54 protein-coding genes and 1 tRNA gene (1 of these 55 running past the window's edge) are annotated in these 56,666 nt (G+C 63.2%); 29 read left to right on the forward strand and 26 right to left on the reverse strand.

The genetic code is table 11. The annotated features are described in order from the left end of the window. Positions 1 to 90: 90 nt before the first annotated feature. Positions 91 to 780: a TetR/AcrR family transcriptional regulator gene (locus tag ACODTW_RS22255; RefSeq protein WP_488948287.1), complete on the reverse strand. Its 690-nt coding sequence runs from the start codon at positions 778 to 780 to the stop codon at positions 91 to 93. A gap of 104 nt (positions 781 to 884) precedes the next feature. On the opposite strand from ACODTW_RS22255, the gene ACODTW_RS22260 reads away from it, so the two are divergent. From ACODTW_RS22260 to ACODTW_RS22275, 4 genes are all read left to right on the forward strand, one after another. Then, the gene (locus ACODTW_RS22260; protein WP_488948288.1) at positions 885 to 2,081 is read left to right on the forward strand and encodes an acyl-CoA dehydrogenase family protein; all 1,197 of its coding nucleotides are present in this window, start codon (positions 885 to 887) and stop codon (positions 2,079 to 2,081) included. Beyond that, positions 2,078 to 3,103, forward strand: a complete 1,026-nt coding sequence (locus tag ACODTW_RS22265; RefSeq protein WP_488948289.1) for a phosphotransferase family protein — start codon at positions 2,078 to 2,080, stop codon at positions 3,101 to 3,103. Before ACODTW_RS22260 ends, ACODTW_RS22265 begins: the two co-directional genes overlap by 4 nt. Further along, positions 3,100 to 3,441 (forward strand): DUF6285 domain-containing protein, encoded by a 342-nt coding sequence (locus ACODTW_RS22270; protein WP_488948290.1) that lies wholly within the window; start codon positions 3,100 to 3,102, stop codon positions 3,439 to 3,441. The genes ACODTW_RS22265 and ACODTW_RS22270 overlap by 4 nt, the downstream gene beginning before the upstream one ends. Positions 3,442 to 3,557: 116 nt before the next feature. Continuing rightward, a complete protein-coding gene (locus ACODTW_RS22275) occupies positions 3,558 to 4,883 on the forward strand; it encodes an aromatic ring-hydroxylating oxygenase subunit alpha (RefSeq protein WP_488948291.1) in 1,326 nt (441 codons plus the stop codon). Between the two features lie 3 nt (positions 4,884 to 4,886). Here the strand turns inward: ACODTW_RS22275 and ACODTW_RS22280 are convergent, their stop codons facing one another. After that, positions 4,887 to 5,609 carry a TetR/AcrR family transcriptional regulator gene (locus ACODTW_RS22280; protein ID WP_488948292.1) on the reverse strand — a complete coding sequence of 241 codons (723 nt, stop codon included), beginning with the start codon at positions 5,607 to 5,609 and terminating at the stop codon, positions 4,887 to 4,889. A gap of 120 nt (positions 5,610 to 5,729) precedes the next feature. Next, positions 5,730 to 6,044: a 2Fe-2S iron-sulfur cluster-binding protein gene (locus tag ACODTW_RS22285; protein WP_488948293.1), complete on the reverse strand. Its 315-nt coding sequence runs from the start codon at positions 6,042 to 6,044 to the stop codon at positions 5,730 to 5,732. 106 nt (positions 6,045 to 6,150) lie between these two features. Between ACODTW_RS22285 and ACODTW_RS22290 the strand changes: the two genes are divergently transcribed. The 3 genes from ACODTW_RS22290 (at position 6,151) to ACODTW_RS22300 (ending at position 8,275) form a co-directional block, all read left to right on the forward strand. Next, the gene (locus ACODTW_RS22290) at positions 6,151 to 6,954 is read left to right on the forward strand and encodes an enoyl-CoA hydratase/isomerase family protein (RefSeq protein ID WP_488948294.1); all 804 of its coding nucleotides are present in this window, start codon (positions 6,151 to 6,153) and stop codon (positions 6,952 to 6,954) included. A 107-nt stretch (positions 6,955 to 7,061) separates the two neighbouring features. Further along, complete coding sequence (locus ACODTW_RS22295) at positions 7,062 to 7,475, forward strand: nuclear transport factor 2 family protein (protein WP_488948295.1); 414 nt, start codon at positions 7,062 to 7,064, stop codon at positions 7,473 to 7,475. An 11-nt stretch (positions 7,476 to 7,486) separates the two neighbouring features. After that, positions 7,487 to 8,275: an SDR family oxidoreductase gene (locus ACODTW_RS22300; RefSeq protein WP_488948296.1), complete on the forward strand. Its 789-nt coding sequence runs from the start codon at positions 7,487 to 7,489 to the stop codon at positions 8,273 to 8,275. Positions 8,276 to 8,373: 98 nt separating this feature from the next. On the opposite strand, the gene ACODTW_RS22305 is transcribed toward ACODTW_RS22300, so the two are convergent. Beyond that, positions 8,374 to 9,186 carry a TetR/AcrR family transcriptional regulator gene (locus tag ACODTW_RS22305; protein WP_488948297.1) on the reverse strand — a complete coding sequence of 271 codons (813 nt, stop codon included), beginning with the start codon at positions 9,184 to 9,186 and terminating at the stop codon, positions 8,374 to 8,376. Between the two features lie 276 nt (positions 9,187 to 9,462). Here ACODTW_RS22305 and ACODTW_RS22310 point away from each other — a divergent pair, with 276 nt between their 5' ends. The 4 genes from ACODTW_RS22310 to ACODTW_RS22325 are packed head-to-tail and all read left to right on the forward strand — an operon-like array spanning position 9,463 to position 13,577. Further along, positions 9,463 to 10,431 carry a thiamine pyrophosphate-dependent dehydrogenase E1 component subunit alpha gene (locus tag ACODTW_RS22310; RefSeq protein WP_488948298.1) on the forward strand — a complete coding sequence of 323 codons (969 nt, stop codon included), beginning with the start codon at positions 9,463 to 9,465 and terminating at the stop codon, positions 10,429 to 10,431. 15 nt (positions 10,432 to 10,446) lie between these two features. Then, positions 10,447 to 11,460: an alpha-ketoacid dehydrogenase subunit beta gene (locus ACODTW_RS22315; RefSeq protein ID WP_488948299.1), complete on the forward strand. Its 1,014-nt coding sequence runs from the start codon at positions 10,447 to 10,449 to the stop codon at positions 11,458 to 11,460. A gap of 18 nt (positions 11,461 to 11,478) precedes the next feature. Further along, a complete protein-coding gene (locus tag ACODTW_RS22320; protein ID WP_488948300.1) occupies positions 11,479 to 13,059 on the forward strand; it encodes a dihydrolipoamide acetyltransferase family protein in 1,581 nt (526 codons plus the stop codon). A 14-nt stretch (positions 13,060 to 13,073) separates the two neighbouring features. Next, positions 13,074 to 13,577 carry a nuclear transport factor 2 family protein gene (locus tag ACODTW_RS22325; protein ID WP_488948301.1) on the forward strand — a complete coding sequence of 168 codons (504 nt, stop codon included), beginning with the start codon at positions 13,074 to 13,076 and terminating at the stop codon, positions 13,575 to 13,577. A gap of 91 nt (positions 13,578 to 13,668) precedes the next feature. Here the strand turns inward: ACODTW_RS22325 and ACODTW_RS22330 are convergent, their stop codons facing one another. After that, positions 13,669 to 14,814 (reverse strand): thiolase family protein, encoded by a 1,146-nt coding sequence (locus ACODTW_RS22330; protein ID WP_488948302.1) that lies wholly within the window; start codon positions 14,812 to 14,814, stop codon positions 13,669 to 13,671. A 26-nt stretch (positions 14,815 to 14,840) separates the two neighbouring features. Continuing rightward, positions 14,841 to 15,251, reverse strand: coding sequence for a Zn-ribbon domain-containing OB-fold protein (locus ACODTW_RS22335; protein ID WP_488948303.1), 411 nt, complete (start codon positions 15,249 to 15,251; stop codon positions 14,841 to 14,843). A gap of 179 nt (positions 15,252 to 15,430) precedes the next feature. Between ACODTW_RS22335 and ACODTW_RS22340 the strand changes: the two genes are divergently transcribed. Both ACODTW_RS22340 and ACODTW_RS22345 read left to right on the forward strand, forming a co-directional pair. Then, on the forward strand, positions 15,431 to 16,192 hold the full coding sequence (locus tag ACODTW_RS22340) for an SDR family NAD(P)-dependent oxidoreductase (RefSeq protein ID WP_488948304.1): 762 nt from the start codon (positions 15,431 to 15,433) through the stop codon (positions 16,190 to 16,192). A 20-nt stretch (positions 16,193 to 16,212) separates the two neighbouring features. Then, positions 16,213 to 16,974, forward strand: coding sequence for a ThuA domain-containing protein (locus ACODTW_RS22345; protein ID WP_488948305.1), 762 nt, complete (start codon positions 16,213 to 16,215; stop codon positions 16,972 to 16,974). Positions 16,975 to 16,980: 6 nt separating this feature from the next. Here ACODTW_RS22345 and ACODTW_RS22350 read toward each other — a convergent pair whose 3' ends face one another. Beyond that, the gene (locus tag ACODTW_RS22350) at positions 16,981 to 17,397 is read right to left on the reverse strand and encodes a Rieske (2Fe-2S) protein (protein ID WP_488948306.1); all 417 of its coding nucleotides are present in this window, start codon (positions 17,395 to 17,397) and stop codon (positions 16,981 to 16,983) included. 103 nt (positions 17,398 to 17,500) lie between these two features. Here ACODTW_RS22350 and ACODTW_RS22355 point away from each other — a divergent pair, with 103 nt between their 5' ends. From ACODTW_RS22355 to ACODTW_RS22380, 6 genes are all read left to right on the forward strand, one after another. Beyond that, on the forward strand, positions 17,501 to 18,706 hold the full coding sequence (locus tag ACODTW_RS22355) for an acyl-CoA dehydrogenase family protein (protein ID WP_488948307.1): 1,206 nt from the start codon (positions 17,501 to 17,503) through the stop codon (positions 18,704 to 18,706). An 8-nt stretch (positions 18,707 to 18,714) separates the two neighbouring features. Next, positions 18,715 to 19,836: an acyl-CoA dehydrogenase family protein gene (locus ACODTW_RS22360; RefSeq protein ID WP_488948308.1), complete on the forward strand. Its 1,122-nt coding sequence runs from the start codon at positions 18,715 to 18,717 to the stop codon at positions 19,834 to 19,836. After that, positions 19,836 to 21,455, forward strand: a complete 1,620-nt coding sequence (locus ACODTW_RS22365; RefSeq protein WP_488948309.1) for an AMP-binding protein — start codon at positions 19,836 to 19,838, stop codon at positions 21,453 to 21,455. Before ACODTW_RS22360 ends, ACODTW_RS22365 begins: the two co-directional genes overlap by 1 nt. Continuing rightward, positions 21,442 to 22,221: an SDR family oxidoreductase gene (locus tag ACODTW_RS22370; RefSeq protein ID WP_488948310.1), complete on the forward strand. Its 780-nt coding sequence runs from the start codon at positions 21,442 to 21,444 to the stop codon at positions 22,219 to 22,221. Before ACODTW_RS22365 ends, ACODTW_RS22370 begins: the two co-directional genes overlap by 14 nt. Before the next feature lie 44 nt (positions 22,222 to 22,265). After that, on the forward strand, positions 22,266 to 23,651 hold the full coding sequence (locus tag ACODTW_RS22375) for an aromatic ring-hydroxylating oxygenase subunit alpha (protein ID WP_488948311.1): 1,386 nt from the start codon (positions 22,266 to 22,268) through the stop codon (positions 23,649 to 23,651). 131 nt (positions 23,652 to 23,782) lie between these two features. Continuing rightward, positions 23,783 to 24,994: a cytochrome P450 gene (locus ACODTW_RS22380; protein ID WP_488948312.1), complete on the forward strand. Its 1,212-nt coding sequence runs from the start codon at positions 23,783 to 23,785 to the stop codon at positions 24,992 to 24,994. A gap of 63 nt (positions 24,995 to 25,057) precedes the next feature. Here the strand turns inward: ACODTW_RS22380 and ACODTW_RS22385 are convergent, their stop codons facing one another. Beyond that, complete coding sequence (locus ACODTW_RS22385; protein WP_488948313.1) at positions 25,058 to 25,468, reverse strand: nuclear transport factor 2 family protein; 411 nt, start codon at positions 25,466 to 25,468, stop codon at positions 25,058 to 25,060. Positions 25,469 to 25,824: 356 nt separating this feature from the next. Between ACODTW_RS22385 and ACODTW_RS22390 the strand changes: the two genes are divergently transcribed. Both ACODTW_RS22390 and ACODTW_RS22395 read left to right on the forward strand, forming a co-directional pair. Further along, the gene (locus ACODTW_RS22390) at positions 25,825 to 28,062 is read left to right on the forward strand and encodes a TonB-dependent receptor (RefSeq protein WP_488948314.1); all 2,238 of its coding nucleotides are present in this window, start codon (positions 25,825 to 25,827) and stop codon (positions 28,060 to 28,062) included. Between the two features lie 61 nt (positions 28,063 to 28,123). Further along, entirely contained in the window at positions 28,124 to 29,149 is a 1,026-nt protein-coding gene (locus tag ACODTW_RS22395; RefSeq protein WP_488948315.1) for an NADP-dependent oxidoreductase, read from the forward strand. A 21-nt stretch (positions 29,150 to 29,170) separates the two neighbouring features. Here ACODTW_RS22395 and ACODTW_RS22400 read toward each other — a convergent pair whose 3' ends face one another. From ACODTW_RS22400 to ACODTW_RS22410, 3 genes are read right to left on the reverse strand one after another with little or no spacing between them, the layout of a single operon-like run. After that, positions 29,171 to 29,953 (reverse strand): SDR family oxidoreductase, encoded by a 783-nt coding sequence (locus ACODTW_RS22400; protein WP_488948316.1) that lies wholly within the window; start codon positions 29,951 to 29,953, stop codon positions 29,171 to 29,173. 10 nt (positions 29,954 to 29,963) lie between these two features. Beyond that, on the reverse strand, positions 29,964 to 30,773 hold the full coding sequence (locus ACODTW_RS22405) for an SDR family NAD(P)-dependent oxidoreductase (protein WP_488948317.1): 810 nt from the start codon (positions 30,771 to 30,773) through the stop codon (positions 29,964 to 29,966). Between the two features lie 16 nt (positions 30,774 to 30,789). Further along, the gene (locus tag ACODTW_RS22410; protein ID WP_488948318.1) at positions 30,790 to 31,551 is read right to left on the reverse strand and encodes an SDR family NAD(P)-dependent oxidoreductase; all 762 of its coding nucleotides are present in this window, start codon (positions 31,549 to 31,551) and stop codon (positions 30,790 to 30,792) included. 321 nt (positions 31,552 to 31,872) lie between these two features. On the opposite strand from ACODTW_RS22410, the gene ACODTW_RS22415 reads away from it, so the two are divergent. From ACODTW_RS22415 to ACODTW_RS22435, 5 genes are all read left to right on the forward strand, one after another. After that, on the forward strand, positions 31,873 to 33,051 hold the full coding sequence (locus ACODTW_RS22415) for an aromatic ring-hydroxylating oxygenase subunit alpha (protein ID WP_488948319.1): 1,179 nt from the start codon (positions 31,873 to 31,875) through the stop codon (positions 33,049 to 33,051). Between the two features lie 25 nt (positions 33,052 to 33,076). After that, entirely contained in the window at positions 33,077 to 33,421 is a 345-nt protein-coding gene (locus ACODTW_RS22420; protein ID WP_488948320.1) for a putative quinol monooxygenase, read from the forward strand. A gap of 97 nt (positions 33,422 to 33,518) precedes the next feature. Further along, positions 33,519 to 34,136 carry a TetR/AcrR family transcriptional regulator gene (locus tag ACODTW_RS22425; protein ID WP_488948321.1) on the forward strand — a complete coding sequence of 206 codons (618 nt, stop codon included), beginning with the start codon at positions 33,519 to 33,521 and terminating at the stop codon, positions 34,134 to 34,136. 1 nt (position 34,137) lies between these two features. Further along, positions 34,138 to 35,214, forward strand: coding sequence for an efflux RND transporter periplasmic adaptor subunit (locus tag ACODTW_RS22430; RefSeq protein WP_488948322.1), 1,077 nt, complete (start codon positions 34,138 to 34,140; stop codon positions 35,212 to 35,214). Next, entirely contained in the window at positions 35,211 to 38,294 is a 3,084-nt protein-coding gene (locus tag ACODTW_RS22435; RefSeq protein ID WP_488948323.1) for an efflux RND transporter permease subunit, read from the forward strand. The genes ACODTW_RS22430 and ACODTW_RS22435 overlap by 4 nt, the downstream gene beginning before the upstream one ends. 49 nt (positions 38,295 to 38,343) lie before the next feature. Here ACODTW_RS22435 and ACODTW_RS22440 read toward each other — a convergent pair whose 3' ends face one another. The 8 genes from ACODTW_RS22440 to ACODTW_RS22475 form a co-directional block, all read right to left on the reverse strand. After that, on the reverse strand, positions 38,344 to 39,777 hold the full coding sequence (locus ACODTW_RS22440; protein WP_488948324.1) for an alkaline phosphatase PhoX: 1,434 nt from the start codon (positions 39,775 to 39,777) through the stop codon (positions 38,344 to 38,346). Positions 39,778 to 39,849: 72 nt separating this feature from the next. Further along, a complete protein-coding gene (locus ACODTW_RS22445) occupies positions 39,850 to 42,771 on the reverse strand; it encodes a TonB-dependent receptor (protein WP_488948325.1) in 2,922 nt (973 codons plus the stop codon). A 125-nt stretch (positions 42,772 to 42,896) separates the two neighbouring features. Continuing rightward, positions 42,897 to 43,868: a FecR family protein gene (locus ACODTW_RS22450; protein ID WP_488948326.1), complete on the reverse strand. Its 972-nt coding sequence runs from the start codon at positions 43,866 to 43,868 to the stop codon at positions 42,897 to 42,899. Then, complete coding sequence (locus ACODTW_RS22455) at positions 43,865 to 44,350, reverse strand: RNA polymerase sigma factor (protein ID WP_488948328.1); 486 nt, start codon at positions 44,348 to 44,350, stop codon at positions 43,865 to 43,867. Before ACODTW_RS22455 ends, ACODTW_RS22450 begins: the two co-directional genes overlap by 4 nt. A gap of 174 nt (positions 44,351 to 44,524) precedes the next feature. Then, positions 44,525 to 45,007 (reverse strand): cupin domain-containing protein, encoded by a 483-nt coding sequence (locus tag ACODTW_RS22460; protein WP_488948329.1) that lies wholly within the window; start codon positions 45,005 to 45,007, stop codon positions 44,525 to 44,527. After that, positions 45,004 to 46,173, reverse strand: a complete 1,170-nt coding sequence (locus tag ACODTW_RS22465; RefSeq protein ID WP_488948331.1) for an MFS transporter — start codon at positions 46,171 to 46,173, stop codon at positions 45,004 to 45,006. Before ACODTW_RS22465 ends, ACODTW_RS22460 begins: the two co-directional genes overlap by 4 nt. A gap of 12 nt (positions 46,174 to 46,185) precedes the next feature. After that, the gene (locus ACODTW_RS22470) at positions 46,186 to 48,429 is read right to left on the reverse strand and encodes a TonB-dependent receptor (RefSeq protein ID WP_488948333.1); all 2,244 of its coding nucleotides are present in this window, start codon (positions 48,427 to 48,429) and stop codon (positions 46,186 to 46,188) included. Between the two features lie 306 nt (positions 48,430 to 48,735). Continuing rightward, positions 48,736 to 49,650: a LysR family transcriptional regulator gene (locus tag ACODTW_RS22475; protein WP_488948334.1), complete on the reverse strand. Its 915-nt coding sequence runs from the start codon at positions 49,648 to 49,650 to the stop codon at positions 48,736 to 48,738. 110 nt (positions 49,651 to 49,760) lie between these two features. On the opposite strand from ACODTW_RS22475, the gene ACODTW_RS22480 reads away from it, so the two are divergent. Continuing rightward, entirely contained in the window at positions 49,761 to 50,678 is a 918-nt protein-coding gene (locus tag ACODTW_RS22480; RefSeq protein ID WP_488948335.1) for an NAD-dependent epimerase/dehydratase family protein, read from the forward strand. On the opposite strand, the gene ACODTW_RS22485 is transcribed toward ACODTW_RS22480, so the two are convergent. The 6 genes from ACODTW_RS22485 to ACODTW_RS22510 all read right to left on the reverse strand — a co-directional run bounded on the left by ACODTW_RS22485 (position 50,669) and on the right by ACODTW_RS22510 (position 55,383). Continuing rightward, on the reverse strand, positions 50,669 to 51,442 hold the full coding sequence (locus ACODTW_RS22485) for a cyclase family protein (protein ID WP_488948337.1): 774 nt from the start codon (positions 51,440 to 51,442) through the stop codon (positions 50,669 to 50,671). The two genes, ACODTW_RS22480 and ACODTW_RS22485, sit on opposite strands and share 10 nt — an antisense overlap. Before the next feature lie 5 nt (positions 51,443 to 51,447). Next, positions 51,448 to 51,744 carry a 2Fe-2S iron-sulfur cluster-binding protein gene (locus ACODTW_RS22490; RefSeq protein WP_488948338.1) on the reverse strand — a complete coding sequence of 99 codons (297 nt, stop codon included), beginning with the start codon at positions 51,742 to 51,744 and terminating at the stop codon, positions 51,448 to 51,450. Then, on the reverse strand, positions 51,741 to 52,904 hold the full coding sequence (locus ACODTW_RS22495; protein WP_488948339.1) for an alpha/beta hydrolase family protein: 1,164 nt from the start codon (positions 52,902 to 52,904) through the stop codon (positions 51,741 to 51,743). Before ACODTW_RS22495 ends, ACODTW_RS22490 begins: the two co-directional genes overlap by 4 nt. A 4-nt stretch (positions 52,905 to 52,908) precedes the next feature. After that, positions 52,909 to 53,811 (reverse strand): VOC family protein, encoded by a 903-nt coding sequence (locus ACODTW_RS22500; protein WP_488948341.1) that lies wholly within the window; start codon positions 53,809 to 53,811, stop codon positions 52,909 to 52,911. Between the two features lie 20 nt (positions 53,812 to 53,831). Continuing rightward, positions 53,832 to 54,947: an FAD-dependent oxidoreductase gene (locus ACODTW_RS22505; RefSeq protein WP_488948342.1), complete on the reverse strand. Its 1,116-nt coding sequence runs from the start codon at positions 54,945 to 54,947 to the stop codon at positions 53,832 to 53,834. Between the two features lie 199 nt (positions 54,948 to 55,146). Then, on the reverse strand, positions 55,147 to 55,383 hold the full coding sequence (locus ACODTW_RS22510) for a hypothetical protein (protein WP_488948343.1): 237 nt from the start codon (positions 55,381 to 55,383) through the stop codon (positions 55,147 to 55,149). Between the two features lie 34 nt (positions 55,384 to 55,417). Between ACODTW_RS22510 and ACODTW_RS22515 the strand changes: the two genes are divergently transcribed. Then, positions 55,418 to 55,642 carry an AbrB/MazE/SpoVT family DNA-binding domain-containing protein gene (locus tag ACODTW_RS22515; RefSeq protein WP_488948344.1) on the forward strand — a complete coding sequence of 75 codons (225 nt, stop codon included), beginning with the start codon at positions 55,418 to 55,420 and terminating at the stop codon, positions 55,640 to 55,642. A gap of 372 nt (positions 55,643 to 56,014) precedes the next feature. Here the strand turns inward: ACODTW_RS22515 and ACODTW_RS22520 are convergent. Then, positions 56,015 to 56,106, reverse strand: a tRNA-Ser gene (locus tag ACODTW_RS22520). Positions 56,107 to 56,331: 225 nt separating this feature from the next. Between ACODTW_RS22520 and ACODTW_RS22525 the strand changes: the two genes are divergently transcribed. Next, positions 56,332 to 56,666, forward strand: the beginning of a protein-coding gene (locus tag ACODTW_RS22525) for a DUF3313 family protein (protein WP_488948345.1). 400 nt of this gene lie beyond the right edge of the window; the window shows 335 of its 735 coding nt (coding positions 1-335); the start codon lies at positions 56,332 to 56,334; the stop codon falls past the right edge of the window.

Raw genomic sequence — 56,666 nt, forward strand, 5'->3', positions numbered from 1 at the left:
AGACCCACCACATCCCGCAACGCAACAACTATTTTCAATCAACCGCTCTTTCCCCCTACGCCAATCCCAACTGTCGCAACTCGGCCAGGCTCAGCGCCGCGCCGGGTTCGCCAGCATTGCCGACACCAGATCGACCAGATTCTGCACGAACCCGTCGGGCCCGACATCCCGTTTGCGGTACTTGGAGCGCTTCACATACCAATCCTGTAGCATAGGCTTGATCAGGCTGGCCGCCATGATCGGATCCAAGGCCCGAAACGAGCCATCAGCCACACCATCGGCAATGACATCATGCAGAAGCGATTCTGTTCGCAGTTCGCTCGCCACCGCCATGTCCCGACCCTGTTTGCCGAACGCCTTTGCCTCCATGAAGGCAAAGACAAACCAGGGGCCCATGGCTTCGGTCAGATAGACATGACGCGCCATGAGGTCACGCAATCGCGCAGCAGGCGTATCCGCCCTGCTGGCCACCAGCGCCATATCGACGGCATCAACGACCTGGCCCAGAATCATCAGCAGCAAGGTGTCCTTGCTGTCGAAATAGCTGTAAAGCGCACCCATCGACAGGCCCGACTGTTCCGACAGATCCCGCAACGACATGGAATGGAAGCCCTTGCGGTTGGCGACGGCCAGGGTCGTTTCCACGATCCTGATCAGGTTGGCCACTGCCGTTTCGGCCTTGCGTACCCGGATCGTGGATTGGTGACGGTCCAGAATGCGCCGACACAGTGCCTCCATCGACACATCATATTCCGCCAGGAATGCACGATAGCTTTCCATATCCGTTCCCCTTCCCTTCCGCCCGCATAGCATGAACGGCCCTTGTCCGCGAAGGGCAAACAGGTTATAGAGCGAGCGTTCGCTCTTTTTCTGGAGGATTTGGGATGGACTTCGTTCTGCCCTCGGCGTTGGAGGATTACCGCCACCGTATCCGAGACTTCGTGGACACCGAAATCCTGCCGGTCGAAGCCGACCGCGCCAATTGGGACGAGCATGAAAATGTCGCTGAGGGGCCCTTGGCGGACCTGCGTGCAAAGGCCAAGGCTGCTGGCCTTTGGACTTTGCAGTTGCCGCGCGAGGCTGGAGGTCAGGGTCTCCCCTTCATCGGGCTGGCCGCTTGCTATGAAGAGATGAACAGGTCCATTTTCGGCCCCGCCTGTTTCAATGCCGCGGCGCCGGACGATGGGAATATGCGACTACTGAGCCAGGTGGGCACGCCGGACCAGAAACGCCGCTGGCTGGAGCCGATCGTGGAAGGCCGGGTGCGGTCGGCCTTCGCCATGACGGAACCCCATCCAGGCGGTGGGTCCGACCCTTCCATGATCCGGACCAGAGCAGAACACAAGAACGGGCGCTGGGTCATCCATGGCCACAAATGGTTCATCACCGGCGCCGGCATCGCCCAGCATTTCATCCTTATCGCGCGTACCTCCGACGATCAGCGCAAGGGCCTGACGGCTTTCCTGTTCGACCGTGACCAGCCCGGCTGGCGCATCGAGCGCCGCATCCCCATCATGGGACCGGAAGAACATGGCGGTCATTGCGAGCTGATCTTCGACGGGTTGGAGATCGCCGATGAAAATGTGCTGATGAATGTCGGCGACGGTTTGAAGGCGACCCAGATCCGCCTGGGGCCGGCACGTCTGACCCATTGCATGCGCTGGACCGGCCTGGCCAAGCGCTGTCTGGAAATTGCCGGTGCCTATGTAAAGGAGCGCCACAGCTTCGGCATGCCACTGGCAGAGCACGAAGGCGTGCAGTGGATGCTGGGCGAAACGGCCATGCAGATCGAGATATCCCGGCTGTTGACCATGCGCGCGGCGGCCGCGCTGGACCGCGGACATTTCGCACGAAAGGAGGTGTCGATGGCGAAGGTTCAGGTGGCCGACACCCTGTCGCGCGCCGCCGATACCGCCATCCAGCTTTGCGGGGCACGCGGTTATTCCCGCGATACGGTGCTGGAATGGATTTACCGCTATGCCCGTCAGGCACGGCTGGTCGATGGCGCGTCGGAGGTCCACAAGATGGTGTTGAGCCGATCCTACCTGCAGGAAGGGGACGGGTTCTGGGGGTGGGCATGAACGCCCCCTTCTCTGCCGATCAGCTGGAAATCCTGTCACGCTGGATCGCGGCAGAAGCGGGGGCCCGGCAGGTCGGGCTGGCCAATATCCGGCGTCTGTCGGGTGGCGCCATCTCTGTCAATCTGGCGATCGACCTGCATATTGAGGGCGGCGCCTTCGATGGAGAGCATGAAGTCGTCTTCCGATCCGGTGCCGCCACCGGCGTGTCCGCCAGCCTGGGCAAGGCCGAGGAAGCGGCCGTGCTGCGTGCGGCCTTCACCGCCGGGGTGACGGTACCGGAACCGCTGTTCGTGGAAGGGTCCGGCCGATTGCTGGGCCCCCCCTTCTATATCATGCGTCGGGCACAGGGCACAGCGGCCGGCCACCGGTTGGTCAAGGGACCGGTTCCGCCTGACCTCGCCCGCACGCTGGGCCGGCAACTGGGGCGCGTGCACACCATCCGACCGGGCACGACCGATCTGGCCTTCCTGTCCCGCCCAGCGCCCGACATCATGGGGAGTTGCCTGAACACCTACCGCGACTGGCTGGGAGAGCAGGCAGCGAGCGATCCGGTCCTCGCCTACGGCCTGCGTTGGCTGGACCGGCACCGACCCGCCACGACCGCCCTGGTCCTGTCCCATCGCGATTATCGCACCGGCAATTACATGGTCGATGAGGGAAAGCTGACCGCCATCATCGATTGGGAATTCGCCGGCTGGTCGGATGCGATGGAGGATATCGGCTGGTTCTGTGCCGCCTGCTGGCGCTTCGGCAAACGGGAACGCGAGGCCGGCGGCATCGGGGATCGGGCTGATTTCTACGCAGGCTATGAGGAGATGTCGGGCCGCAGCATTGACCATGCCGCCGTGGGCTGGTGGGAGGTGATGGCGCACCTGCGCTGGGCCGCCGTGGCCGTACAGCAGGCTAAGCGCCATTTGTCAGGCACAGAGCCGTCGCTGGAACTGGCCCTGACCGGTCGGATGCTGACCGAAATCGAATATGACATGCTGCGCGAGATCGAGCAGAGGGAGGCGGCCCGATGAGCGGCGATTTGCCCGAAATCGACAATCTTCTGGAAACGGCACTGACCACACTGCGCAGCGAGTTGCTGCCCCAGCTTCCCGATCAGGCCCGATATACCGGCCTGATGGTCGCAAATGCCCTTTCCATCGCCCTGCGTGAGCTGCGGGGGGGAATGGAGCGGGCCGCGATGGCGGATGCAATCCGCGATCTGATTGGCAGCAACGATGTCACCGCCCTGTGCAACGCCATAGAGGCTGGCGCTTTCGATGAGACCAGCCGTGACATCGCTCTGCGCCAGGCGCTGATGATCATCACCCGCGCCCGGCTGTCCATCAACAATCCCAAGATGCTGGGGTGACGTTCCCCATCGTTGGTCGATTGACGTTGTCCGTCGCCGGCCATATCATGACCAATGACTCATAAATCATAAATAGCGGCAAAGGGCCGCCAGCAGAACAGCGGAGGATACTGCCCATGTCCGTGATCCAGAACCAGCCGCCCCATCCCGCCATCGAGCCCTCTCCCCCGCCGCCGCCATTGCGGGGAGATCCGATCACGGGTGACCGTTATACCAGCCGGGCCTTCATGGAGCTGGAATGGAACCGGATGTGGACACGGATATGGCATATCGGCGGTTGGGCCGCCGACCTGCCGGAAGCGGGCGATTACATCACCCACGAAATCGGGCGTGAAAGCATCTTGATGGTGCGGCAGGAGGATGGCTCGGTCGCCGCCTTCTACAATGTCTGTCCGCACCGGGGAAACCGGCTTGTCCACGGGGACCTTGGTCACGCCAAGCTGTTCACCTGCTCCTACCATTCCTGGCAGTTTGACCGGTCGGGAAGCACCTGTCGCGTTCAGGACCCCGACGATTTCCCGCAAGGAAACCCCTGTGGAAAGGTCGGGTTGTCGCCGGTTCGCTGCGAGGTCTGGGGCGGCTTCGTCTGGGTCAACATGGATCCCGATGCGCCGCCGCTGCGGCAATTCCTGGACCCGGTGGCCCCGCAGTTCGAGAAGTACAGCATGAGCAGCCAGGTGCGCGTGCTTTATCTGACGGCGGAGGTGAACTGCAACTGGAAGATCATCCATGATAATTTCAACGAAAGTTATCATTTGCCGACCCTGCATCCCGAACTGTCGAGCTTCATCGAGGACGCCTATCAGGACACGATGTTCGACCTCTATGCATCGGGGCATAACCGGATGCGGATGAAGGGGGGGATGCCGTCACTGCGGGCGCAGAGCGTGACGGATGTGGCCCAGCCGTTGGATGATATTCTGCGCGCCTGGGACCTGGACCCGGCCGATTTTCAGGGCCATGCCCGCGACGCCCGCCAAGCCCTGCAACAGCAGAAGCGGCGGCTGGGCAAGGAACGCGGCTTCGCGCATTATGATCTTCTGGATGATGATCAACTGACCGATTATCACCATTACACCCTGTTCCCCAATGTCTCCCTGACCATGAGCGCGGACGGGTTCCAGTTGCTGCGCCCGCAGCCGCACCCGACTGATCCGGAAAAGTGCCTGTTCGACCATTGGTTCATGGTGCCGCTGGTACCGGGGCAGACCCAGACCATGACCCCCGTGGGACCACGCCCCCTGGCCGAAGCCGAACATGAGGTCTTCCGGCACGGGGAGCAGAGCCTGGGCTTTGTCGCCGATCAGGACCTGTCCATCGCCGTGGGGCAGCAGTTGGGTCTGCGGTCGCGCGGCTTCAAGGATGCCTATCTGACAGGGCAGGAAGCGCGCGTTCGTCGCTTCCACGAAATGATCAACGATTATCTGGAGGGCCGGCGCTGACCCTCACGCCTCCACCGTCGCCGTTGATCGGGAGCGGCGACGGTGGGCGGGTTTGGCTTCCGGCTCCGGGCTAGCGGCCGGCGGCGCAGTCATGGGGCCAGCTTTGAGCCCGTTGGCGACAAAGCGCAGATAGGTGTCCAGGATTTCGGGCGACAGGGGCTGTATCTTGCCGTCCACGGCACAAAACCGCATCAGCAGATAGGATCTAGCACCCATCAGCATGCTGGCCACCTGTTCAAGCTCCGCATCGCTGTACAGCGGTGGCTCCTGATCTTTCAGGCTGCGCCGCAGGGAGCGGACATAGCGTTCGATCAGCATGTCAATATGGGCGCGGAAGGCGGTGGGCGCGAACAGCTCCGCCTCCATCATCAGGCGGTACATGTAGGGGTGGGCAACCAGATAGGCGAAGTTTGCCTCCAACCCCCGCCGTTCCACCTCCAGAAGCGAGGTGGCATTGCGCACCGCATCGCTGATCTTGTCCAGCATGCGGGCGCCAAGCGTAGGCAGCAGCAGATCGAACAGTTCCTGCTGCGATTTGAAGTGCAGGTAGAAGGTGCCGTGCGCCACTTTCGCCTTGGCGGTCACACGCGCAATGGAGCAGCCGGAATAGCCATAGCGGCCCACGATCTTAGCCGCCGCCTCGATCAGGGCCAGTCGCGTGGCTTCGTTCTTTTCCACCTTTTCGGCAGACGGCTTCCGTTTCCGGACCTGTGCGTTTGCCCCCACCCCTGAATACTCCTTGACCATGAGCGGCCCCCGGACCAGCACCGGCGCCACATGCTTTCCATTGCCGATGATAGCAACGGATGGGGCGCTGGTTCAACCGGGGGCCACTACGCCACGGCCTTAATCATCCGGGGCAATCACAACAGACAGCCCCTTCAAAGCTGCCTTGACCTTGATCTGACAGGAAAGCCGCGACCAGGGCAGATAATCGGGAAGATCAACCAGTAAAGCCATTTCGTCCGCGCCGGCGGGCGGCAACTGCCCCTCTACCGCGTTCAGAATATGGATGTGGCAGGTGCCACAAGCCATATTGCCCCCACATAGCCCTGCCACCGGCAACCCTGCATCACGCAGGGCCACCATCAGACTGTCTCCATCGGCCGCGTCCAGATCGCACTGCTGGCCGTCGCGGTCGGTAACCCGGATCATGGTCATGGCGATTCCACTTATTGACTTATGATTCATTGATCATAATCATGTTGGGCGCCCGGTCGTCAAGAGCCCTTAGGCGCGGCCTTGCGCAACCCGGAGGGGAATCGAGATGGAAGATGTCATCATCGTGGAAAGATCGGGCGGCGTGGCCCAGGTCCGTTTCAACCGGCCGGACGCGCTGAACGCGCTGAACATGGCGCTGGCCCGCACACTTGACCGGACACTGGCCGGATTGGAGACGGACAGCACCGTGCGCAGCATCATTCTGACCGGTGCCGGACGCGCCTTCATGGCAGGCGGCGACGTGCGGGAGTTTGTGGAAACCCTGGATCAGACGCCTGCCGATCGTCGGGCCTATTTCAACCGGCTGATCGATCATGCCCACGGGGCAGTGCAGCGCATATGGCGCATGCCAAAGCCGGTTATCGCCGCCATCAATGGCCCTGTGGCGGGTTTTGGCATCGGCTTGGCGGCAGCCTGCGATTTCTCCATAGCAACCGAAGGGGCGGCCTTTTCCCTGGCCTATTGCCATCTGGGAGCGACGCCGGATGGCGGGGCAACAATGATCCTGCCGCAGCTGTGCGGTCTGAAACGCGCCAGTGAGCTGGTAATGCTGGGAGATCGCTTCAGCGCCAACGAAGCCCATCAATTGGGCATCGTCAATCAGGTGGTGGCTACCGACATGCTGCCATCAACGACCGATGCCCTGTCGCAGCGCCTGGCCGCCGGTCCGCTTGGCGCCCATGCCGCCGCCAAGGCTCTGTTGCGCGGCCCGCTGACCGCCGCCTTCATGGCCCAGCTCCTGATGGAAAAGGATCAGTTCGCCACACGGGCCGACAGCGCGGAATTCGCCGAGGGGCTAAGCGCCTTCGCAGCAAAGCGACGCCCGGATTTCACCGCGACCCGGACTTGACAAGCCGCTGCGCGAGCAGCATTGTGACTGACGGATCAGCATTCATTATTCTGATCCCCAAGGTCGGGCGCGCCGACCCAAATGATCCACATAATCGGGAGGAAGAGATGCCGTTCACGGGACCGGTGGAGGACCGTCTGGCCATCCGCGAGTTAAACGAAACCTACGCGGACGCCGTCAATCAGCACAATGCCGAAGACTGGGCTTCGACCTGGGCCGAGGACAGTTTCTGGTGCCTGCCCCATGTGCCGGGCATGGAGAAGCTGTCAGGCAAACAGACAATTGTCGATGCCTGGGTCGCGGCAATGAAACACTATCCCGACATCGTCTTTCTGGTGCTTCCCGGCTTCATCAAGGTCGATGGCGATCAGGCGACGGCGCGCATGTATACGGCTGAATCCTACACCGACAGCGAAGGCGTCGCCCGCCGCACCCATGGCCAGTATGACGATATTCTGGTGAAGATCGACGGGCGCTGGGCTTTCAAATCCCGCACCTTTTCCGTCCGCTACTGGGTCTGACGGGGGACATCATGGGACGTCTTGAAGGCAAGGGCGCCATCGTCATTGGCGCCGCCAATCGTGACAATATGGGTCAGGTGATTGCCCGCCGCTTCGCCGCCGAAGGTGCAACCGTGGTGGTGGCGGGGCGCAAGCGGGATGAGTTGGAGCGGCTGGCCGATGAAATCGGGGGCCATGCCACGATCTGCGACATTACCGACCGGGCACAGGTTTTCGCTCTGGCCGATTTCGCCAGGGAAAAGCTGGGCCATGTCGATATCGCCCTGAACGCCACGGGCTGGGGCCTGCTGAAACCCTTCCTGGAGACGACCGAGGAAGAGTTCGACCAGATGAGCGCGCTTCAGTTCAAGGGGCCGTTCATGTTCTATCAGGCGGTGATCGGCGCCATGGATCGCGGCGGGTCGATCATTCAGATCAGTTCCGCCACCGCCACCATCATGTTGAACGATCACGCCACCTATATGGGCGCCAAGGCCGGGACCGATCATATCATCCGCGTCGTCGCGCATGAGTTCGGCGGCCAGGGCATTCGCGCCAACTCCATTTCCCCCGGCCTGACCGCAACGCCGATGACGGAAGGGCATATGGCAATCCCCGGCCTGACCGAGGCATTCCTGCCCGAATATCCGTTGGGCCGGATCGGCACATCCGACGACATCGCCGCCGCCGCCGTCTGGCTGGCCTCCGACGAATGCTTCATGACGGGGGCGAATTTGCAGGTGAATGGCGGCCTGACCCTGCGCCGGAACCCGACGCGGGAGGAAGTGGCGGCGTCAATAGCGCGGGCGGCAGGGGGTTAGAGTTTATCAGGCGCTTCCAGAAGCACCTGATAAACTCTAAGCTTTTGGTTTGTCGTGTGATTCACGCTTCAAATGATTCCATTTGAAGCGATCACACTCTAATCCCCCTGCCCCGCCACTTTCCGCCTGCGAGGCGGCGCCAGCGGCACCACCTCCGCTGCCGGAAACACCATGGCAGCGTCCGCTGGCGACGGCGGTTTCACGCCCAAGCCCTCTGCGACAAAGCGCAGATAAGTTTCCGTCAGTTCCGGCGTCAGCGGCTTCAGGCTGTTGCCCTGCACGCAGAACCGCGTCAGCAGATAATAGCGCGCACCCAGCAGCATGGAGATGACGGCATCCAACTGATCCTCGCTGAAGGCCGGCTGGCTTTGTGCCGCCATCGATCGCCGCAGCGATTTCTTGTAGGGCTTTGCCAGTTCCTCAAAATATTGCCGGTAGGCCACGGGGGCATAGAGTTCCGCCTCCGAGGTGACACGGTGCAAATAGGGGTGCTGCACCAGATAATCGAAATTCGCCGTCAGCCCGCGCTGCTCCAGTTCGATCAGGCTTTTGCTGTCACGCACCGCCTTGCCGATCACGTCCAGCATCTCCGCACCCAACGCCGGCAGCAACTGGTCGAACAGATCCTGCTGCGATTTGAAATGAAGATAGAATGTGCCATGCGCAACCTTCGCCCGCGCCGCGACGCGGGCGATGGAACAGCCAGCATACCCATATTTGCCGATGACACGCGCGGCGGCGTTCAGCAGACGGGTACGCGTCTCCTCATTCTTCTGCTGTTGGGCCTGCGACCGTCGGCGACGGCCGGACGGCTTTTCATTTTCCTCGGCTCCGTCGATGACGGGAGCGACTTTCTGCTTCCTGGGCGGCACGGCTTCACCCTGATTGCTGTCGGGAAGGCGGCGGATCAACGCCAATGCTGATTGATGACTCTATAATCATTTAGTCACAATCCAGGCCGCGTCGCAATCCGCCCTTTTCAAGCCACGCAACCTGCGACCCAAAATCCGGCCGACACGGGGAACTGTCGTTGACGGGCCGAAGATGCAACGCTACAATGACTAGTGAATCAAAAATCATTGTTGGGAGGTTTGGGGCCTTGACCCCTATGCCGCACACCGACCGGGCCGACCACGGCCCACCCGCGCGGCACGCCTTGCCCTGCCCGACATCACAGGGGGGATTTCATGCAGATCAGCCGAGACCAGATGCTGCGCGCCTACCGGCAGATGGTAACGATCCGGGAATTTGAGGAACGAATCCATGTCGATATCCAGCGCGGCGGCATCGCCGGCTTCACCCATCTTTATGCCGGCCAGGAAGCCGTCGCCGTCGGGGTGTGCGAACACCTGACGGAACGGGACAAGATCATCAGCACCCATCGCGGCCACGGTCATTGCATCGCCAAAGGCTGTGACGTCATCGGGATGATGAAGGAAATCTACGGCCGACAAGACGGGTTGTGCAAGGGCAAGGGTGGTTCCATGCACATCGCCGATCTGGACAAGGGCATGCTGGGTGCCAATGGCATTGTCGGCGGCGGACCGCCCATCGCGGTTGGCGCCGCCATCACGGCCAAGGTGCTGAAGACCGGCGGCGTGGCCGTTTCTTTCAGCGGCGATGGCGCCAGCAACCAGGGCACCGTGTTCGAGGCGATGAACATGGCCGTGGTGCTGAAGGTGCCGAAGATTTTCGTGCTGGAGAATAACGGTTACAGCGAACATACCGGTTTCAGCTATGCAGTGGGCAGCCGGGACATGGTGCGCCGCACCGAAGGCTTCGGCATGCCTGTGTTCAAGGCCGACGGCTATGATTTCTTCTCCGTCTATGAGGCGATGCGTCAGGCGACGGAACTGTCGCGCAACGGGGGCGGGCCATGCGCCGTCTATGCCGAATGCACCCGCTTCTTCGGGCATTTTGAAGGCGACCCGCAGCTTTACCGCGCCAAGGACGAGGTGGCGCGCCTTCGCGCGGAAAATGACAGCCTGAAAATCCTCCGCCAGCGGGTGACGGAAGCCGGATTGCTGCCCGGCAGTGACTTGGATCAGGTCGAAGGCGAGGTCCGCGACCTGATAGACCGCGCCGTCCGGGAGGCTGTGGCTGCCCCGGCCCCCACCGCCGCCGACGTTCTGACCGACGTCTATATCAGCTATTGAGCGGGAGCCTGACCCATGCCCAAGATTTCCATGCGCCAGGCGATCAATGACGCCCTGCATCTTGAAATGGAACGCGACCCCCGCGTCATCGTGCTGGGGGAAGATGTGTCCGGCGGGGCCGGCGGCACCTCTGGCGAGCGTGAAGCGGCTGGCGGCGTCTTTGGTCTGACCAAGGGGCTGCTGCCCCGGTTCGGCGAGGATCGCGTGATCGACACGCCGATTTCCGAAAGCTGCATCGTCGGCGCCGCCAATGGCGCGGCCCTGACCGGCCTGCGCCCGGTAGCCGAGATCATGTTTGCCGACTTTGTCGGCGTCTGCCTGGACCAGTTGCTGAACCAGGCGGCCAAGTTCCGCTACATGTTCGGCGGCAAGGCACGCACGCCCCTGGTCATTCGCATGACCTGCGGTGGGGGCATGAACGCGGCGGCTCAGCATTCACAGACCATCTACCCCATGCTGACCAGCATTCCGGGCTTGAAGGTGGTGATCCCGTCCAATGCCTATGACGCCAAGGGCCTGCTGCTCACCGCCATCCGCGATGACGATCCGGTGATCTTCTTCGAGCACAAGTCGCTTTACATGGACGAATGCGAGGTGCCAGACGGGGATTACACGATCCCGTTTGGCGAGGCGGCCATGGTGCGCGAGGGCGAGCATGTCACCGTCGTGGCCCTGGCACGCATGGTGCCACTGGCCATCGGTGTCGTCGACAAGCTGGCCGCGGAGGGGATCACCTGTGACCTGATCGACCCGCGCACCACCAGCCCGCTGGACGAGGAAACCATCCTGGAAAGCGTGCGGGCCACGGGCCGGCTGGTGGTGGTGGATGAAAGCCCGCCGCGCTGTTCCGTGGCCGCCGATATCGCGGCCCTGGCGGCGGAGAAGGCCTTCCACCACCTGAAGGCCCCCATCATCCAGGTCACCGCCCCCCATACACCCGTGCCCTTCGCACGGGAACTGGAAGCGGCCTATCTGCCATCGCCGGAGAAGATTGAAGCGGCGATCCGCAAAGTACTTTCCGGCCGTTGACACAGGGGTAAAGACGCGATGAACGCCATCACCCCGATCATCATGCCCAAATGGGGCCTGGAAATGTCGGAAGGGACGATTTCCAACTGGCACGTAGCGGAGGGGCAAGCCCTTTCCCGTGGCGTGGAAATCGTCGATATCGAAACCGCCAAGATCGTCAACACGCTGGAATCCGATCTGGAAGGCACGGTGCGGCGGCTGGTGGCACCCGTAGGGCAGACCCTGCCCGTGGGGGCCCTGATTGCCATTGTCGCCGATGCCAGCGTGACCGAAGCAGATATTGACCGCTTCATCCGGGGCGATGTCGCGCCAGCATCGGTGGAACCATCTCCACCCGCCGCGGCCCCGGAAACCGTAGTGGGCAAGGCTGCGCCGGCGGCGATTGCCGATGCCGAATTGGAGCGCCGGAACGAGGCGGCGTCCGCCACCCCCATCGCCCGCCGCATTGCCAACTGGCATGGCCTGGACCTGTCGCGAGTAACGGGTACGGGGCGCAACGGCCGCATCAACCAGGAAGATGTGGAAGCCTATATCGCCGCCCATCCGCCGGCAGAGGCACCCGTCCCAACCACGAAAGCGGCGCCGGCGGCCATCGACAATGGATCGGTCCATGCCACCTCCCATGCCATCCGGCTGGCCAATCGACTGGGCGTTGATCTTCGGCATATGGCCGGCACGGGCCGGCATGGCCGTGTGAATGTGGAGGATGTGGAGCGCCACGCCGACGCGCGGGGGCTGCTGCCGCCCGCAGCAGCCCCCGCGGTTACCCCCCCCGCCGGGCCGGCGGCGCGTAAACTGGCGGCGGATCTGGGTATCCCGCTATCCAGCGTGACACCGACAGGGTCAAAGGGGCATGCGACGAAGGAAGATGTGCGGGCCGCCGCCTCTACCCTGGCATCGCCTCCCGTCCCCCCTCTTGACGGGGATCTGGCGCCGCACAGCGCCATGCGGCGCACCATCGCCACCGCCCTGACCGCCGCCAAGCGCGACGTGCCGCATTTCTATCTGACGGCCGACATCCTGATGGATGATCTGCTGACCTTGCGGTCACAGTTGAACGGACTGCCGGGACAGAAAATATCGGTCAATGACTTCATCATCCGCGCCTCTGCCCTGGCCCTGGTCGATGTGCCCGACGTGAATGTGCAGTTCACATCGGAAGGGATGCGCCGGTTCGGTCAAGCCAATATCGCCGTCGCCGTGGCGATCGAAGGCGGGCTGGTGACCCCCGTGCTGCGCAACGCGGGATCAAAATCCCTGCGGACCATCGCGGCGGAGGCTGCCTCCCTGGCAAGCCGGGCCCGCGACCGTCGCCTGGTGTCGCAGGACCTTTGCGATGGCACCTTTGCCGTCTCCAACCTGGGCATGTTCGGCATCCGGCATTTCCAGGCCATCATCGCCCCGCCTCAGGCCGCCATCCTGGCTGTGGGCGCCACCCGGCGGGAGGCGCAGGAAGCCAGCGACGGCGCCGTCCGCTTCCGGTCGGTGATGTCGGTGACACTGTCCTGCGACCACCGGGCCATTGACGGCGCAGCAGGTGCCCGTTTCCTGGCCGCGCTGCGCCAGCATCTGGAACAGCCGCTGGGATTGCTGAGTTGACGGAGAGACCATCCATGGCCGATCTGGACATCCTGCTGGCCAAGCAGGCACTGCACGAACTGAACATGGCCTATAACCGGGCCGTGGATCGCGCAGACGAGGCGCTGTTGCGCAGCGTCTGGCACCCGGAAGCCACCGTCGATTTCGGCTATTTCGCCGGGTCGGCGGCGGAATTCTGCAGGCTGGCCGTGGGGGCGACGGGCGGGCTGGCCCGGTCGTTCCACATGGCGGGCAATGAGTGGTTCGATATCCGCGGCGATCGGGCCGTGGGAGAAATCTACAGCCTGACGCTGGCGGCCGCGGCGGACGCCGACACGGACAGTGTCCTGTATGGCCGCTATCTGGACCGATATCAGCGTCGGGACGGCGTATGGAAATTCAGCCATCGCCATTATCTGATGGACTGGAATGCCAGCCCGCCGCGCAGCGTGTCCTGGGACCAGGGCGTGTTCGCCTTGATGAAGCATCGGGGCGGGCACGCGCCATCCGACGCCGTCTATGCGCTGTGGAATTCTTAAATCAGGGTGATCTCCAAATGACCTGGGTGAGGTCGCCCTGAAGCCTATTCCGTCTTCCCCACCCGATGGCAGGGAAGACGGAAGACTTTCCCTACCGCGCCAGGATCGTCACCGCGGAAACGCCCGGCGCCCCGTAGACGTGGGTATAGCCGGTGCGCACCGGTCTGGATACCTGCCGTGCCCCGGCATCACCGCGCAGTTGCAATACCGTCTCATAGACCTGACGCAACCCCGATGCGCCGATGGGTTCACCATTGGCCAGGCAGCCGCCATCGGTATTGACGGGCAACCTGCCATCCAGCCGGGTCAACCCGTCGCGCAGCCATTTCTCCTGCTCGCCATCGCGGCAGAAGCCATTCTCCGCCATATGCATGATCTCCGCCCCGCTTTCAGTGTCCTGAAGCTGGGCGATATCGATATCCTCCGGCCCGATGCCGGCCATGGCGAAGGCCCCCCGGGCGGCGATGGGTGTCGCGCCCTCCCCCTCCTCCACGGACAGGCTGGGGCTGAACACTTCAAACGATCCGGCACCGCGCGTGCGCATGGCCGCTGCCTTCAGCCAGACCGGATGACCTGTCAACTGCGCCGCCTTTTTCGGGCTGGCCAGGACCAGGGCAACCGCCCCTTCGCCAGGTGAGCAGAACATGTACTGGCGCAACGGGTCGCTGATCATCGCCGACTGCGCGATCTCATTGTATGACAGTGCCCGGCGGCGCCAGGCATTGGGGTTCAAGGCGCCATTGGCAAAGGCCTTTTCCGCCACCCGGATCAGGGCGTCGTCGGTGATGCCGTAGAGCGCCATATAGCGCTGGATCTTCATGGCAAAGAACTGGGTGGTCAGAGCGAACCCCACCTCCCCATACCATTCGGGCAGGCCCCAGTCGGCCGGGCGCACCCGAAACGATCCCTGTTCATGCTTGTCGAAGCCGACGACCAGACCCAGGTCATACTGGCCCGATCGGATGGCCCCGTAAGCGGAGATCAGAGCGGAACCGCCGGTAGCGCAGCCATTGGCGACATTGATGAATTGCAGGCCCGTCAGACCCAATTCCTCCACCATTGTGTCGGCATTACCGCCATCCTGGCTGCCGCCATAGGCGAACTGCACGTCGCCCCAGCCGATGCCCGCATCGGCAAGCGCCTGGCGCACGGCAAAAGCCCCCTGTTCCAAACCCGTGCGGTCCGGCGTCCGTCCGAAAGGGTGGATTCCGATCCCGACAATCGCCACATCCGACATGACCCCTGCCTCCCCTTTTCTTGCTCTCACGCCACAGGGCGGAACGCGTACATCAGCAATTCTTGCCCCTGTTCATCCTGGAACAGGGGGCGGATGGTCAGGCGCATGGGCATGCCGATGCGCAAATCCTCCAGCGCACAATCGACCAGCCGCGTTTCCACCCGCACCTGCCCCGACAGTTCGACATAGCCCAGGGCGAAAGGTTGGAATTCCGCCTTCGTTTCCCGTCCCAGATAGGGGGGCTGTTTGGGCAGAAAACGCTGCACGGTCCAACTCCACAGCGCCCCTTCGCGCGCCAGTTCGACCGGTTTTTCCCCCGGTCTTCCCATGAAGGGAAAGCGGATGCGCCCGCGCGCATCCATCCCGCCGATCAGGGCGGGATTATCGCTGGGCCAGGTAAAGACATTGTCGGCAAGCGGTCTGCCTTCCATCACCATGATGGTCCCTCCGTTGTTTGGCCGCTTCTGGGATGGGTCAACGCAATCGTCGCGTGGATACGTTGACTTTTGATTCACCAGTCATGATAATGGCGGGAAGACTGGGTGCTTGTCAATTGCACAGGGGGCCACGGCCCTGACCCGCAACAATCATTTCCACAAAGGGGGGAGGACATCTAATGGACCTTCGGCTGACCGGGCGCAAGGCGCTGATCACCGGTTCCACGCGCGGCATCGGCCGCCGCATTGCAGAGGCGCTGGCGCGGGAGAGCTGCGACATCGCAATCGGCGCCCGCAAGGCGGCGGAAGTGGATGCCGCCATCGCCGACCTGTCGGGCCTGGGAGTTAAGGTGGTCGGGGCGGCCATGGATGCCGCCGACGCCGACTCCGTCAAGGACTGGGTCACCAGCATGGGGACGGCTCTGGGGGGGATTGATATCCTGGTGCCCAATGTCTCCGCCGGCGGCAGTATGAACGGGGAACAGAGCTGGCACGATGCCTATCAGATCGATGTGCTGGGCACGCTGCGCGCCATTGACGCGGCCTTGCCAGCGCTGGAAGCGTCGGGCCAGGGGGCCATCACCATCACCGGCACCACGGCGGCCGTGGAAACCTTCATGGCTCCCATGGCCTATAACGCCATGAAGGGCGCCTTGATCGTGCATGCCAAGCAACTGTCCCAGACATTGCTGCCGCGCGGCATCCGGGTCAATGTCGTCTCCCCCGGACCCATCGAGTTTCCCGGCGGCGCCTGGGAGGGGATCAAAGCCGGCGCACCCGAGCTTTACGCTGCGGCCGTTGCCGCCCAGCCGTCGGGCCGCCTGGGCACGCCGGAAGAGGTGGCTTCCTGCGTGGCCTTCCTGTCCAGTCCGGCGGCAAGCTGGGTCACCGGCGTCAACCTGGTGGTTGACGGCGGCTATACCAAGCGCGTTCAGTTGTGATGACCCGCGGAGGAACCGACATGTCCAGCAGGATCGACGTCTATCTGGTGGCCGGCGGCAAATATCACGACATCAATTTCGCCCGACTGGAGCTGCTGAAGCTGCTGGCCGAGCATGAGGATATCCGGGTCGAGGTGGGCCCTGATTACAGCCGCATTGCCGAGATCGAGGCGGCGGATGTGCTGATCACCTATACCTGCGATGTGGTGCCGACGGCTGAGCAGCAGGCGGGGCTGCGCCGGTTCCTGGCCAAGGGCGGCAAATGGTTCGCCCTGCACGGCACCAACTCGGTGATCAAGTTTCTCGACGATGGTCACATCGACTGCCCCGACCTGGATATCGACCTGTCGGACATGCTCGGCAGCCAGTTCCGGGCGCACCCGCCCATCTGCCGCTATGAAATCCAGGTGACGGACAGCACCCATCCCCTGACGCGCGGCCTGAAAAATTTCTGGGTGGAGGATGAACTGTATCTGGGCAGTGTCAGCCCCGGCAACCACACCCTGCTGCACACACGCTGGGGCGGGAACTGTGCCCCCTTCGTGCAGGAAGAATGGCCAGAGGCGGACCACCCCGTGATGTATCTGCGCGACCATGGACCAGGAAAGGTTCTGTATCTTGTGTTGGGCCATTGCCGGGGCAAGCACGATCTGCGCCCGTTGATGGAGGAATATCCCCATAATGAGCGCTGTTCCTGGCAAAGCCCCGTCTTCTATGAGTTGCTTCGCCGCGGTATCCGGTGGAGCATGGAACGGGGTGCCGTGGACGGGGCGGCGTTTTAGCCCCCCCTATCCCTTCAAGCCCACCAGGACGCGTCCGCCTTCAACCCTCACCGGGTAACAGGTCAAGGGGCGGTAACCAGTACCGCCAAGGGCGCGGCCGGTCGTCAAATCAAAGCGGGCGCCGTGCAGCGGGCAGGAAATGCTGTTCTGCCGCAGGCGCCCGCCATCCAGCGGGGATTCTGCATGCGGGCAGCGGTTGCGCACGGCAAAAAAGCCGCCTGGCGCATTGCAGAGCAGAACCTCCTGCCCGCCCAGCGCGAACAGGCGCATCTGACCAACGGGCAGATCGTCAGCAGACAGCAGCTCATGATAGGTCACATCGGCAGCGGAGATTTCAGCGGACATCACACCATCCTGCACGAAAGCGGCACGGAACAAGCGTTTATGAGTATGATGATGTTTGATTCTTGAATCATCAGTCAATATAAAAATTCTTCATCAGCGCTTGCACCCGTTGACGAACCCGCCAGCCCACTCTAGTCTGATTTCTGACTCACCAATCATAACAATAATCCGGAGGAAGACCATGTTGGGGATCGACCTCATGCGCGACCCGGCCATCCAGGTATTCCGGGAAGAGGTGCGCCGCTTCTGCGGCACCCATCTGCCCGACGATATCCGTGACAAGGTCCTGGCAGGCCAGCATCTTGATAAGTCCGACTATGTCCGCTGGCAGAAGATCCTGTTCGACAAGGGCTGGATTGTCGGTCATTGGCCCCGTCGATATGGCGGCCAGGACTGGACACCGTTGCAGCGCGCCATTTTCGACGATGAAACCAGCAAGGCCGGCGCCCCCTGGCTGACGCCATTCGGCGTCTGCTATGCCGGTCCAGTGATCTACACCTTCGGCAGCGAGAAGCAGAAGGACCGGTTCCTGCCCGGTATCCGCAGCACCGACACATGGTGGTGCCAGGGCTATTCCGAGCCGGGCGCCGGGTCGGACCTTGCCAACATCAAGACCCGTGCCGTGCGCGACGGCGACCATTATGTCGTCAGCGGCCAGAAGACCTGGACCACCATGGCGCAATGGGCCGACATGATGTTCGCCCTGGTCCGCACCGGCAATGACGGCAAGCCGCAGAACGGCATCTCCTTTCTGCTGATCGACATGAAGACGCCCGGCGTCACGGTCCGCCCCATCATCAGCATCGATAAATGCCACCATCTGAACGAGGTGTTCCTGGACGATGTCCGGGTACCGGTCGAGAATCTGGTGGGGGAGGAAGGACGTGGCTGGACTTACGCGAAATTCCTGCTGAACAACGAACGACTGCTGGGGGCGGAGTTGGGCAAATCCACCCGCCTGCTGCACCAGTTGCGCCGGACCCTGGCCGATCTCCGTGATGGCGGCCGGCCGCTGTCCGACGATCCGCACTGGCGGCGCCGGCTGGGCGACCTGCGCGCCCGCCTTCTGGCTCTGGAAGCTGTCTGCAACGAGTATCTGGCGGCGGCGGCGGCCGGATCCTCACCGGGGCTGGAGGTTTCCGCCCTGAAGATCATGGGATCAGAGCTGATCCAGGGGATCACCGGGGCCATGATCGATGCGCTGGCCGTCAAAGGGCTGGTCTATCAGACAGCGGGGCTGGAGCCAGGCTGGCAAGCGCCGCTGGTGGGTGTGCCGGGCGCGCCGGGCATGATCCGCGAACATCTGCATGACCGCGCCACCACGATCTATGGCGGGGCCAACGAAATCCAACGCAACATCCTGGCAAAGGCCGTTCTTGGCCTCTAGGGAGCATCATGTCGGCATTCACCCAAGAAGACCGAAGCCTGCTGGCCGACAGCATCAACCGGTTCGTTGATGATGCCTACGGTTCGGAAAGGCGCAGCGCCATCCTGAAATCCGAGGAGGGTTTCGGACAGAGCGAATGGGCAACCTACGCGGAGCTGGGTTGGCTGGGCATTGCCATTGCCGAGGAATGGGGCGGGTCCGGTGGCGGGCTGGCGGAATTGGCTGTGTTGATGCGGGCCGCCGGGCGCGGCCTGCTGATGGAACCGCTGTTGCCCAGCCTGGTTCTGGCAGCCGGCGCCCTGGCCGAAGGCGGCAGCGGCGAACAACGCCGCACCTGGCTGCCCGCCATCGCCGAAGGCCGTGCCATCCTGGCCTTTGCTCAGGACAATCCCGCACAGGACGAGTCGCCCGTAATCGCAGTGCCTGTCGGGGACGGCTATCATCTGTCCGGGCAGCGGGGCTTCGTCCTTTATGGCGCAGCCGCCGACCGCATCATCGTGAAGGCGGAACTGTCGGGGCAGACGGCGCTGTTCCTGCTCCACCCCACGGCGCCAGGCGTCACCCTGGCGAATGCGCGCAGCGTTGATGACCGGCCTGTCTCCGATCTGAGCCTGGAAAAAGTCTTTGTGCCGTCTGCGGACCGGTTGCCGGGGGGGGATGGTCCGCTGTTGGAGCGGTTGAACCAGATGGCGACCCTGGCCGTCTGCGCCGAGACGGTGGGGGCCATCGAGGCGGCGAACCGCCTGACCCTGGATTACCTGAAGACCCGCACCCAGTTCGGCACCACCATCGGCAGTTTCCAGGTGCCCCAGCACCGGATGGTGGATATGGCGCTGGCGGCGCAGGAAGCCGCCGCCATCACCTGGGCCGCCATTGGCGCCGCCAGCGTCGGCTGCCCCGATGCTCCGGTTCTGACCGCCGCCGCCAAGGCGCGCAGCGCCGCCGCCTCCCGCCTGATCGGTGAACAATCCATACAGTTGCATGGTGGTATCGGCATGACAGAGGAGTATGTCATCGGGCATTACTATCGGCGCCTGATGCTGCTGGAGACATTGTTTGGTGGGGCCGGCTGGCATCTGGATCGGTTGGGCGCCTGGACGGCTGCCGACTTGGACGGAGGATGTGCCTGATGTCGCCGGCTCTGGCCTCTACTCAAAGCGACTGGACCGCGCAGCCACTGGCGGTCCTGGCCCGCCATCATGCCGACCGGGCCCCGGACTGCGTCGCCTTTCTCAACCAGGATCAACATCCCGGTACCTATGCCACGCTGCTGACGGATGCGGAGGCCCTGGCGGTCGGCCTATGGGATCTGGGGCTGCGGCCCGGCGATGTCGTCAGCTTCCAGTTGCCCAACTGGATGGAAGCCGTGCTGATCGATGTCGCCGCCGGATTGCTGGGCCTGGTCTGCAACCCCATCGTGCCCATCTATCGCGGGGCGGAGGTGGGGTTGATCCTGGCCGACTGCAAAAGCCGGCTGATCTTCATTCCCGACACCTATCGCGGCTTCGATTACGCCGCCATGCTGGCTGGGCTGCGCCCGTCCCTGCCCGATCTTCGCCATGTCGTGCATGTACGTGCGGCGGGGACAGCCCTGACCCTGGACGCGCTGATGCAGGCAGGACAGGGGCGGCGGATCGACTGGCCGACCATTTCCCCCAACGCTTTGAAGCTGGTGATGTATACCTCTGGCACCACGGGGCGGCCGAAGGCCGTGATGCATGACCATCGCAGCATCGCCCGTGTCTCCCACATCTATATGGGTTACTGGGGGCTGGAACCGGGCGACCTGATGCTGATGCCATCGCCTGTCACGCACATCACCGGCTATTCCAACGGTATCGAACTACCCTTCACCGATGGCACGCGTACCCTGTTCATGGAGCGCTGGAACGCAGAGGAAGCAGTTGCGCTGATCGACCGGCACGGGGTGAACATCACCATCGGTGCGACGCCCTTTTTGCAGGAACTGCTGGACGCAGCGGAAAGCGCAGGATCGCGCCTGCCCAGCCTGAAAATCTTCGCCTGTGGTGGAGCCGCCGTGCCGCCGGACCTGATCCGCCGCGCCAATGCCCTGTTTGAACGCGGTCGTGCCTTCCGCGTCTATGGCAGCACCGAAGCGCCGCTGATCACCCAGGGCTGCATGGGCGCGGATGAGCTGGAGATGGCAGCAACCACCGATGGCAAAGTCATCGACTACGAGATCCGCATCGTCGATGAGAGCGGCCAGCCCCTGGACCAGGGTCAGGATGGCGAAATCCTGGTGCGCGGTCCGTCGCTGTTCATGGGCTATGCCGATGCTGACCAGACGCGGGAGGCGATGGATGATGAAGGCTATTTCCGCACCGGCGATATCGGCCACCTGACGCCCGCCGGCGCCATCGTCATCACCGGCCGCAAGAAGGACCTGATCATCCGGGGCGGGGAGAACCTGTCGGCCAAGGATATCGAGGATGTGCTGCACCGGCATCCGGCCGTGCAGGAGGTGGCTGCCGTTTCCATGCCGCATGCCCGGCTGGGCGAGACCGTGTGTGTCTATGTGGTGCCGCAGCCGGGTGAAAAGCCCGACCTGGACAGCATCACCCGGCATGTGGCCGCCGCCGGGCTGGCGCGGCAGAAATTCCCCGAACGGGTGGAACTGGTCGGTGACCTGCCCCGCACGGCATCGGGCAAGGTGCGCAAGGACATCTTGCGCCAACGCATCGCGGCACAGATCGCGCAGGAACAGGGAGGCGAGAATGGCAAGGCTTGAGGGCAAGGTGGCCCTGGTGACCGGCGGTACAGCCGGGATCGGCGCTGCGGCGGTGCGGCGCCTGACAGCGGACGGGGCCAAGGTGATCTTCACGGGGTCCAATGCCGCTGCCGCCGAAGCCGTCTGCCAGGAAACAGGTGCCCATTTCCACGCCCATGACGTCACAGATGAGGCCGCCTGGCCCACCCTGATGCAGGCCATTGCCGACCGTTTCGGGCGGCTGGATATCGCCTTTGCCAATGCCGGGATCGAGACGGGCGACGGCAGTATCGAAACCATCGGTATCGCCGCCTGGAACCGCATCATGGCCGTGAATGTCACCGGCACCATGCTGACCTGCCAACATGCGATTGCCGCCATGAAGGCCAATCCCGGCGGGTCTGGTGGCTCGATCATCATCAATTCCTCGATCAACGGGCTGGTGGGCCTGCCGGCCAACATCGCCTATACGACGTCGAAGGGGGCGGTTCGTCTGCTGGCGAAATCGGTCGCGGTGCATTGCGCCCGCACGAAAACCAATATCCGCTGCAACTCCATCCACCCCGGCATCATCGACACACCGATCATCCGCCGCGCCGTGGCCGACACGCCCGATCCCGACGCGTCGCTGGCCTATCTGGGCAACATCTCTCCCCTGGGCCGCCTGGGCCGGGTGGAGGAAGTGGCGGCCCTGGTCAGCTTCCTGGCCAGTGCGGAATCGTCGCTGATCAACGGGGCCGAACTGGTGGCCGATGGCGGCACCACGGCGGGGCTGGTCGGGGTCTGACAAACGCAAAGTCCAACAAATCAAACAGGTTCAGGGAGGTTGCCGTGCCAGATGATCTTTCGTCCCAACCCAAACCCGGCGAGGCCCGCTGTCCCGGCACGTCGTGGAACGATCTGATGGATACGGACACGCGGCCTGTGCCCGACTTCCTGCGCCAGGAAAATTACCAATATATGGGCAGCGAACCGCTGAAGGCCGAACGCTACACAAGTCCGGACTTCTTCCGGCGCGAACTGGACAGGATGTGGCCCCGCGTCTGGCAATTCGCGGCGCGGGAAGAGGATATCCCCCAGCCCGGCGACTTCGCGCTTTATGAAAATGCCGGCCGCTCCTATCTGGTCACCCGTCAGCCGGACGGTTCCGTCCGCGCCTTCCACAATGTCTGCCTGCATCGCGGACGCAAGCTGCGGCTGGAAAGCGGATCGGCCAGCGAATTCAAATGCCCGTTCCACGGCTTTGCCTGGAACACCAATGGCAGCCTGAAGAACATCCCCTGCCGTTGGGATTTCCCGCACCTGAAGGATGAGAAGATGGCCCTGCCGGAGGCGCAGGTCGGCCGCTGGGCCGGTTACATCTTCATCCGCGAGGCAGCCGAGGGCCCCAGCCTGGAGGAATATCTGGCGCCCCTGCCCGACTTCTTCAAACGCTGGCGGCATGAGGAATGCACAACGGTCATCTGGGTCGGCAAGGTGGTGAATGCCAACTGGAAGGCCGTGGCCGAGGCCTTCATGGAAGCCTGGCACACGATCGAGACGCACCCCCAGATCCTGCCGTTCACGGGCGACGCCAACACCCAGTACAGCACCTATGGCGACCATGTGAACGCGGCCCTGACGCCGTTTGCCGTCATCTCCCCCCACATCGATCCGGCCGGCAAGGAACAGCAATGGATCGTCGATGAATTCCTGAAATATAACGGCCGGGCCGGCGGGACGGAAATGTCGGTGCAGGTGCCGGACGGCATGACCGCCCGGCGCGCCATGGCCGCCGCGAACCGCGAGAAGTACCAGGCCGACAGCGGCTATGATCACAGCCATGTGACTGATGCCGAGTTGCTGGATGCCTTCGTCTATAATGTCTTCCCGAACTTCGCCCCCTGGGGCGGGTTCATGCCCAACATCGTCTATCGCTGGCGCCCCTGGCCGGATCAGGACAAGACATTGATGGAGGTTCGCATCCTGGTTCGCCTGCCCGCCGATGCACCGAGGCCGCCGCCGGTGGAAATGAATTTCCTGGGACCGGACCAGCCCTGGACCGACGCCAAGGAACTGGGCGTGCTGGGTGATGTGTTCCAGCAGGACATGGAAAACCTGCCTTTTGTCCAGGAAGGGCTGAAATGCTCCAAGAATGGCGAGGTGCAGTTGGGCAATTACCAGGAAATCCGCGTGCGGCACCTGCATGTCACGCTGGACAAGTATCTGGCGGACTGAGGCCGTCGGCGAAGCAGGACAGGCCCGGCTGCCATGGCCGGGTCAATCCTGCAATGGCGTGAGCCCATTCCGACCCCGCCTACGGATTAAATTGCCAAACGCTGTCACCACAGCGCCTGCGGGAGGTCATCATGCCCACCCATCCACCTCCCATCCGCGACTGGTCACTGGCCAATGATCCGGATGCTGCGATCTGTCCTTTCCACGCCGCTGCCAAGTTGCATGACGGACCGGACATTTTCTTCCTGCCGGGCGAAGCGCATGTCCGCGCGGCCGGGCTGGGCGGCAACTGGGTGGTCACGCGCCACGCACTTCAGGAAGAAATCCTGCTGGATCCAATAAGGTTCTCCAGCCATCTGTCCATCGGTTTCTCCCGATTGGTCGGGGATAGCTGGCCATTGGTGCCGCTGGAACTGGACCCGCCGGAACATGGGCTTTATCGCAAGGTACTTGCACCCTGGTTCGGGCCCGGCAAAGCACGGGACCTGTCGGGGGAAATCCGGTGCCTGGCCGTCGACCTGATCGAAGGGTTCCGCCGCCAGGGCAGCGTGGAGTTCGTTACCGGCTTTGCCCAGCCCTATCCCGTCACCGTCTTCCTGCTGCTGATGGGTCTGTCCCCGGACAGGATGGCGACTTTCATCGCCTGGGAGGATGACCTGCTGCGGGGCGCCGATATGCAGGTACGCGGTGCCGCGGCAGCGTCGATCAAGGCGTTCCTGCTGGACCTTATCGAACAGCGGCGGGGCGCACCGGGCGACGACATCGTCTCCTACCTGATTTCCTATCAGTTGGATGGGGCGCCCATCCCCGAAGAATGGCTGCTCGGCCTGTGCTTCATGCTGTTTGCGGGCGGCCTGGATACTGTGACCTCCGTGCTGGGTTTCGTCTTTCGTGAGCTGGCGCGGCGGCCGGAACTGCAGGCGGCGCTTCGCGCTGATCCGGGTACCGTACCGGCCGCCGCGGACGAATTCATCCGGGCCTTCGGTGTGGTAAACACCTTCCGTTACGCCACATGCGACATGGACTTTCACGGGGTAGCGATTGCCAAGGGCGACCTGATTCAGTTGCCTTTGGGTCTGGCGTCCCGCGATGGCCGGATGCATGCCGATCCCCATGTGATCGACTTTGGCCGCGCCACGAAGCGTTCCCTCAGCTTTTCAACAGGCCCGCATACCTGCGCCGGCATGCATCTGGCCCGCACGGAAATCCGCATCGCCCTGGAAGAATGGATCGCGCGCGTGCCGGAATGGCATATCAGCGATAGCAGTCAGATCCGAACGGCCACGGAAAGCGTCTGGGCGCTGCATCGGCTGCCCTTGGCGTGGGGCCCGCACCTGCGGTAGCGGGGGCCAACGGGTCATCCGCAGCGCCGGACCCCTCGGCCCCCTGTCATCTCCCCTGCCCCTTCATTCCTGCGCCCGTGCCACGGCGGCCGTTACGGCGGCGCTGTTGTAATAATAGGGTTTGATCGCAGCCACCCGTCCGTCATCGGCGAAATGGAACACTTCCACCAGTTCCAGGGGTTCGCCGACCGGCGGCACCAGTTCCAGCAGGTAGACGACATGATTGCCCGCCGCCATCTTGTTCGTCACCGCGATGGTCGCCTGTCCCAGCGACGTGCCCAGCACCTTGGCGTACAGTTCCCGCAGGGCGCCCTTGCCGGTATAGGTGCCGGCAAAGGGCAGCGTCTCCGCCTCCGTGATCACCAGATCGTCACTGAGCATGGTTTCAGCCAGGGGCCAGTTCCCCGTTGCCGTGGCCGCGTACAGCGCCTCCGTGGTGGCCAGGTTGCGGGCCGCAATATCAGTCCGGGTCATGTGCTTCCTCCATGATCAGGCCGGTCGTCGGATGGCATCACGCCAACCGACACGGCAATTTTGTGATTTATGATTCGACAGTCATTAGAAGTCACGCCCAACGCCCTGTCAAGGCCGCACCGCAATCCTTTCACCATCCCACACCGGGCCATATCAGATGTCATTTCATGCAGAATTCGGGGGGCGGATTTGAAAGGTGGATTGACGGAGCATGTGGGCATGAATATAGTGATTAATGACTCATGAATCATCTGTTTTGCGGCCCCGAACCGCCAAGCGCTCAACGGGCCTCTCCGGCTCGCGAGTCAATGCCAACAAGCCCACAAAAAAAGACATCCACAGGGAGGATATTCGTCATGGCTTGCGCACCCACCTTGCGTTCCACCCTGCTGGCGGCCGCGGCTCTGGTTCTGACCAGTGCTCCGCCAGCCATGGCCCAGGCCACCGGGGGCGCCGCCGGCACCCAGGTCGATGCGCTGGAAGAGATTATCGTGACGGCACGCCGCCGGTCCGAAACCCTGCAGGAAACGCCACTGGCCGTTACCGCCATCACGCCGACGCAGTTGGAGAGCAAGGCGACGATGAATATCGGCGACCTGATGGGATCAGCCCCCAACGTGCTGATCACGCAGCAGAATTCCGGTGCCGCCGCCGCCAATGTCTCTATCCGCGGCCTGTCCTTCGCGGATGTGGAGAAGTCCTTCGATCCGACGGTGGCCATCGTCGTCGATGGCGTCTTCATCGGCACCAGCACGGGCGCCTTCCTGGATTTCTTCGACATTGACAGCATCGAAGTGCTGCGCGGCCCGCAAGGCACGCTGTTCGGGCGTAACACCATCGGCGGCGTGATCAATATCCGCCGGTCCCGCCCTACCGGGGAAAATGGCGGCAAGCTGGAATTCAGCTATGGCAAGTTCAACACCTGGGCCACGCGCGCCATCCTGAACACCAGCATCGTGCAGGACAAGCTGGCCGCCAAGTTCTTCTATTTCCACAATGAAAGTGACGGCTATTACCGCCATGGCATCACCGGAAAGCGGGTGGGCGGAAATAATAATGAGAATTTCGGTGCCAGCTTCCTGCTGACCCCGACCGAGAATTTTGAAGCGCTGCTGACGCTGGAAAAGCAGGTGCAGGATTTCGATCCCGTCAATTCCAACATCTCCAAGACGGGGGAGGTGTTCTGCGCTTTTGCGCCGGCGCGGGAATGCAATCGCAACACCACGACTGACCTCTACACCGTCTTCAACAGCCCGGCCCATTCCAACTATAAATCACCGGCCGCAACGCTGGAAATGAACCTGGATACCGACGGGATCGACTTCACGTCCGTCACCGGCTACCGCACCTCTGACGAGGCACAGACCCAGGATTTCGACGCCTCTTCGGCTGATCTCTACTATACCAACCGCATCCAGGATTACTGGCAGTTCAGCCAGGAACTGCGTGGCGCCGGCAAAGTGACCGACAATTTCGACTATGTGGTCGGCGGCTTCTACTATCAGAGCAAGTTCGATCTTTTCCAGGCAACCCGCCTCTTCGGCGCCGTCAATCCGGCGGCAGACCAGTACAATACCGGCAAGGCCAAGTCCTATGCCCTGTTCGGTGATTTCAACTGGAAGCTGGCCGATCAGTGGCGCCTGTCGGGCGGCGGCCGCTGGACGCGGGACGAGAAGCAGCAGATCAACAAGGTCGGCACGGCACAATATCCCAATGCCAAATATACGGGCAGCAAATTCACGCCCAAGGTGGTGCTGGATTACCGCCCCGATGACAGCAACATGATCTACACGTCCTGGTCGCGCGGTTACCGGTCGGGTGGCTTCTCCAGCCGTGGTCAGACGCTGGTATCCTCCACCACGCCCTTCGGCCCGGAAACGGTCGACAGCTATGAGGCGGGCTTCAAAAGCTCGCTGTTGCAGAACCGCCTGCAGGTCAATCTGGCCGCCTATCTGTCGGATTATAGCGACCTGCAGCAGAACACGACCATTCCCACCACCGTCGGCACGGGCAACGAAACCATCGTCACAAATGTGGGCAAGGCCAAGATCAAGGGCCTGGAGCTGGATGTCACGGCCCGAGTCACCCACGACTTCAAGGTCACGGCCTCTCTGGGTCTGCAAGACAGCAAGTTCGACGGTTTCATCACCACGGCGCCCAATGCCGCCGGCAAGCTGGTGAAGTTCGATTATTCCGCCGTGAACATGATCTATTCGCCTGATGTCACCGGGTCGCTGACGGCAGAATATACGGTGCCGATGGATATGGGCGATCTGGTGTTGAGCGGCACCTACCGTTACCTGGCGGCTTATGATCAGCAGATATCCCTGGGCGCCACAACGGTGGATGCAGCGGGTAATGTCACGGTGCTGTCCAACGATCCACGCGTGCGGTCGGACAAGCAGAACCTGTTCGACGCGTCAGCGACGATGAAGTTCGACGTGGGTGACAACAAGGCCAAGGTCACGGTCTATGGCCGCAATCTGTTCGATGATCGCGGTCCGAACGCCGCCTTCACCGTCGCCGGCCTCTGGTCCTTCTCCTCCGGGCGCGAGCCGCGGACCTTTGGTATCCAGCTCGGGTACGAGTTCTGATACCACCCCCGGCCTGCTTCCCGGTGGGCCGGGGTGTCTTCTTTTGCGTGGAGCCTGTCAAATGGCCGTCAATCGCCGCATCACCTTGCGCGCCCATCCCGTCGGCAATCCGCTGCCCGGCGATTTCGCCCTGATCGAAGAGCCGGTTCCGGAACCCGGTCCGGGCCAGATGCGGGTGCGCAATCTCTATTTCTCCATGGAACCGGCCATTCGCGGCTGGCTGGATGGCAAGGACAATTATTTCCAGGCCATTCCGCTGGGCGGTGTCATCCGGGGGCCGTCCCTGGGCGTGGTGGAAATGTCCAATCTGGCCGGCTTCAAACCCGGCGACCATGTCTGGGGCCTGACCCACTGGGAGGATTATTCGATCCTGTCGGCCGACACGATCCTGCTGGAACGGCTGGATGTCAGTTGGAACGTGCCCCTGTCGCACTATGTCGGCGCCCTGGGGCCTTCCGGCCTCACGGCCTATGTCGGTCTGCATGATGTGGGGAAGATCAAGGCAGGGGAAACGGTCGTGATCTCCGCCGCTGCCGGTGCCGTGGGCAGTGTCGCGGGACAGATTGCGCGGCTGCGCGGCTGCCGCGTCATCGGGCTGGCCGGATCGGCGGAGAAAGCATCGATCCTGACCGACAGGCTGGGTTTTCATGCCGCCATCAACTATCGCGCCGTCGCCGATCTGGGCGCCGCCATTGCCGATGTCTGCCCCGACGGGGTGGATGTCTATTTCGACAATGTCGGCGGGCGCACCCTGGATGCCCTGCTGCCGCGCATGCGCGAATTCGGGCGCATCATCTGCTGCGGCATGATCGGGGATTACAACAACCAGGCCAACCCCACACCGGTGCATAATCTGTGGCAGGTGGTCGCCAAGCAATTGACCATGCGCGGCTTCCTGCTGTTCTCTCACATGCAGACATTGCCGCAGGCGCGTCACGATCTGCACCAGTGGGCGGCGGATGGAAAGCTGGTGGCGCTGGAGAATGTCACCCGCGGCATTGCCAAGGCTCCCGACAGCTTCTGCCGCCTGATGGCCGGGGAAACGGTGGGGAAAACCGTGCTGGAGGTGGATTGGCCCGCCGCATGACGGGCCAAATCCTTCGGTCTTTCAGCGGCTTGTATAGCCACCATCAATGACCAGTTCCGATCCCACCATGTAGCTGGATGCCGGCGATGCCAGGAACAGCACGCCGGCCGCAATCTCCTCGGGCTTGGCTTGCCGGCCGATGGGATGCATGGCATTGACAGCAGCCGTCGCCTGCTCCACCGACGCCATGGAGCCCAGTTCGACATAGCGGTTGATGATATCCTGGATCATGGCCGTGCCCACGGCACCCGGATGCACCGAATTGACGCGGATCGGATATCCCAGCGCACAGAATTCCAGCGCCGCAGACTTGGTCAGCATCAGCACAGCGGCCTTGGAGGTGCAATAGGCGGCGTTGAACGGCGCCCCGCGCAAGCCGCCAACGGAGGAGATGTTGATGATCGACGCTCCACCTGGGCGGTCCGCCCCCGCCTCCCGCAGCAGGGGCAAGGCCGCCTGCATGCCAAGCAACGTGCCCTCCACATTGACCGACTGACATAGCCGCCATTGTTCCAAACTGGTTTCGGCGATGCTGGCGACCATCGGGATGCCCGCATTATTGACCAGCACGTCCAGACGGCCATGCCGTTGACGGATGTCACGCATCAGGGCGGCCCAGCCATCGGCGTCACGGACATCCAGCACGGCCTTTTCCCCCATCACAGGCGCGGCATCGTCTGGCCAGTGCCGATCTGCCGCCAAGACATGCGCACCCGCACCCGACAGGGCAGCACAGATGGCGCGGCCGATGCCACCCCCGGCCCCGGTCACCAAGGCGACGGCGCCGTTCAGTTCCATTCCCATGATCAATCCCCTATTGCGCGGTCCAGCCACCGTCGACTACCAGTTCCGATCCCGTCATGAAGCTGGCATCGCTGCTGGCCAGGAAGGCGATGGCGGATGCGATCTCTTCCGGTTGGGCCAGGCGCTTCATGGGAGTCATCCCGCCGATGGCATCGATCAGATCCTGCGGCCTGGCGGCCTTGCCCTGATCGACCCAACGCTGCATGCCGACATGCAGCAACGGCGTCTCCACAAAGCCCGGATGGATGGAATTGACGCGGATGGGCCTCTGCGCCTGGGCGAATTCGATGGCGACCGCCTTGGTGAACAGGCGCACGGCCCCCTTACTGGTATTGTAGGCCGATGTCTCCGCAAAGCCGACCAGCCCCATGATGGAAGCGACATTGATCACGCTGGCCCCACCGCGCCGTGCGGCGCCACCGGCTGTCAGCGCGTGGGTGAAGGTGCGCACACCCAGAAAGACACTGTCGACATTGATGCTCATCAGCCGGTGCCAGGCGGCCAGACTGGCCTGGTCCACGGGGCCGACCATGTCGGTCCCCGCATTATTGACCAGGATGTCCAGCGCAGCCCAGTGGTTCTCCACCCAGCCGCGTGCCAGATCCCAATCAGCCTCTGACGCCACATCCAGGCGCAGATAGGTGGCGTCCGCCCCCAGCCGGCCCAGCACCTGCGCCACCAATGGATCATCTGGCGGCGACAGGTCGGTGACGATCACCTTGGCCCCCTCCGCCGCCAGCCGTTCCGCCGTCGCCAGTCCGATCCCGCGCAAAGCACCGGTGACCAGGGCCCGGCTGCCCTTCAAGCCGCGATCGATCATGCTGCCTTCCCCCGCTTCACTGGGCCCACATGCCACCATCGACATAAAGCTCGATCCCCGTGATGTAACGGCTTTCGTCGGAGGCCAGGAACAGCACGGCATTGGCGATATCGTCCGGCTCTCCCATGCGGCCCAGGGGAATGGCGGCCATCAGCGCGTCCTTCACGGCTTCCGCACTGGCAGCCGCCTGCATCATCATGTTGGTCCAGATCATGCCGGGATGGATGGAATTGCAACGGATCTTGTGACTGGCATTTTCAATGGCGATTGTCTTGGTCATGGTCCGGACCCCGCCCTTGGCCGCCGCGTAAGCAGACAGGCCATGGATGCCCAGCGTACCCGCGATGGAAGACAGATTGATGATCGACCCGCCGCCGGACCGGCGCAGCAGCGGCAAGGCCGTCTTCACCCCCAGAAAGGTGCCCACCAGATTGACGTCCAACTGCCGCTGGAATTCCTTGGGCGTCGTATCATCCACGCTTTTGGTCAGATGGATGCCGGCATTGTTGACCAGGATGTCCAGCCGGCCGAAGGCCGCCTCCGTCTCTGCGATGACACGGGCCCAATCTTCTTCCGAAACCACGTCATGGCTGGAATGGATGGCCTGCCCGCCCGCATCGCGGACAGCGGCCGCGCACAGGGCGGCCCCATCGACATCGCGGTCAGTGGCGACAACCCGGGCCCCCTCCGCCGCCAGGCGGCAGGCCGTGGCATAGCCCAGCCCCGGATTGGAAGATGTCCCCGTGATGACCGCCACCTTGCCCTGCAATCGACCCATTTCACCCTCCCGGTATTCGCGCAGGCCAGGACATGGCGAGGGGTATCGTGGCGACCATCGCCATTTGCCCCAGCCAATCCGACCATTGTCACGATTTATGATTCATCAGTCATTATTTTGACAGGCGACCCCCTCCTGTCAAGGACGATCAGGCCCACCTCGGGACAAATATTCAAATTCGCTGAAACATCGCCGAACCCGGCTTGACAAGCGGGTGCGAGATGTCAACCATGACGAATGAATCATAAATCATTGTCGTGATGCCAAGGCAGCGATCCCATCGTGCCCGACCATCGGCAAAATCAGAACATGGGGAGTGAAATGACGACGCTGGCGGAACAGATCAACCGGTCGGTGGAAGCGATGCTCACCTATGTGGAGACGCAGACCACCGACCAGGCGGCGGACATCCTGAAGGTACCGGCGCGCGACTATCTGGACAAGGATCGCTTCGACCGGGAGATCGCGTTGATCTTCAAACGCCTACCCTTGATGCTGGCCTTGTCCATAGAGTTGCCGAACCCCGGTGATTACAAGGCGATGGAGGTGATGGATGTCCCCGTCCTGATCACCCGCGACCGCGACGGTCAGGTGCATGCCATGCTTAATGTCTGCACCCATCGCGGGGCACCGCTGGTCAAGCCGGGACAAGGGTCGGCCAACCGCTTTTCCTGCCCCTATCACGCCTGGACCTTCCACAATGACGGGCGGCTGTTCGCCGTGGCGGAAAAGGCCAAATTCGGGGAGGTCGACAAGGATTGCCACCGCCTGCGTCAGCTTCCCTGCCAGGAAGCGGCAGGCATGATCTTCGTGATCCTGACGCCGGGGCTGACGATCGACGTCAAATCCTATCTGGGCGGGATGCTGGACGATCTGGAAAGCCTGGGCTTCGCCCAATGGCACTATTGCGGAAACCGCGAAATCCACGGCGCCAACTGGAAAATCGCCTATGATGGCTATCTGGAGGGCTACCATTTCGCCGCCGCCCACCCCGATACGGTGCATCCGCGCACCTACTCCAACATCATGCATTTCGACGGGCTGGGGCCGCATCTGCGGATCGGCTTCCCCCAGCGCAGCATTGACAAGTTGCGGACGGTGCCACGGGACGAATGGCACCAACATCAGAATGATGGTTATGATTTCGTGCGGACCCTGTTCCCGAACCTGTCGATCTTCGTGGCACCGGAGATCGCCCAGATCGCCCTGCTGCTGCCCGGACCGGCACCCGGCCAGAACCGCACGATCCTGACCTATGTCACCCCCCGCCCCCCCGCGGACGATGCGGAGCGGGAGAAGATGGCCATGATGGCCAGTTTCTTCGGCGATGTGACGAACCAGGAGGATTATGTGCTGGGCCTGTCCATTCAGAAGGGCCTGGAATCCGGTGCCCTGGACCATGTCACCTTCGGCCGCAACGAACGCGGCAACCAGTATTTCCATCGCTGGGTCGACCATTACCTGAAGGACGATCCGTCGGCCCCGCCGCCCAGCCTCTGATCCGCCATCCGCAGGAATAACAACCATGCCCATCGTCATCATGGCCACATTGGATGTGGACCCGATCCTTCGCGCGCAGTTCCTGACCGACGCCGATCCCTTGATCCAGGAGGCGCTGGCGGAGGATGGATGCGTTGAATATAGCTGGGGTGCGGACCATAAGAATCCGGCCCGCGTGAATGTCTTCGAAGAATGGCGGGACGAAACGGCCCTGCGTGCCCATTTCGCCGCCCCCGCCTACAGCATCATGGTCACCTTGTTGCAAAAGGCCGGCATGACGGCGGCGGAGGCGCGCAAGTACCGTGTCGACCTGATCGAGCCGGTCTACGACCCCCAGGGGCAGGCGCGGGCCGACTTCTTCACAGCCTGATCAGAAGCATCACGCGCCGACAGGGGGCTATGCGGAAAACGCCGTGGAAATTTAACTGAACGCGTATAATATACGCGTTCAGTTAAAGGAAGCACCCATGGCCAGACCAAGCCTTACTGACCAGCAAGTGATCGAAATGCGCGCCAGACTGCTGGCCGAGACCGCCCGACTGATCGGACGGGAGGGCTATGCCGCCTTCTCCATGCGGCGCCTTGCCACCAGCGTGGATATGAGTGCGGGCGCGCTTTACCGGTATTTCCCGACAAAGCGCCATGTGCTGCTCGCCTATTTCGAAGATGCCCTGTCGACGTTGAGCGAGCGGATTGCCGCCACTTCCGCTGCAGAGCCTATCCATCATCTGGCCGTCCGCCGGATGATGGTGGATTACATTCGCTTCTGCAGAGAGGATATCGACCGGTTCCGGCTGCTGTTCCTGGAGAATGACCTGGGCCAGTTCCCGGAACTGATGAACGATACCAACATCACCCTGGCCTACCGTCATATCCGCGATCGCGTTTGCGACGCCATCGAAGCCGGCTACTTCCGTCCGCTTCCCGTGGACCAGGCGACACAAATTCTGTGGGGCGCCGTGCATGGCGTCATCAGCCTGTCTGTGTCGGTGATAGAATTGGATTTCGGCGATGTCGACAAACTGGCGCTGGCTGCGGTTGACAATGCCATCCATGGCCTGACCCCCAGCGTGTCGGAGACTTGACATGCGTATCCGCCAAACCGCCCTTTCCGGTCTTATCGTCATGGCCGTGCTTGCCGCCTGCACGCCGGAGGAAGTGCCGGTCGAAAAGCCACGCCCTGTCCGCACTGTCATCGTCAACCCTGTCGCCGACGGGGAAGAGATGGTGCAGACCGGGGAAATCCAGCCGCGGTATGAAACCGCGCACGGCTTTCGCATCGATGGCCGCATTGCCAACCGTCTGATTGATGTCGGCGCACGGGTGAAGGCAGGCCAAACCATCGCCACGCTGGACGACCGGGATGTACAGAACGAATTGCGGGCAGCCGACGCCGATCTGCGCAGCGCTGCTGCTGCGGAGGATTTGGCCAAAGTCGCCCTGGACCGGCAACAGGCGCTGTTCGCCAAGGATATCGTGGCCAAGGCCCGCGTGGACGAGGCAGACGCCAACTGGCAAAGCGCCCGGTCCCGCCGGGAGGCGGCATCGGCGACCCTGGCCAATGCCCGCAACAAGCTGACCTATACCAGACTGACCGCCGAAAGCGACGGCATCGTGACCAGCATCGGCGCCAATGCCGGTCAGGTGGTCGCCGCCGGTCAGATGGTGGCCACAGTCGCGTCCACCAGCGAGCGGGAAGCCGTGTTCAATGTCGCGGAGAAGCTGGTCCAGGGCGCACCGCATGACATGGGTGTCAAGGTGTCACTGACCGCCAATCCGGCCATCAGCGTCACCGGCACCGTGCGTGAACTGAGCCCGACCGCCGATCCCGTGACGCGCACCTTCCGTGTCCGGGTCAGCCTGCCCGGCGCTCCGGAGGAAATGGCTTTCGGCGCGACAGTAACGGGGCGTGTCGTGCTGCCCGCCGGCCTGCTGATTGCGCTGCCCGCCTCTTCCATCACCAATGAAGGGGACCAACCGGCCGTTTATGTTGTCGACGCACAGACGGGTGCGCTGATCCGCAAGCCCGTGACCGTGGCCCGCTACACCGCGGAAACGGCCTATCTGGCTGCCGGGGTGGACAAGGGCGACGCTGTGGTGACGGCGGGCGTGGCCAAGCTGCGTCCGGGTCAGAAGGTCCTGCTGGAAGGGGCTGCCAAATGAGCCATCATCAGTCGGCCCCCCTACCACCGGGCTTCAACCTGTCAGCCTGGGCGCTGAAGGAACAGCCGCTGGTGATCTTCCTGATGCTGGCTTCCATCCTGGGCGGCGTCTGGAGCTATGTGAACCTGGGTCGGAACGAAGACCCGCCCTTCACCATCAAGACCATGGTGGTCCAGGCCAATTGGCCGGGAGCGTCAGCGACCGACACCGCCAATCTTCTGACCGACAAGCTGGAAGAGAAGCTGGAGGAGACACCGCACCTGGACCGGCTGGACAGCTATAGCCGTGCCGGTGAAGCGGTGATCTTTGTCAATCTGCGTGACGACACGCCCCCGGCCGAGGTGGATGACATCTGGTATCAGGTGCGCAAGAAGGTGGCCGATGTGTCCCCCACGCTGCCGCAGGGGGTCCAGGGTCCGTTCTTCAACGATGAATTCGGGGACACGTTCGGCATCATCTACGGCTTCACCGCCGACGGGTTCAGCATGCGCGAACTGCGCGACCGGGTGGACACTGTCCGCGCCCGCCTGCTGACCACGCCCGATATCGGCAAGGTTCAGTTGATCGGGGTGCAGGAAGAACAGATCATTGTCGAATTCTCCCCCCGGCGGCTGGCCGCTTTGGGGCTGGATGAACAGATGGTGATGCAGGCACTGGCCGCACAGAACGCGGTGGAACCGGCCGGCACCGTGCGTCTGTCGGATGAAAAGGTGGCCTTGCGCGTCAGCGGCGCCTTCGCGTCGGAGGAAACGCTGCGGCAGGTGACCCTGCGCGCCAATGGCCGGTTTGTGCGTCTGGCCGACATCACCACCATTACCCGCATCCCCGCCGATCCACCCGCGCCCCTGTTCCGGGTGAATGGGCAGCCGGCCCTGGGTCTGGCCATCTCCATGGCGCCGACGGGTAACCTTCTGGCCTTTGGCCAGTCCATCAAGGCCCGGATGACCGACATCGCCCAGACACTGCCGCATGGGATTGAGGTGACGCAGGTCGCCGATCAGGCCGTGGTGGTAAAGCAGGCGGTCAACGGCTTTGTGAAGGTGCTGGTGGAAGCCATCGCCATCGTACTGGCCGTGTCCTTCCTGTCCCTGGGCACGCGGGCGGGTCTGGTGGTCACCTTGTCCATTCCCATTGTTCTGGCCCTGACCTTCATCGGTATGGAACTGACCGGTATCGGGCTGCAGCGCATTTCGCTGGGCGCGCTGATCATCGCGCTTGGCCTTCTGGTCGATGACGCCATGATCACGGTGGAGGCCATGGTATCCCGGCTGGAAGACGGATGGGCGCTGCCGCGTGCCGCCACCTTCGCCTATGAAAGCACGGCCTTTCCCATGCTGACCGGCACCCTGGTGATGATCGCGGGGTTCATTCCCGTCGGCTTTGCCGCGTCCAGCGCCGGTGAATATTGCTTCTCCCTGTTCATGGTCGTGCTGATTTCGCTGGTGGCGAGCTGGATCGTCGCGGTGCTGTTCTCCCCCCTGATCGGCACCTGGGTGCTGCCGCGCACCATGGCCCATCAGCACGGGATGCAGGAGGGGCGCATGATGCGCGCTTATGGCAAGGCGCTGGCCTGGTCGCTGAGCCAGCGTGGAGCAACCATCGCGCTGGCCATCGGTGTTTTCATGTTGTCGCTGCTGGGGGCCGGGAAGCTGGAACAGCAATTCTTTCCGCCATCCGACCGACCGGAGCTGCTGGTCAGCCTCACCCTGCCCCAGAACGCCTCACTGGAAGCAACGCAGCGCGAGGCGGAGAAGCTGGAAACGCTGTTGAAGAACGACCCCGAGGTGGACCGTTTCTCCACCTATGTCGGGTCGGGCGCCATCCGTTTCTATCTGCCGATGGATGTGCTGCTGACCAATGACAACATCGCCCAGACGGTGGTGGTAACCAAGGGTCTGGAAGAACGCGACCGGGTGCGCAGCCGTCTGGAAGCCGCCTTCGTCAGGGATTTTCCCGATCTGATCTCGCGGGCCACGCCGCTGGAACTGGGCCCGCCCGTAGGTTGGCCGTTGAAGTACCGCGTCACCGGCCCCGACATCGCCAAAGTTCAGGATATTGCCCAGAAACTCTCTAACGTCCTGGCCAGCAATCCCTTTACCCGCGATATCAACCTGACCGCTGGAGAGCCGCAGAAGCGGATCGAGATTCTGGTTGACCAGACCCAGGCCCGTGCCGTCGGTCTCTCCTCACAACAGGTGGCCAGCACCCTTTCCGCCGTCTTCTCCGGCACCAGCATTACCGCCGTCCGCGATGGCAACCGCCTGGTCGCGGTGGTGGCCCGCGCCGATGCTGCGGAACGCAATGACCTTGCCACCATCGCTAACCTGCAGATCGCCGGGGCCAGCGGGCAACAGGTGCCATTGCGCCAGATCGCCCAATTGCGCTTCGGGGTGGAACAGCCCGTGATCTGGCGGCGTCAGCGTACGCCGATCATCACCGTGCAGTCGGATGTCGCCCCCGGCGTGCAGGCAGCGACGGTGTCTGCCCAGCTCACCACTGCCATTCGGGCACTGTCCGACACGCTGCCGGAAGGATATGCCATTGCCGAGGGCGGCACGATTGAGGAGTCGGGGAAAGGCAACGCCTCGATCATTGCCACCCTGCCGGTCATGCTCATGGTCATGATGGCGTTGCTGATGGTGCAGTTGCGCAGTTTCTCCCGTCTGGCGCTGGCGCTGGCCATGGCCCCCTTCGGGCTGATCGGGATTGTTGCCGCCATGCTGCCGACGGGCATGCCCATGGGATTTGTGGCCCAACTGGGCGTCATCGCCCTGGCGGGCATGATCATCCGTAATGCCGTCATCCTGATCGAGGAAGTGGATGGCAATATCGCCCGTGGCATGCTGATCCCGGATGCGATCACGGCCGCCGCCCGCCACCGTGCCCGCCCCATCGTCCTGACGGCCTGCGCGGCCATCCTGGGCATGGTGCCGATTGCGCATCAGGTGTTCTGGGGGCCCATGGCCTATGCCATCATCGGCGGCCTGACCGCAGCCACCATCCTGACGCTGACCCTGCTGCCCTGCCTGCTGTCGCTGCTGCTGGGATGGGAAAAATCCAGGACAAAGCTGGCCCTGTAGGTTGAATGCTCCAGGGCGGTGACGGGTCTCCGGAGAGCCAGTCACCCGTTCACAAGATTTCAGGGATCTTCTGCCACGGTCCGTTGATGGCAAGGGTAAGGCCCGGTCGCTGGATATTCACGAACAGGGTTGATGCATCGGGAGAAAAGCAGATGCCTGTGAACTCGCCATTCTCCTTGTCCATGTTGGTGGCAAACGGGACCAGATCGCCGCGGCGGGTCAAAATCTGCATGTGATTGCGCACCGGCCGATCACCCACCGGCCGATCCTCACAAAGGATCAGGCCACCCCAGGGGGCAACCGTCAGGTTGTCCCCCGCTTCCATTGCATGCTCGCCCGGGCTTTCATAGAACAGCTCCAGCTCGCCGGGGCTGGCGCGTTCACCGGCCTGTCCTTCCTTGGCGGAAGGGTGGTAGCGCCAGACCTGCCCAACCTGGGCGGCGCCGGCGTCGGTGGTCGTGAAGTAGATTTCAGGTCGGCCATCGGGGGCGCGACCGAAGATGATGCCCTCCCCCCGGCTGAACAGGGCGGCCCCCTTCGCAGCCCCGCGCAGGTTCAGGTCGCCATCGGGTGCGTCGACCCGGTCCAGGTCGATCCAGTCGACGGCCATACGCTGGCCCTGTTTCACCGTGCCGGCGCCCCAGCCGGGTTCGCTGTCCACAGGCCAGTTGCGCAGGTCGGCTGTCCGGTGCCCCCGGATCGCCAGGGCCTGCAACCGCCCCCCCTTCACCAACGCCCCCTTGGCTTCGGGCAGGTAGCGATAGAACAGGCAGCGCGGTTCATCCTGGGTCAGGTAAACAACACCGGTGGCGGGATCGACGGCTGCCGCCTCGTGCATGAACCGGCCCATGGCCTTGATGGGTACAGGGGTGACGGGCGAAGTGGCGGCGGCCGGCACCTCGAACACAAACCCATGATCCTTGCCAGTCAGTTTGCCGGCTTGGTCGGCCCGCTCCTCGCAGGTCAGCCAGCTCCCCCAGGGCGTAGCTCCACCGGCACAGTTCTGGGTGGTGCCGGCCAGCGACAGGTTGGATTGTTCGATCCGGCCGGTCCGCAGATTATAGGTGAAACTGGTGGTGCCGCCCAGCAGCGGGCGGCCATCCGGCGCATGATCATAGATCAAACCGGGGGAAAGGCGTCGCGCCAACCCGTGATCCGGTCCGAAGGCGCCCCGGTCGGTGACCGTCGGGTTCAGTTCATGGTTCCGGACCAACCGGCAGCGGTCCGGGTCCCCCGGGATGGCGAAGGTTGCCATTCCGTCTGGCGCGCCCGGCGTCAGAAACCCATCCGTCATCATCTCGCCGGTGCGGGAGATGATCCGGTAGGAAAAACCCGTGGGCAGGTCCAGCAGGCCCGCCGGGTCCGTTTTCAAAGGCAGAGGGCGTGGAGACGCTGCCCCGCCACGCGCGGCGAAAGCGGCCAGTCCGGCGAAGCCCAGGGAAGCAGCGGTGGCATTCTTCAGCCATTGGCGGCGGGACAGCATGGTGATCACGCTCCACAAGGAAATGTTGCGCAGGAGCGATCGGTCACAAGGACCCGATCAAGGGCATGAGGCTCAGAATTTCGCGCGCATACCCAGGGAGAAGGTCCGCCCGTAATAGTCGTAGCGCGAGAACAGGTCGTCGGCGACGAACTGCCATTGCGCCTCATCGGTGATATTCATCGCCTCGGCCACCAGGGTCAGATTGTCGTTGATCTGCCAGGTGATGTTGCCGTCCAGCGAACCGAAGGCCTTGTCATTGGCATTTTCCAGCCCGTTGGTCCCCACCTGGGCCAGGACATCGCCGCGCCAGCTATAAGACAGACGGATGCCGATGGGCCCCTTTTCATAAAAGCCGGTCAGGTTGAAGCTATGGCGGGCCACATTCTCCAGATCGTCCTTGATGATCTTGGTCCCATCGAAATAGGTGGCCTCCGTATCGGTGAAGGTATAGTTGGCCAGCATGCCCAACCCGTCGAACGGTGCCGGCAGCATGTCAAAGGTCTGCTGATAGGCAATCTCGACGCCGGTGATGCTGGCGTCGCCACCATTGACACGGGCTGACAGCTCATAATCCACCCCGTCCACCACCAGCGTGGATTTGCGGGTAGTCATGAAGGTGCTGATATCCTTGTAGAACACGCCGCCGATCAGGGCGCTGCTGGGCGCGAAATACCATTCCAGCGTGGCGTCATACTGCCACGCCTCGAACGGTTCCAGATTGGGGTTGCCGCCGACCGCCGTGAAGATCTTGTCCGACGAATTCAGGGTCAGGCGCGGGGCAAGGTCGGCCAGAGACGGGCGGGTTATGACCTTGGCGGCCGAGATGCGGCTGACCAGATCGTCCGTCAGGTCGATGGCGACATTCGCGGACGGGAGGATGTCGGTATAGTCCTTCTCGAACCGCACCGGCTCCGCCTTCTTGCCATCATCCGCGTGCCCGGCGGAAACCTGATTGGTGCCCGCTACACGGACACCGGCATTGCCGCGCACCGGCAGGCCCGCGATCTCGCTGTCCAGATCGGCCATGACATAGCCCGACTTGATCTTTTCCGTGATGCGGTAGGAATTGCGCAGGTCGGCGCGGGCCAGCGGCTGGTTGATCAGGGCCGAATCCATCAGCTCAAAGAACTTGTCGCCGCTGGGCACGGCCCATTCACGCGGCAGAATGGCACCGGTTTCACCCAGGAAATCATCGACCAGGAAATCGGTCTCGTAATAGTCGGGACCATAGAAGGTGCCGGTGATGGATTTGCCATTGCGGTCACGCGTGATGGTCAGATCGCGGCGGTCATAGTCGCGCAGCCGGTCGCGGTATTTCACGCCAGCCTTCACCGCCGACACCGGCCCCCATTCCAGTTCTTTCTGCAGGTCGATCTGGGCTGCCTTTTCGGTGTCCAGGCTGTCATTCATGCGCCATTCCAGGCGGCGGCCCGGCAGGGTGGCCGGGCTGGTCAGATCGGCCGTCAGGAAGCGCAGATTATGTACCTGGTCACCGGCCTTGAAATATTCAAAGGCGACATTGCCGACGGGCCCCAGCACGCGGGACCGACGGATCGGGGTCGGGGTGTCGCTGTAGGCGCGGGAATAGGCGACATCACCCTTCAGCATCCAGCCATCCGCGAAGCGGAAGGTGCCATTCAGCCCGGCTTGCAGGTTTTCATGCGCCAGTTCGGACTGTTCGCGGCCGATCTGGCTGGATGCGCCGACCGTGCCGGCCACCAGCACGCCATCGCGAACCACGGCCGTGCCTGGCACCAGCTTGGCCCAGTCGAAATCGGCCGAATAGGTCAGCTCATCATATTTGATGTCGAGATCGGTGTAGGCGACGTCCAGGTTGATGTCGACGTCCGGGGTGGGAAACCACTGAACCGCCCCGGACAGGCCGATACGTTCGCGTTCCTCCTGCTCCAGCGTCGGGCGCGTGCTGGCGGAACGGTAGATGGGGCCGCTGTCAGCCACCTTGTCGCCATTGGTGTCGATACCCGCCAGCAGATAGGACCAGCCGCCATTCATGGCCCGATCCTGGCGCATGGAGCGCTGATCATAGACGGCGGCCAGCAGCACCCCGAAGGTCCGCTCTTCATTGCGCCAACTGGTCAGGCCGGAAAAGCGCGTATCCACCTTGTCCGCCAGTTCCGGGTAGGAGAGGGTGGCGGAAAAGGCGTGCTCGGTATCCTTCAGGTCCAGGGGACGGAAGGTGCGGACATCGACAATGCCGCCGATGGCGCCTTCATCCAGGGCGGCTGTCGGGCTTTTGATCACGTCGACGCGGGACACCAACTCCGACGGCAGGGTGTCGAAACGGAATTGCCGGCCGCTCTGTCCGCTGTCGCGCACATTCTCATTCACCGCAGCACTGCGTCCATTCAGCGTCGTCGTCTGGAAATTCGCCCCCAGGCCGCGCACGCGCACAAACAGCCCCTCGCCCCGGTCGCGTACGATGGAGATACCGGGCACACGCTGCAGCGCCTCCGCGATGTTCTGACTGGGGAACTTGCCGATATCCTCGGCCGAGATGGCGTCCACGATGCTGTCGGCATCGCGCTTAATGTCCAACGCGCGGGTGATGGAACCCTTGAAGCCGGTGACGATCACCTCTTCCAGCACCGGTGCCGACGTGGCGACGGTCTGGGCGGAGGCCGGCAAGGCAGCGGCGGCGGGAATCGTGCCCACGGTCTGCCGCAGCAGCAGCACCGTCTCCCCATCCAACTGGAAATCCAGACCCGTGCCGGCGAGAAGCTGCCGCAGGCCGGCCTGCACCGCAACGGCACCCGTCACGCCCTGGGTGCGTTTGCCCGACAACAGCGCGGGATCGGCCATGATCTGCATGCCTGTCTGGCGCGAAAACTGGTCCAATGCACCGGCCAGATCACCGGCCGGGATGGACAGGCTGGTGGCGACCTTCGCCGGTTGCTGCGCCATTGCAGCGGACAGTGCGGGCGACAGGGTGGCCAAGGACACACCGGCCAGCAGGGCAATTCGAATGGTCTTCACGTCTCTTCCCCCAAAGGAACGCAGGCGCCGTCGTACGGCGCGGGATCTGTGGGAAGACGGGCTTGGAGACCAAAACCGGACAGGACAGTTTGGTGAATGTTTAAAGGCACTTACATGACAGCAGATCAGGCCGTCACCAGTTCCACCGCCCCATCGCGTCGCCGCACCGTAAAACCATGCAGCTTGCCCAGAGAGGCTAACAGCCGGTCCGGCTCTGTCAGTTTGAACCGGCCCGCAACGCGGCGGCTGCCGATGGCCGGATCGGCGATACGGACCGGGACGGGGGCGGTCCGGTTCAGCCGCTCCGTCAGTTGTGACAGCGACAATCCCTGGGTCACCAGCCAGCCCGTCCGGAAATCGCCGGCCTGGGGATCAAAGGGAGCCGGCGGGTTGAGGCGAGCACCTTCAACGCCCGCACGGTCGCCCTTGCGCAGGCGGAAAGCCCGATCACCCACGGTGACAAGGGCGGCCCCTTCGTAAACGGAAATCTCCGTCAGCCCCTCCGCCACGTCCAGGTTCAAGGCACCTGCCTGGGTCTGGATGCGGACGGCGCCACAATCAATGTCGAACGGCGCCCCTCCTCTCGCATCGGCCACGTCGAAGAAGGCCTCTCCCCGCGTCAGCGTGACCCGACGTGCCATCGTGTCGGTGGATGTCAGCAGGTCGGTGCGGCCATTCACGGTCAACTGGCTGCCATCGGCCAGGGAGATGGTCCTTACTGTTCCCACCGGCACGCTCACCCGTGCCAGCGACGCCGTCCCCTCTTCCCGCCAGCGGGCCAGCAGCAGCGGCGTCCCGACGGTGAGGGTGAGCGCGGCGGCGATGCCACCCCGGATCCAGGCGCGTCGTGACGGCTGCGCCACGGCCGGATCGGGTGTGGCGAAACGGGTCATGGCGACCGTCAACGCATCGTCCATCAGGATATCCCGCATGGCGCGCAATTCCTGCTGGTGGACTGGATCGGCCGCCAGCCAAGCCGCCATTTCCGCCTGTTCCACCGGCGAAAGGGCGGGCCCCTCCACCTGACGCAGGGCCCAGTAGGCGCCGCCCCTGGCTTCGTCACGGTTGGCGGGGATAATTGAAGGGTCGCTGCTCATCGCGCGCCCTCCCGCTCCATTTCGCCATTCAGCCATTCCAGCGCCCGCACCACATGTTTCTCGACAGCGGCGGGGCTGAGGCCCAGCGCCTCCGCAATTTCGCGGTGGCTCTGCCCCTTCAGGCGGCGACGGATAAACACTTCACGCCGCAGGGGCGGCATATTCTCCAGGGCGCGGGCAAAGGCATCGACGCGCTGCCGGGCCATGACCGACTGCTCCGCACTGGGGCGGTGACACGCCATCTCCGGTTCCAGAACCTCTGCCCGGTCAACGCCGCGCATGCGGTGGTGATCGGTGATCAGGTTGGCGGCAATGCGCAGACTGAAGGCAAGGCTGTCGGCAACCTTGTTCGACTGCATATAGGCGATGAGGCGTGCCAGGGTCTCCTGGACAATATCTTCCGCCACGAACGGGTCACGCACCCGACGAAAGATGAACCCATACAGCGCCTCGCGCTTCGGCAACTGTTCCGCCCATTCCATCGTGGCAAGCCCGTCCGGTCACATGCATCACCCGTGGCTGTTACAGCAGAATTGTTGCAGCGCAGTGACAGGGGCGTCGGCCATGGCCGGATACAGGTGTCGATAGGGCCTATGATCTCCACCGTGATCAACAGGTCACAATCCCAGCGCCGCGCAAGCACCATCCGATGGCCATCACGGATGAATCTCCGGCAGCACCCGCCCGCCCGCCATTACCGGTTTCGCTTCGATCAGGATGAAGACGATGCGACAGACCTGATCGGGTGACGGGTTGCGCCAGAGATGGTTGGTGGCCCGCTGCACCACGATGTCACCCGCCGACAGGGCCGTCACCGACCTGTCATCCAGTTCCAGTTCCAGATCGCCCGACAGGACGATGCCGTAATCAATCGACCATGACCGGTGCAGCGGAGAGGCCCGACCCGGCAGCATGTCGACGATCCGGATCACCGATCCGCCATGCAGGGTCTTGCCCGCCGGCAGCATGCCATCCGTCCCGTCATTCAGGTCCACCGGCACCGTAGGCGTGGCCCAGACCAGTTGGAAAGCGGCATCGCCGCTGTCAATCAGGCGGGGCGTCAATGTGTCGATGGCGCGGATGACGGACTGGCCCTGATCGTCATGGCCGGTGACGATGCGGCGGAAGGGAGACGTCATGCGAGGCTCCAACGCGATCGAAGCAGCAGAAAAAGGGGCAGCAACCCCACCAGCAGGGCACAGGCCGCAATGATGGGAAAGGCGTCGATGGTTCCGCCCGTCGCTGCTGCCAATGCCGGCACCACCAGGGCGGAAAGGAACTGTCCGATGGCGAAGCTGGACTGCCAGAGCCCCATGCCCCTGCCCCGTACCTGGAACGCCAGGGCCGACATGGCCCAGGTCAGCAGCGTGGGCAGCAGCAGGCCCGCCGCCATCTGGCCCACGAAGGCGGCCGCGATGAACCAGTACGCATCAGTCGAGCGGGCCATGGCCAGGAACGCCACCGCCATCAGCGCGAATTCCATCCCCAGCAGCAGACGCACATCCCGCTTGGCCAGCGCCCAGAAGATCAGGCTGCCCAAGGGGGTACCAATACTGGCAAGCGCGGAGAAAAGGCCGATGCGGCCAGGATCGGTCACACCAAAGCCGGGCAGGACCGTGCTGACATTGATCTGGATCGTGTAGAACAGGATCGCCGCCAGGATGGTAAAGACTGAGGTCGTCATGACATGCCGCCCCGGCAGTGCCGACCAGCCCGGCACCTGCCGTTCCACGCGCGCCGGCTCCTGCACCAGCAGGAAGACAGCCAGCGCCATGGGCCAGGCCAAGCCGTAGATCAGGAACGGTGCCTGCCAGCCCTGCCGCCCCAGCAGACCGCCCAGCGCCAGGAACAGCAGGGCGGAGACAGATGCCACCGCCGTCTGGGACGACAGCCAGCGTTCGCGCGCCCGCCCTGTGAACATATCCCCGATCAGCGTCGTGCTCAGCGTCATGATCAGCGCCTCGCAGATCCCAACCAGCACGCGGCTGGCCAGGATCTGGTGGAGATCGGACAGCAGCATCGGTGCCATGCCCGCCAGACCATAGAACAGCATGGATCCGATCAGCAGTCGTCGCCGGCCCAACCGATCACCCAGCAGCCCGGCCACGGGAGAGAACAGGGCGATGCACAGTCCCGGCAGGGTCAGCAACACCGGTACCAGATAGGCCACCCCCGGCACATCCGCAAAGGTCTGCGACATTTGCGGTGCCACCGGCACCAGCAGCAGAATACCCATCACCGCGGACGTGGCCGGCAGCAGCAGCGCCAAACCCTGGGCATAGCCCGCTTTCACCCTCTGTTCCATCACTTCCCCCGATCAGAATCGGACCGAACCGCGCAGCCCGTAGGTGCGGGGCGGGCGCAGGCCGTTATAGACAACGTTCAGGATGGGCCGGGTGACGGAGGTGGAATAGACATCCTTGTCCGTCAGATTGTTCACATAGCCCGTGACGGACCAGCCCTGCGCCGGCGCCTCCAGCGTCAGCCAGGCATCCGACGTCATGTAGCCGCCCTGATGCTGTTCGGGACGGTAATCGATCGACAGGAACCGTCCGCTTTCAACGCGGCTGCGGACGCCCAGGACCAGGTCATGATCGGCCGAAAGTTCGAACGTGTGGCTGTAGCTCAGGTTCAGGGACCATTTCGGCGCATTCACTGCCGGCTTGCCAGAGCAGTCGACCGTAAACAGCCGGGCCGGTGCTGCCACCGGCAGGGAATTGTCCGGCGTCACCGCACAACCGCTGGGCAGGGGCGTGCCGCCAGCTGAAATGGCGGTATAGACGAAGCTTTTATACTTGCTGTCCATATATTGAAGATTGATGCCGATCTCGTCATTTCGGGTGGCCAGGAACTGGGCTTCCACTTCCATGCCATACATGCGGGCCTGACCGACATTGGCCGTCACGGACGCCTGACCAAAAACACCGGGACTGACCTCAACGGGGCCGATATAGCCGATCTGCTGGTCTTTGTAGTCCCACCAGAACGCCTCGGCATTCAATTGCAGACGGTTATCCAGGAAGCGGTTCTTGGACCCCAGTGTGTAGGCCGTCAGCTTCTCCGGATCGAAACTGTTCTTGCCCACGGCAGGGTAGAAGCCACCTGCTTTGAACCCCGTCGCGACATTGGCGTAGAGCAGCGATTGCGGGCCCACGTCGAATTCGATCCCGCCTTTCCAGGTGACGCTGTTGAAATTCTCATCCCCCGTGGCGGTGATGAAGGGCGGGTTGGGGTTGCTGACACTGCTCTGGCGGACAGGTGTTTCCTGCTGCTTGTTTTCATGCGTGTAGCGAACACCGGCCACCAGCCGCAGTCCATCGGCCACATCATAGGTCCCTTGGCCGAACACCGCCTTGCTGACCGTTTCCTGTTCCGGCATGAAGGTGGTGGTGGACAGCCCGCCCTGGAAGAAGCTGTTCAGCGCGTTGACCTTGTCCCGGAACCAGAAACCACCGACGACATAACGGAAGGCGCTGTCCTCGGCAGAGGCAAACCGTGCCTCCACCGAGCTCTGTTTGGACACTTCCTGCACCTTGCCCTGGAAGCCGACGCTGTAGAAGACGAAGTCGGGGCGGCTGTCGCGATAGGCGGGCAGGACGGTCAGGGTGCCGGCATCGAACTGATAATCCAGCGTCGCCGCCACGCCCCAGAAGGTACTGTCGTTGTAGCCATCATTCTTGGGCGGAACCACCAGCCCGGAATTGATCAGCCCCGGAAAGCGCAGGCGCAATTCGCTGATGCTGGCTGCTTCCGATCCGCCGATCCGGTCGCCCACAGCCGGCGCCGTCGGGGTCAGGCTGCCGGGAACCAGCACGCCGCCCACACCCTTGCCCCCCTGATGGAAATAATCACCCGACAGAAGCAGGCTCAGCTTGTCGTCCGGCTCCCACAGCAAGGAGGCGCGGGCGGCCTGGCCCACCTCATCATCGTAGCCATCGGACAGATATCCATCGCGGTCCACCACCTGCCCGGCCACGCGCAGAGCGGCCGTCTCCCCGACCGGCGCATTGATCATGCCCGTGGCCTTGCGCAGATTGTAATTGCCGATCTCAAGACCGGCTTCCCCGGCGGTACCGCCAGTATCCGGGCGGTTGGGAATGACGTTCACGGCACCGCCCGTGGCGTTACGTCCGTATAGCGTACCTTGCGGGCCCTTCAGCACCTCCACCCGCGCCAGATCGAAGAAGGTGCCCACCGGCGCCGTAGGCCGGCCGATATAGACGCCGCCATAATTGAAGGCGATGGCATTCTCCGAGAAGGAGTTGGGGCCCAGGGTGCCCACGCCCCGCAGATAGAAGCCGGTGTTCGACCCGCCGCCGGGCTGCACCACCAGGGCCGGTACCAGCTTGGTCAGGCCCGCCGTGTCGGTGACCCCGGCATTGACCAGATCATCGGGGGTGACGGCGGAGACGGCAACGGCGACCTTCTGCAAATTCTCCGACCGGCGCTGGGCGGTGACGACAATCTCCTCCAACGCGCCAACATCGGTTGACTGCGCCCCTGCGGGCACAGCCGCCATGGCCGTCAGGAATGCCGTGGACAACAGCAGGGTGGCACGCATTTTTGGCTTCCTCCAAGGTTCATCGCCCGCCACCGGACAAGGCGGGAGCGTTTCCGGACGTAGCGCCGGATTAGGGATCTGGCCGGAAGGCAGGCGGATGGGGAGCGATGCCGCCTGTGCAGGCGGCCTGCGTGAAACCCGGTCATGAAGGCGGAGAACTGCCCGCCAACGGCCGCGTTCGCGGCCCCTCCCCCAACCGCCGGCCTTCAGGCCGGTCTGATGTTTTTCGGTAAGGGAACCATATCAGTGGCGAATACATCGGCGAAATCGTAATTTCTGATCCGACCTATCGCCCCGCCCAATGGTTCAGCCAGCATCCTGCTCGACCGCACAGCGGCGCAACAGACCGCGAAACCAGACCAGAGCCGGATCACGCTGAAAGTGTCGATGCCACTGCACCATCTCCGTCAACACCGGAAATTCGATGGGCAGCGGCAGAATACGCAGTGGCAGACGCTGGACGTATAGCCGCGCCAGACGCTCATGCATGGTGGCCACCAGATCGGTGCCGATCAGCATGTTGGGCACGGTGGTGAAATCGGCCACGAACAGCTCGGCATTACGCGAATAGCCGAAGCGATCCAGGAACCATTGGTCGAAGCTGGGCGCCCGCTTCATGCCGAACCGCACCAGCACATGGCCCATCTGCATATACTGGTCGAAGCTGATCGTATCGCCCAGCTTGGTATTGTCCTTCCAGGTCACCACGACATGAGTGTCGGTGAACAGCATCTCCTTGGGATGGTCGGGATGGGTGAAATTGTCGGGCGTGATCAGAAAATCCACCTGCCCCCGCGACAGCCGGTCCAGGACCAGATCATCCATCCCATCGATTTCCACCTTGATGCCGGGCGCCAGCAGCCGCGCCTCGCGGATCACGCGGGCCAACAGCACCTCCGTCACATAATCGGACGCATGCATGCGGATGGTTCGCGTGGCGCTGGCAGGATCGAAGCTGGGCTTGGTCTCGATTGTGGACTGTATCTGCATCAGGATGTCGCGCACCGGCGCGGCCAGGCTGTCCGCCAGCGGCGTCGGCACCATTGACCGGCCGATCTGGGCCAGGATGTCATCGTCGAAGAATTCACGCAGCCGGGCCAGATTTCCGCTGACGGCAGACTGGCTGAGATTGAGGCGGTTGGCCGCCCGCGACACGCTGCGTTCCTCCAGCAGCACATCCAGCACCACCAGCAGGTTCAGGTCCAGTTTCTGGAACCGCATTGTTCATCCTCCCAATCCATCGGTCATGCCGATAGTTCATTTCACTAAATACGACTTCGGTGATGGCCGTCGAGCCCTTAAGGTGCCGTTGCTCCCGAAAGGAACCCACCATGCATATCCTGGTCACCGGTGCCGACGGCTTTGTCGGCCGTGCCCTTGTCCGCCGCCTGCTGTCCGACAGAAGTCAGGCGTTCGATCGTCTGACCCTGGTGGATCATGGGTTTGCCGGGGCTGCCGAAGATCCGCGCCTGCGTCTCATCGCTGGCAACATCGCTGACGATCATGTCTGGACCGACGCCCTGGACGCGAGCGCCGACCATGTCTTCCACTTGGCCTCCGTGCCCGGCGGGCTGGCGGAGCGGGAATTCGATCTGGGCATGGAGGTCAATCTGCTGGGCACGCTGGGCCTGCTGAACGCGTTGCGGCGGCAGACCCGGCCGGCGACATTCGTCTTCGCCAGCAGTGTCGCTGTCTATGGCGATCCACTACCCGACATGGTGGATGACGCCACCCTTCCCCGCCCCACCCTTTCCTATGGGGCACAGAAGCTGGCGGCGGAGGTGATGGTTGCAGACTATAGCCGGCGTGGCTTCATCGATGGGTGCAGCCTGCGCCTGCCCGGCATCGTGGCCCGCCCACCTGCCCCGTCCGGCCTGATCTCAGCCTTCATGAGTGAGGTGATGTGGGCTGGCATTGAACGCCGGCCCGTCACCCTGCCCGTCGGGCCGGATGCCGTTTGCTGGTGGATGTCAGTGGCGTCTGCCGTAGATGCGCTGCTGCATGCCGCACACCTGCCGGGACAGGGGCAGATCTGGCTGCCCCCCGTTCTGCGCCTGACTGTTGGAGAGCTGGTCGCCGCCCTTACGCGCCGCTTTGGACCGGTCGATGTGACTTACCAGCCCGATCCAACCGTCGAAGCGCGGTTCGGGCGGCAACCACCGCATCACGCCGATGCCGCGTTGGCGGCAGGGTTCCGGGATGATGGCAATGTGGACCGACTGATCGACCGGTCCCTGGTTCAGTCCTGAAGGATGGCGACGGCGCGGGTCCAGCCGGCGGAGGCCGCGCGAACCTTGACGGGGAAGCAGGCGACCGTGAAGCCGGTGGCCGGCAGTGCCTCCAGGTTAGTCAGCTTCTCCATATGGCAATAGCCGACATCCTTGCCGACATAATGCCCCTCCCAGATCAGGGAGGCGTCGCCCGTTTCCTTGAATTTTGCAGCGGTAAAGGGAAACGGCGCATCCCAGCTCCAGCCATCAATGCCGGTGACCCGCACGCCGCGTTCGACCAGATACAAGGTCGCCTCCCGTCCCATGCCGCAGCCCTTGGCCAGGAATTGCGGCGCGCCATACGCGGCAGCGGCAGCGGTGTTGACCAGCACGATGTCCAGTGGTTGCAGCACATGGCCGATGCGGGTCAGTTCGGCCTCCACCTCCGCGGCCGTGACGACATGCCCGTCGGGCAGGTGCCGGAAATCCAGCTTCACGCCGGGCCGGAAACACCAGTCCAGCGGCACTTCATCGATGGTGATCGCGCGTCTGCCGCCATCCATCGTGGAATGGTAATGCCAGGGAGCATCCATGTGGGTGCCGTTATGGGTGGAGATTTCCACCCATTCCGCCGCCGGACCTTCGCCATCGGGCAGTTGCTCCGCCTTCAGGCCGGGGAACATCTGGCAATATTCGGCCGCCCCCTCGGCATGGCTGGCATAGCGGATCCTGGGCCGCATGAAGGGCGGATCGGCGGGCACGTCATTTTCCAGATGCACCGACAGATCAATGATGCAAGGCATGGCGCTTACTCCGGATTCATGATTTCAACGCACAGCCCAGGGCCGGGCCGCATCTGACAGGCAAGGCGGATTGCGGGATCACAGATGGCAAGCTGGCGGCGCAAATGCGCCTCATCCGCCCCTATCGGGCCGGGGTCACCCGACAGCACCCGCACCCGGCACGTTCCGCAAACGCAACAACCGCCACATAGGGCCGTGACCATTTCGCGGTGTTGGGCGGCGATAACCTGGAGCAGTGATTGTTCCGGTTCAGCAATGACTGTTGTCACAGTCCCGCCCCCGCCCTGCAGCGTGACGATCACGCCGTGTGTCCACCCAGCGTGTCGGCGAACCAGTCGGCGATGTAGTCACGGCCAAACGACATATTGTCCGCCCCGACATGTTCGACCCCACCCTCACGGTCGGTGAAGACTTTCAGCTCTCGGCGGGGGGAGTTCACCAGTTGCTCATAGGTCTGATGGGCGTAATCGACTGAGATCTGCCGATCCCTGGCCCCATGGGTGACCAGGAACGGCACCTTGATCCGGTCCAGCACACCGTTCAGATGCATGCCTTCCGCCTTGGCAAGGAAATCATCCATGTCCGTGGCACCGAAGACCCAGCGCACATGCCCCCAGTAATGCGGAACCGGGTTCTCCCCTTCCCGCTTCAGACGCTTCTGCTGCACTTCACGCCAGTCATGGTTGGCGCCCCAGACGGCAGCGCTGGCGAACCTCGGCTCGAACGCCACCGCGCGTGGGGTGAAATAGCCGCCGAGCGAAATGCCGACCATGCCGATCTTGTCGGCCAGCACATCGGGACGCGCAGCCAGCCAATCGAACACCGGCGTGGCCCAGCGTTCGGTTTCATGCGTGGCGTACAGGTTGTTGGCGCGCAGGGCTTCGCCCGTGCCCGGCTGGTCGATGCACAGGGTGGAGATGCCGCGCCTGGCCAACGCCTGCGGCAACCAGGACCAGAACAGCAGCTCCTTGCAGCTGTCCAGACCGTTCACATATAGGACGCAGGGTGCGGGACCATCCACCCCTTCCGCCCTGGTGAAAAGGCCGGGAATGAAGCTGTCGCCGAACGGGATTTCCACGCGGGCGCAGTTCTCCCGCGCCAGGAATGTACCCCGGCGAAAGGCTTCCTGGCCCTTCGCAAAGGTCTCTGCCCGGCCCGGATGGCCGTGACCCTGCATGCGCTCCGCCGTGATGTAATAGAGCGAGGCGCGTTGCAGCTTGGCCCCGGCGGAAAGGGCGCGGCCACGCGCCTCATCCTCCGCTGCCAGACCGGCCAGCCTGTCGGCCATCGCCACCCATTGCGCCAGAAAGGCGCCGGTGCCCGCATCCTCCCCCCGGGCCGCCGCCTCCAGCAGGGGGCGGCACATATCCTCGATCTCACCAATCCGCGCGCCGCTTTCGATGGCGATATTGACGGACAGGTTCCAGATGTAATTGTTGGGGAAATATTGAAAAAGCGCCATGGGATCACACTCCCGCCGCCTGGAACAGACCGGCATCGGGTGCGGGATGGGGCATGGTCTGTGGCCCACCGCTGCCGGCCCCCCACTGATCCATCACATCGGGACTGGGCTTGTGTACACCGGCCACCCAGGTCGCCTCGTCCACCCTCTCCAGTTCGGCCGTATATTCAACAGCGAAGCCGGCAGGTGTGGTGAAATAGCTGAATGTGTTGTTTCCCGCCGTGTGCCGGCCGGGACCCCAGCGCAGTTCCACCGCAGCCTTCTTCAGCTTGCCCACGCCGCGCATCATCGCATCCATATCCGGCATGTCATAGGCGATGTGGTTCAGGCAGGGCGGCCCCGGCAGGATGGCGACGCGGTGGTGCCATTCGTTGCAGCGCAGGAAGCACATGAAATCGCCCAGCCAGTCCGACACGCGGAAGCCCAGGACATTGACAAAGAAATCCACAGCAGCCTTATGATCAGGCGAGTGCATGACGACATGGCTGATCTTTTCCGGCAGCGCCTCCCTGGCCGTCACCACCCGCGACGGCCCCCGCTCCACCCCGGCGGAGATTTCAAAGGTCAGCCCATCCTTGCCGAAGAAGCGGAAGCCATAGCCGCCGCCAATGGTGGCAAGTTCGGTTGGCGCGAAGATCACACGGCAACCGGCAGCCACCACCTTGTCATGCAGGACGTCCACGTCGGCCTTGCTGTCTGCGGCGAAGGCGATGACATCGACGCGCTTCACCTCCGCCGCACGCAGACGCACGACATACAGCTCCGACGACCCCTCGGCGGCGAAATAGACCATGCCATCCTGGGCCGCCACCTCGCGCAGGCCCCATTTGTCGCGGTAGAAGGCGCGTTCCGCCTCCAGATCCGTCACGCCATAGCCGACATAGCGGATATCCGTCACACGGGTCATTTCAAGGTCACTCCCATCGATCAAAGCGGTTGGGCCAGAGCGGCCATGGTCTGGTTCATCAGGCGGGGATGTTCATCGCTGTGGACGCCGCTCAGCTCGATCTCGCCCAACCGGACGGAGTTGTTGACCACCATGGCGCAGCGGTCGTATCGCCGCGCCATGAAGGCGTGGAGGGCATCGGACAGGCCGTCGGCCCCCGCCAGTACATCGCCCAGCACCACCGCATCCTCCATCGCCATGCCGGCGCCCGACGCCAGATGCGGGGTGGTGGCGTGGGCGGCATCGCCGATCAGCAGGCCACGCCGCGTATGCCAGGGACCGGGCAGCAGCAATGTCTCCAGCGGACGGAAATTCACCACCGACTTGTCACTGATCTGATCGCGGACAAAGCCCACCGCCCCACCGAAGCCCGCCAGCCTTTCCCGCAGCAGACCGGGCAGATCGGCCTCCGCATGCCGGGTGCTCGGAGCGATGGCTTCCAGCGCGAACAGATACATCTGGTCGGGTGAGCAGGGATTAACGCCCGCCTTGATGGGGGCCCCCAGGTACATCTCCACCCCGGTCACATGATCGGGCCGCGCAGCCGTGGTACGCCAGCAGGCCTGGCCCGTTAAACGCGGCCTGGGCGCATCGGGAAACAGCAGCGACCGGATGCGGGAATAGATGCCATCGGCCCCGATCACCAGATCATAGCGGCCGGTGCGCCCGTCGCTGAATGTGACTTCTGCCCCGTCGGCATCCTCAGCATAGGCGTCAATGGTCAGACCCAGACGGATATCAGCGGCGGCAGCGCGCGTGCGGGCGGCCAAAATCTCATGCAGCGCGGGGCGCATGATCCCCCCACCCGAAGGCAGATCCGCCGCAAGTGGGGGTAATGCCACTTCCCCGATCGGATGACCGGCGGGCGTGAACAGCCGCGTGCTGTCCGCGCAGTAACCGTTCTGACGGAACGCGTCCAGGATTCCCAGCCGCTGAAACGCCCGCAGCGTCGGCCCCGTAATGGAAATGCCGGCCCCATAGACACGCCAGGCGGGGTCCTGGTCGATCACGTCGACCGCCACGCCCAGACGCGACAGGACCAAGGTCGCCGACATGCCGGCAATGCCGCCGCCAACGACAAGCGCAGTACGGATCAAAGGCACATGCTCCTCCCAGGCCGCGCATCCAAGGAGACGGCAGCCGGATTGCCCGCCGGTGGCGACGGATCGTTATCGTGGATTGGTGGGGAGGCGGTCGCCGTCGCGGACCTCCATGCCAACAACCATATGCCGACCGAACAAATCGCCAAAGCCGTTTATATCGATACCAAGCATCGACCGGGGCGATACGTCATGCTCAGGCTTTCACGACTTGCTGGTCAAAGGCGCCAAAGACGCTCTGCCCATCCTTCAGCACCTCCATGCGCACCCGGTCGCCGAGTTGCAGGAATCCGAAGTGGGCCGCCCCTTCGTCCAGCATCTCGATGCCCCGCCGTTCGGCGATGCAGCTGGACCCGACCTCGCGGTAATTCTCGTTCGCCCCCGTGCCCGACCCGATGATGGGGCCGTCCACATGGTATAAGACGCGTGTCACTACATCGTGGATTGAAGCTGATGAGGGCACCGTAATGCGCACTACTCGCCTGACCAAAATTGGAAATTCCACCGGGGGCACCATTCCGCGCGATGTGCTTGCCGAGATGGGATTGGCCTCGGGTGACGTGGTCAGCGTATCCGTTCGTGAAGGACGGATTGAGATCGCGCGTGCCGATGAAACCTACGACCGAGCCATGGAAGCCGGTCGGGCCGCTGCTGCGCGCCACCGTGGTGCCATGGCAGCCTTGGCGAAATGAACAAAACGTATATGAAAGCCCCAACATCAGACGTGAGTTTGGCCTTTTCGCCAAAATTCGTGCCGCTTCACTGAACACAGCCCCAGCACGCAGCGGGCACTTAATTTACTGAGGGTTGGAATGACTGCCGCCATTAACCTGAATCAGTGAAAATGACGATGCAGAAAATGCACAAGTATTTGATTTTACCCGGATTTATGAATTCGCACTGGAACGGGACCGGTAAAGTCGGTTGGAGACGGAGACGCCGAATCCGGGTCACGGTGCCGTGTCGCTGCTGCTCCCCGGTAAAACCACAGGCGCTAAACCCCTTTGACCCCAAAAGAAAAAAGGCCGCGTGAGCGGCCCGGTTCCTGGTCTCTATCAGGTAGATGGCGGAGGGGATGGGATTCGAACCCACGATACCAGTTTCCCGGTATGACGGTTTAGCAAACCGTTGCCTTCAGCCGCTCGGCCACCCCTCCGCACCGTCCACAACCGGCCGGCATTGCCGGGGTTGCTTCGGTGAGAGGGGTGTTTAGTGGGATGAAGCAGGCTTGTCAACGGCGCTGCGACATCCCATTCTCAAAAAGATGATTCCACCCGAAATGGGCGGGACATTCCGGAACGGGGGCGGTCCGGTTCACCGCCGCGGTCAACGCGGTCCCGGTGTGGCCCCTCGCGCCGCACAATCTCAAGGAGTTCGACACATGTTCGGACAGAACAAGCCCTCGCCTATCACCCACGCCACGCAGAATCGGCCGCGGACGGGCATGTCCGCCGGCGTCCTGGCCGCCAGCCTGCTGGGCCTGTCGCTGCTGGGCCTTGCCGCCGGCCCCGTGGTCGCCAAGGAAGCCAGCGCCAAGGAAAGCGCCTGGGACTCGGTACCCAACAAGAAGGCCCCTGCCCTGCCGACCGAAGGGTTGATGGAGCAGGATCATCCCTCGCTGGACAAGGTCTTCGTGAAGACGGGCGTCAGCCTCGCCTCCTACGGCAAGGTCATGCTGGCGCCCATCGACACGGCCATCGAACGCCGCTTCGACGA

The sequence above is a fragment of the Niveispirillum sp. FG148 genome (assembly GCF_057809655.1).

Coding starts and splice junctions, on each gene's coding strand:
- ACODTW_RS22460 (WP_488948329.1), bottom strand. CDS start 45,007: ATGACGTCTCCCTTCCGCCGCATCGTCACCGGCCATGACGATCAGGGC.
- ACODTW_RS22440 (WP_488948324.1), bottom strand. CDS start 39,777: ATGCTGTCCCGCCGCCAATGGCTGAAGAATGCCACCGCTGCTTCCCTG.
- ACODTW_RS22400 (WP_488948316.1), bottom strand. CDS start 29,953: ATGGGAATGGAACTGAACGGCGCCGTCGCCTTGGTGACCGGGGCCGGG.
- ACODTW_RS22515 (WP_488948344.1), top strand. CDS start 55,418: ATGCGCACTACTCGCCTGACCAAAATTGGAAATTCCACCGGGGGCACC.
- ACODTW_RS22300 (WP_488948296.1), top strand. CDS start 7,487: ATGGGACGTCTTGAAGGCAAGGGCGCCATCGTCATTGGCGCCGCCAAT.
- ACODTW_RS22285 (WP_488948293.1), bottom strand. CDS start 6,044: ATGACCATGATCCGGGTTACCGACCGCGACGGCCAGCAGTGCGATCTG.
- ACODTW_RS22385 (WP_488948313.1), bottom strand. CDS start 25,468: ATGACCCGGACTGATATTGCGGCCCGCAACCTGGCCACCACGGAGGCG.
- ACODTW_RS22470 (WP_488948333.1), bottom strand. CDS start 48,429: ATGCGTGCCACCCTGCTGTTGTCCACGGCATTCCTGACGGCCATGGCG.
- ACODTW_RS22295 (WP_488948295.1), top strand. CDS start 7,062: ATGCCGTTCACGGGACCGGTGGAGGACCGTCTGGCCATCCGCGAGTTA.
- ACODTW_RS22330 (WP_488948302.1), bottom strand. CDS start 14,814: ATGTCGGATGTGGCGATTGTCGGGATCGGAATCCACCCTTTCGGACGG.
- ACODTW_RS22425 (WP_488948321.1), top strand. CDS start 33,519: ATGGCCAGACCAAGCCTTACTGACCAGCAAGTGATCGAAATGCGCGCC.
- ACODTW_RS22495 (WP_488948339.1), bottom strand. CDS start 52,904: ATGGCGCTTTTTCAATATTTCCCCAACAATTACATCTGGAACCTGTCC.
- ACODTW_RS22310 (WP_488948298.1), top strand. CDS start 9,463: ATGCAGATCAGCCGAGACCAGATGCTGCGCGCCTACCGGCAGATGGTA.
- ACODTW_RS22320 (WP_488948300.1), top strand. CDS start 11,479: ATGAACGCCATCACCCCGATCATCATGCCCAAATGGGGCCTGGAAATG.
- ACODTW_RS22290 (WP_488948294.1), top strand. CDS start 6,151: ATGGAAGATGTCATCATCGTGGAAAGATCGGGCGGCGTGGCCCAGGTC.
- ACODTW_RS22325 (WP_488948301.1), top strand. CDS start 13,074: ATGGCCGATCTGGACATCCTGCTGGCCAAGCAGGCACTGCACGAACTG.
- ACODTW_RS22415 (WP_488948319.1), top strand. CDS start 31,873: ATGACGACGCTGGCGGAACAGATCAACCGGTCGGTGGAAGCGATGCTC.
- ACODTW_RS22450 (WP_488948326.1), bottom strand. CDS start 43,868: ATGAGCAGCGACCCTTCAATTATCCCCGCCAACCGTGACGAAGCCAGG.
- ACODTW_RS22475 (WP_488948334.1), bottom strand. CDS start 49,650: ATGCGGTTCCAGAAACTGGACCTGAACCTGCTGGTGGTGCTGGATGTG.
- ACODTW_RS22420 (WP_488948320.1), top strand. CDS start 33,077: ATGCCCATCGTCATCATGGCCACATTGGATGTGGACCCGATCCTTCGC.
- ACODTW_RS22340 (WP_488948304.1), top strand. CDS start 15,431: ATGGACCTTCGGCTGACCGGGCGCAAGGCGCTGATCACCGGTTCCACG.
- ACODTW_RS22480 (WP_488948335.1), top strand. CDS start 49,761: ATGCATATCCTGGTCACCGGTGCCGACGGCTTTGTCGGCCGTGCCCTT.
- ACODTW_RS22370 (WP_488948310.1), top strand. CDS start 21,442: ATGGCAAGGCTTGAGGGCAAGGTGGCCCTGGTGACCGGCGGTACAGCC.
- ACODTW_RS22500 (WP_488948341.1), bottom strand. CDS start 53,811: ATGACCCGTGTGACGGATATCCGCTATGTCGGCTATGGCGTGACGGAT.
- ACODTW_RS22410 (WP_488948318.1), bottom strand. CDS start 31,551: ATGGGTCGATTGCAGGGCAAGGTGGCGGTCATCACGGGGACATCTTCC.
- ACODTW_RS22380 (WP_488948312.1), top strand. CDS start 23,783: ATGCCCACCCATCCACCTCCCATCCGCGACTGGTCACTGGCCAATGAT.
- ACODTW_RS22355 (WP_488948307.1), top strand. CDS start 17,501: ATGTTGGGGATCGACCTCATGCGCGACCCGGCCATCCAGGTATTCCGG.
- ACODTW_RS22275 (WP_488948291.1), top strand. CDS start 3,558: ATGTCCGTGATCCAGAACCAGCCGCCCCATCCCGCCATCGAGCCCTCT.
- ACODTW_RS22270 (WP_488948290.1), top strand. CDS start 3,100: ATGAGCGGCGATTTGCCCGAAATCGACAATCTTCTGGAAACGGCACTG.
- ACODTW_RS22315 (WP_488948299.1), top strand. CDS start 10,447: ATGCCCAAGATTTCCATGCGCCAGGCGATCAATGACGCCCTGCATCTT.
- ACODTW_RS22395 (WP_488948315.1), top strand. CDS start 28,124: ATGGCCGTCAATCGCCGCATCACCTTGCGCGCCCATCCCGTCGGCAAT.
- ACODTW_RS22485 (WP_488948337.1), bottom strand. CDS start 51,442: ATGCCTTGCATCATTGATCTGTCGGTGCATCTGGAAAATGACGTGCCC.
- ACODTW_RS22365 (WP_488948309.1), top strand. CDS start 19,836: ATGTCGCCGGCTCTGGCCTCTACTCAAAGCGACTGGACCGCGCAGCCA.
- ACODTW_RS22345 (WP_488948305.1), top strand. CDS start 16,213: ATGTCCAGCAGGATCGACGTCTATCTGGTGGCCGGCGGCAAATATCAC.
- ACODTW_RS22255 (WP_488948287.1), bottom strand. CDS start 780: ATGGAAAGCTATCGTGCATTCCTGGCGGAATATGATGTGTCGATGGAG.
- ACODTW_RS22360 (WP_488948308.1), top strand. CDS start 18,715: ATGTCGGCATTCACCCAAGAAGACCGAAGCCTGCTGGCCGACAGCATC.
- ACODTW_RS22465 (WP_488948331.1), bottom strand. CDS start 46,173: ATGGAACAGAGGGTGAAAGCGGGCTATGCCCAGGGTTTGGCGCTGCTG.
- ACODTW_RS22455 (WP_488948328.1), bottom strand. CDS start 44,350: ATGGAATGGGCGGAACAGTTGCCGAAGCGCGAGGCGCTGTATGGGTTC.
- ACODTW_RS22430 (WP_488948322.1), top strand. CDS start 34,138: ATGCGTATCCGCCAAACCGCCCTTTCCGGTCTTATCGTCATGGCCGTG.
- ACODTW_RS22405 (WP_488948317.1), bottom strand. CDS start 30,773: ATGATCGATCGCGGCTTGAAGGGCAGCCGGGCCCTGGTCACCGGTGCT.
- ACODTW_RS22260 (WP_488948288.1), top strand. CDS start 885: ATGGACTTCGTTCTGCCCTCGGCGTTGGAGGATTACCGCCACCGTATC.
- ACODTW_RS22435 (WP_488948323.1), top strand. CDS start 35,211: ATGAGCCATCATCAGTCGGCCCCCCTACCACCGGGCTTCAACCTGTCA.
- ACODTW_RS22390 (WP_488948314.1), top strand. CDS start 25,825: ATGGCTTGCGCACCCACCTTGCGTTCCACCCTGCTGGCGGCCGCGGCT.
- ACODTW_RS22335 (WP_488948303.1), bottom strand. CDS start 15,251: ATGGTGATGGAAGGCAGACCGCTTGCCGACAATGTCTTTACCTGGCCC.
- ACODTW_RS22265 (WP_488948289.1), top strand. CDS start 2,078: ATGAACGCCCCCTTCTCTGCCGATCAGCTGGAAATCCTGTCACGCTGG.